Genomic DNA, 57,671 nt, shown 5'->3' with positions numbered 1-57,671 from the left:
CGCGAGCGATTGCGCCATGTCTTGCGCGACGCCATCACCGCTCGCATACATCAGGGCCAGATTGGCCAGCGACGGCGGAAAGCCCGCCTGCGCGGCTGCCGTGAACAGTTCCACCGCTTTCGGCAAGTCTTGCGTCACGCCATGGCCCTGGTAATACAGGCTGGCCAATAAATGCTGGCCGGCAGGATCGCCGGTGCGCGCAGCCGCGTCGAATTGCCTGAATGCCTCGGCGTGCTGACCGTCGTTATAAGCGAGAATGCCCGCTTCATTCAAAGATTCGGGAGAGGATGTCATCAGAATTCCTTATTCGGGGATTTTTGGGCATTGTACACAGCACTGTTCCGCGCAGAATGCACGATAGGGAATGGTGTGGCACATTGCCCAAATCATGCGTTATCATCATTCTCCGCCCGATATAATCGGGGCATTGTGCCCTACATTTGGGGCCCGATATCCGCCCAAGAATAACGCCATGAAATTGATTGTTCTGCTTTTATCCCTGATTTCCACCTCGGTTTATGGCGGCACCTTGCACCTGGACAAAGCCGCGACAGGCAAAGTACGGCAAGCGGCCGATATCCGCTATGCGAATCACGATGAAAAACAGACGTACCAGCTGAAAATCGGGAAGCAGTGGATACCTGGAAGTTGCAGCACCAGCGGCACGGGCAATTTGCATGCGCTGCTGGTCGACATGAATTTCGACGGCCATGCCGACCTGTGGGTTACCGGTTACACGGATAGCCAGGGACGCATCCGCTGTTCCGATGTATGGCTGTGGGATGCGCCGGCGAAGCAATACCGTTTCAATCAACCCATGTCTGCCATTCCGAATCTGGATATCAGCACAGCCGATCAAAAAATCGAAGGCGGCATCCCCAATTGCGGCTGCGCCGCGCAATGTTTTTATGAAGACAGCTATGCGTGGCGGACTGACAAATTAATCACCACTGCCCGGCGCGAACAGGATTGCGAGCGCTATCGGGAATACCGCTTGAATGAAAAAGACGCCTTGATCATCGTCAAGGATGAAATCATCGATAGCGGCAATCCCGGCCAGCAGGCCATCGAGAATACAAAAGTAGTTGACTGGCAGCGTCACGCGAAAATCATGCGCAAACCTTGGGAATGATATTTATCCTGTCCTGCCCGCCATTCATCCGACACCATCGAGTTAATACATGACGACACACCCAGCATCGATTACCTTCCATCCCGCCAGGGCGGAAGACACCCCGGCCTTTATCGCCTTGCGCGGCAAGACGCGGCAAAACGCCGTTTCCGAGGAACGCCTGGCGGAAGTGGGCATCACGGCCGTCACCTGGGCGGAAATGATGCGCTCGGGAAGCCTGCCTGGCCAGGCCTGCCATCACGACGGCCAGCTGGTAGGCTACTGCTTTGGCGAGCGCGACACGGGCGAAATCATCGTCCTGGCCCTGCTGCCGGAATTCGAAGGCTTAGGCATCGGCAAGACCTTGCTGGAACTGGTGATGACGGAACTGCGCGCGCAGGGCCACCAGCGGCTATTCCTCGGCTGCTCCAGCGATCCCGCTTCGCGCTCCTACGGCTTTTACCGTTACCTGGGCTGGACGGCGACGGGCGAGACGGACAAGTATGGCGACGATGTGCTGGAGTTTCGCTTTACGGCCTAGGTTGTCAAACGGTTGGCATCCCACACGCGCATGATGTGCGTGATGGCAGCGTCAAACACGGCGTAGCCAACGCCATCGCGGGCCTGAATCGACACGCCCGATAAAAAGCTGTCGAAGACGGACGCCAGCGCGCTCGCGTCCGTACCCGCTGGCAATTCGCCGCTGGCCATGCCCCGCTCCACGCAATGCACGAAACCGGCGCGGGTGCGGGCGCGCGACGCGGTGAGGGGCGCGGCCACGGCCGCATGCTCGGCCGTCGGCGCGCTCATGCAGCCGAGCGCCACCATGCAGCCGGGCGGATGTCCCGGCTCGGACTGCATGCTGGCCGACTGGCGCAAGGCCAGCTCGATGGCCGCGCGCGGCGCCAGGCCATCGTCCCACAGGCATTCCGTCACGCGGGCAAACGTGTCCAGATAGCATTGCGCCGCTTCGCGGAACAGCGCTTCCTTCGAGCCGAACGCCGCATAAAAGCTGGGCGCGGAAATGCCGCCGCCCAGGCTCGCCTTGAGCTGGCTCAAGGAAGTCGATTCATATCCCTGCTGCCAGAATAAAAACATGGCCTGCTCGACCGCTGCCTGCCGGTCGAACGTGCGCGGCCGTCCCATTTGCGCCATCCATCGCTCCTTCTCATCTACTCATGTGCCACTTACATACTACTCGATACAGAAGTCGTTGACAACGCGGTACGCCATCGCCTATATTTATACCGATCGATACATATATACCGCTATAACGGTCGGGGGATTCCTGCGCCCGATTACTTGACAAGGATGTTTGCCGTGAATCACGCTACGCTCACCACCGGAACCAGCCCTGCGCTGGCCGATCGCCTCCCCGTCGCCGGCCTGCTGGCCCTGGCCATGACGGGTTTTATCTGCATCGTCACGGAAACCTTGCCCGCCGGCCTGCTGCCGCAGATCAGCGCGGGCCTCGGCGTCAGCGCCGCGCTGGCCGGGCAAATGGTCACGGCCTATGCGCTCGGCTCCCTGCTGGCAGCCATTCCGCTCACCATCGCCACGCGCGGCTGGCGCCGCCGCAACGTGCTGCTGCTGACCATCATCGGCTTTCTCGCGTTCAATACCGTCACGGCCCTGTCGTCCCACTACTGGCTGACCCTCGCGGCCCGTTTCTTTGCCGGCATGGCGGCCGGACTGGCGTGGAGCTTGCTGGCAGGCTATGCGCGGCGCATGGTGGCGCCCCGCCAGCAAGGCCGCGCCCTGGCGCTGGCCATGGTGGGCGCGCCCGTCGCCCTGTCCCTGGGCGTACCGCTGGGCACCTTGCTTGGTTCGCTGGTCGGCTGGCGCGCCGCGTTCTGGATCATTTCCGCCCTGACATTGATCCTGATCGCCTGGGTGCTGGCGAAGGTGCCTGACTATCCGGGACTATCCGTCCATGAACGCCTGCCCCTGCGCCGCGTCTTCACGACGCCGGGCGTGCGCCCCGTGCTGGCCGTCGTCATCGCCTGGATGCTGGCGCACAACATTCTCTACACCTACATTGCCCCGTTCGTGGCGCCGGCCGGATTGACGCAGCGGGTCGACCTGGTGCTGCTCGTCTTCGGCGCCGCCGCCATGGCCGGCATCTGGATCACGGGCCGGCTGGTCGAGCGCCACCTGCGCGCAACCGTGCTGGCCAGCCTGGCCGTGTTCGCCGCGACGGCCCTCGTGCTGGGCCTCGCAGTGCACCTTCCCTTTGTGATCTACCTGGGCATGGCCGTCTGGGGCCTGAGCTTTGGCGGCGCGGCCACCCTGTTGCAAACGGCGCTGGCGGACACGGCCGGCAGCGGCGCCGACGTGGCCTTGTCGATGAATGTGGTGGCGTGGAATGGGGCGATTGCCGCCGCGGGCGTGGTGGGCGGCGCCTTGCTGGAAACCTGGGGTGCCGGCGCCTTCCCGTGGGCCATGGTGGCTTTGCTCGTGCTGGCCTTCCTCGTCGCCTGGTCGGCCCGCGCGCACGGCTTCCGGCCGGGACGGCGCAGCGGCGGCGCGCCCGTGGCCGGGCATTGAAACGGTGCTTTCAGATCGCCGCCGGCACGTCCAGAATACGGGGAACGTGCCCCGTATAGGCAAGGAAATTGACCAGAGTGGCATGCGACAGCGCCACTGTCGCCGTGTTGCGCAGCGGATGGGCTTGCACAGCATCCGCTTCCCACACGACCTGGTCCAGTACCAGTTCCACCGCCTGCACGTTGTCGTGGATTAGCGCAAACAGGCTGACGGAACCGGGCGTGATGCCCAGGTGCAGCAACAGGCGTTCGGGCGAGGCCATGCTCAGCTTACTTGCTGGCAATAGACGCCCCAGCGCCGCCAGGTCGATGCGCTTGTCAAAGGGCACGATGACGAGAAAATGCCGGCGGCCCTTTTCATCGCGCACGAATAGATTCTTGACCATCAGGCCAGGCATGGCTGGCACGTGCACCAGTGCTTCATCGATCGTGTGCACGGCCGGGTGCTCGACGAATTGGCAATCGCCGGCGCTGCTTGCCAGCCAACTGGACAGGATCTCTTGCATGGGTATTTCCTCAGCTCGGATGAATGGGCGATGAGGCGATTGTAGCGGCGCGCCATGTGGTGCGCTTGTCGTCAGGGCTTGTGCTCGTCCTGGTCGTCCTGGTCGTCCTTGTCGGCCGCCTCTAGTCCCCAGTCATTCCAGCCTTCGCCAAACAGCTCGATCGGATGCTGCGTGCGCTCGGAACCATTGCCGCAGCGCATGGCGTCCGGCGGACAATACTTGTCGCAACCCCAGCAGATGCGTTCGGGGTTCTTGGGGTTTAAGGGAAAAGGCTTGGCCATCGGCGGCGATCGTGGTCAGTTGAGGGTTCCTTGTAGACTCTAGACCTGGCACGGGGGGCGGTCAAACGAATTTCGGCTGGGAACTTGTCCGATATCAAGCTTGTGCAGATAGTGGAGCATCGGCATGGCGCCGTGCCCCTACTCCTGATCTTTTCTGACGGATATGGCCACTTCCAGCACGGTTCGCGCGTAATGTATCCCGCAGTCGACAGCCGGCTGCGCCTTCAGCTCATCCAGCACGTAGACCATCGTCACCATGGCGCCAGGCACGAACAGCCTGGTGTCCTGCTTGTGATTCGTGTAGATGCTTTCGTCGACTGTCGAGCCATCCGCCAGGCGCAAGGTGAAGCTGTTGACCTGATCGCCACGGCGGCTGTCCTGGCCCGCGAAATACGTTCGTTCGATGCTGCCCGTCAAGGTTTGCGTCTGGAGGCGTTTGGCCTCGATGCTTTCCCACCAGGCTTCGGAAGCGAACAGGCCGTGACTGCCTTTCAGGCCCATGTGGGGTCTGGAACTGTCGCGGGTGAGGGACTGGGTTTTGGCGACGCGGCTGGGGTCTTTTGCCAGGGCTTCGGCAAGGGTGTAGACGGGTTTCATAGGGCGCTCAATATTTGCGCCGGATGACGTAGGCATTGCCGGCAGGCTCAAAACCGAGCGTCGGATAGTAAGACATGGCATCCGGGGCGGAGAGCAGTATCAAGGAGACTTCGTCGCCGATGATAGCCTGAGTGCGCTTGACAAGTTCCTTGCCGATACCCAGCCCCTGGTACTGCTTGTTGACGGCCAGATCCGATAGATAGCAGCAGTAGGCATAGTCCGTCAGTGACCGGGCCAGACCCACAAGCTCATTATCCACCCAGGCCGACAGCAAAAGGCAAGGCGCAGCGAACATGCGCGCGATTCTCGGGAGATTGTCGGTAGTACGCTTGATTCCGGATTGATCGAAGACACGCACGACATCGAGCGGATCGAGGGGAAAGTTGTGACGATATTCTACGGTGATGTTTTTCATGGTTTTAAAGGTGGCAGGTAATTGGGCGCAGCTTGTTTCTGCAAACATTGCTCATATTGGCATATGCATTAATAGTATGCCAGTTGCGGGGGCGAGAAGGCTGTTCCCGTCCCCGCCACGCATCTGACGCTCATTCAAATGCCCGGAACTTCAGGAAACGCGGGCCTTCATACGCCACCTCGCAATCAAATAGGAATCCTGCCAGCAAACGAACGAGCTGCGGTAGCTTGTGTGACAATGCACACACTGGAAATGTGGAACCTTCCATATCTCTATTTGATATCAAACAGACTTGGTAAGGATTGTAAATATGTGGGTACCGTTACGATTGAATAAACGCATGTACACCTCCTTTGTTGCCGCCCTTTTTCTTGTTGCTGGTGCCTCATCAGCACTCGCTGGCACGCTTGACGAAGACCGGACACGCGGTGACATCCATGGCTTGTTTGAGATCAGGGATGCAGCAGTACAGTTCATGGCAGCTGAAAATGCAAAAAATGGAACAAGTTGGCAAGTCCTGGAGCCGAACCGGAAGATTCTGGTAACGAAATGCGCGGTAGCGTTGCGTGTGCAATGGGTTCCGAAAAGCCATGGCCTGTCCGGACCGAATGTTGCTGTGATTTGCGCCAAGACCGTCAAGCCCACGATACAAGATAAATGGGAAGTGTTTGTGCCGATCGCCAAGGGGCCGGTGGCGCATAAATGATCAGCTCGCGAGGGTATGGCTGGAGGAGCCATCCTGACAGCAACCGATCATCGGAATTCTTCGGAGTGTCATGAATGCGATAAAAAAACCAGTCAGATGACTGGTTTTTTTATTATGTCGGACTTTCTTGAAACTGTTTGGCATTATCACAAATTTCATACCATGCAGGCTTGGAGCCAACATGCACATGAAATTGTATTCTTACCTCAGGGTCATCATCCAGGCAGTTAAGCGATATTGGAAATGAATCGCTCTCTGAGCCAATCTCCCCAAAAGAAGTCCCGCATTTCTTGCAAAAAGTTCTAGCGTACTTAAAAGGAGCCTCTGGCTCATATCGTTGAATAAATTCCCGCCCCTCCAGCAAGGTAAATGCATTTTTATCCACGAAGGCCAGGGCACTCGCTCCGGCCTTCCGGCAACGCGAACAGTGACACATGCCCATCATGCCTGGGGGTGAGGCCAATTCAAACTTTACTGAGCCACAGCAGCAACTGCCTTTGATCATGAGGTGTCCTTTTTGAACGTTGACACTGTATTTTTACACAGTACTTCTCGACAAACAAGACACATAGGGAGGAATTTTTTCAGCACCGAAACGAGGGGCTGTTCCGCCATTCAGACGCGGAGCGATGCGCTGGATGCCGTGAAAGCTGGCTCAGTCGAAAAGCGAATGAGGAGCAGGTGGATGCGGGGTGGACTTGGCTGGAAAGCCCAGCCCTTCGAATCTCACACCGACAACGCTACCTACGCATGGACATCGGTTAAATCGTGCTCCACCGAAATCATCGTATATCCAAGCACCTTGAGCCTTGACAAGAAAATTACACCAGCGTAGAATTAATTTGCCCTAATTTTAGGCAGCTCTTCTTTCAGATTTCATAAGGCTTGTATGTTGGAGATTGCAGTAATCCGATAACCAAAATTCTTCTTTAGCAAGAAGCTTTGGTTATCAATGCGCAAAAATACTTGGCGTGCACCTGCTGGTGCCTGCTGATTCTGCACATTCAGATTACTGAGTTAGGATTTCCAACATGAACATTTCCAAGCCGGAACAACGGACTCTTCACGTTCTCGCAAAAGGTAGTCGTATCGCTCATATACGCGATATGTCAGGCCGCATCACATCTGTCGAATGCTACACCCGCGACGGCCATGTACTGTCAGATTGCACAGTAGCTACTTTCACAAAGCTCAAGACGAAGCGCTTGATCAAGTCTACAAATGGTCAACCATATCAAATCAATGCGACCGGACTTCGATCCGTACGCGCACAGCTCGACAACCGCTAACTTTTTAGTTATCTACACCAAGGAAAAACCAAAATGACCATCAAGATCAGCACAGAGCGTGCGGAGCATATCAATGCCATTACCCTGCTGACAGAAGCGGCCTTTCAAAACGAAGAGCACTCAAGCCACACTGAGCAATTTATCGTTAATGCATTGCGGGATTCCGGTCAATTAACGATATCATTAGTGGCAGTAGATGGAGCGTCCATCGTAGGCCATGTCGCAGTCTCACCAGTTACAATTTCTTCGGGTGATACTGGATGGTACGGTCTTGGGCCTATTTCAGTTTCTCCTGAACGCCAAGGACAGGGGATAGGCTCGCAGTTGATGAAGGCCGCGCTGAAAGAACTTCAACACTTGGGGACGACCGGGTGCGTCGTGCTCGGCAACCCGGCTTACTATGGACGTTTTGGGTTCAAGGCGCATCCAGGCCTTATTCTGCCAGGAGTCCCGCAGGAATACTTTCAGGCAACGTCGTTTGGCAGCAAAATACCCTGTGGTGACGTTAAATTCCACGAGGCATTCAACGCCACAGAGTAAGCATAAGCAATTACCTGAGCGGGAGCCGGTGTCAAAAAAACGCATTCTTGCGTTACCAGGGCATGCCTGCAACCACTGGAATGTTATGCGGCGTCGCCCCCCCCCCACTGGCTCCGCCACTGAATTGTTTAAAATCAAGTAGTTAGCAACAAGAAGGCTGTCATTATCTGGGGTATTTTTGGGCTATTCTCGCCTGGGAATGACAACAAAATGGCAGCCTTTTATCGCCGCTCCCTGCATTGTGGTCGCGAGGGTCATCCCGACATTCAGACACGGACTGATGCGTTGGGCGCAGCAAAAGCTGGCTCAGTCGAAACTGACGACAGCCACGAACGCGCGCCACCGGTGCGTAAACGGTATCCACCGGCATACCCTCTCCAAAGCGCAAGCCCGAACTATCCTCGCGAGCGTATGCCCCAGCCACATCCAGCATTAACAGAGTGAAACTCCGCCAGGAACGGGACTAACGTACTTTGTTGGGCGGCCCTATTCCGCCGTAGTCGGGTCAATTACTGAAATGACTTCCGACACGCGGTTTGCAGGGAAGCCTCCTTGCTGGGCATGTTCGCGAACCAGTTCCTCATTTGCAGCGATGTAAACACAGTAGATTTTATCGCCAGTAACATAACTTTGGAGCCATTGAATTTGTGGGCCCATCTTGTTTAGTACACCGCATGATTTCTGCGAAATGGCTCGAAGTTCTTGCTCTGATAACTTGCCAGCCCCGGGAATATCACGCTCAATAACGTACTTTGGCATAGCACTCTCCTTATGATGTTTCCGGGCGAACACAACACTCGCCGGCTCCATGCGTCACACATGCCGTGACATCTTTTGTTATACACCAATCTGGCTGGTTAGTATTGCTTAAATTATCATAAGATACCGAGATACCAAAACTGTTTTCTTCGACCCGCCTGCCGACGCTGCCCACTAGCCGCATCACTGGATCTCGGCCGACTATTCTTTGCCATCAAGGGAGGGTCAAGTCCAACTCCAGACCGCCCATCCTGATAAGGAAGAAGGTGGCGATCCCCAGGCCCACGAGCAATAGCACGAAAACTGTGACCACCTTGCCGCTCGCGCGCAGCACCGCGCGATTCTGCTTCGCCTTATCCTTGTCCTTCTTCCCTTGATCGTAATGCCACTTGATGGCGAAGAACATGCCCGTGCCGAGCACGAGAGCCTTGAACGTCACGAAGACTATAGGGGTCCAATCCAAATCCGTCATTTTGAGTATTTCCAGTCTATTACTTGACACTATCTATCGTGAGGAGCACCACCTCAAAACGCTGCTTCAGCAGCTTCTGTTCCAACCATCTCCCAGGCACCCTGTTTGACTCTGTCATTATAGCTACCGATGAAATAACAATGGCATCGGGCGCAGTGATTTGCCATATGCAGATGAGAGAGGCGAAAACGTCAGCGACTGCCATACAAGGACGGTGTTGCTGCACGCTCTGATGCATACTACTTGAAAACAATATCCATACATTGGGACAAAATGTCCTAGTTGAAAACCATGCAAGATGAGAATTTTGCCATCTGTTTGCCGCGCTTTTCCGGGAACAAAAGGCCACGTTTTTGGCAGATTGCGCATGCGTTGCAGGCGGCGGTGGCGGACGCATCCTTGACACCGGGTAACCGCCTGCCTCCGCAGCGCCGGTTGGAGGAGTCGGGGCGGGCCAGGCGGGCCTTCGTCCCCAACGAAAGCCGTACCTACCAACATACCTACACAAAGGCATCGTGCAACAAAGGCTTTGCGTACTCCTCAAATACCTTGGCTTCGGGCAGAGGCGCAATCTAGTCGGGAAAAACATGGCCAACTGCGATAGTCGCCGCCTTCAACGCGATCATTTCGCCCCCCGGAAGGCCCCTGTCGGCATTGCTCAGCGAGGCGAGGGTCAGGTCCGGATTTCAGACACGGACTGAGGCGCAGGTGCTGTGAAAGCTGGCTCAGTCGAAAAGCTGATTGGAATCACAAACGCGCGCCTGCGGCGCGCGGGGCTGCCGCGCAGCGGCAGCAGTTGGAGGATTCGGGGCGGGCTGGGCCGGTAGACCCAGCCCTTCGAATCTCACACGCAGGGCGCGAAGGCGCCCTGCTCGATTCCGCCAGGCAATAAAAAACCGCCCGAAGGCGGTTTCTTTATTTCTTGGCGGAAGCGGTGAGATTCGAACTCACGAAAAACATTTCCCTTATCTTTCAATGACTTAGGATATCACATCAAGACCATTTTGTCACACCATGTTGTACCACCTCATGGCAAAAAAACAGCGAGACTAAGCGTGAACAGAAGAAGAGTGAGTTATACACAAGGCTAGTTTGCAATGCATCCGCATCACTTCCTCCCACCATCGCTACCTTGGGAGTTTTCGATAGTTTATCGGAGCCAAGTCGATGAGTAGAGCCCGACGAATTTCAGCAAGGTCTGCCTCACTATATTTTCGCTTAAGCAAATTCTCAACGAGTTCCTGCTGTCGCGGCTGGCCAAACGACAACCGATAAAGCGAGAGGATGCGTAGAACCTCATCCAGGCGCGTCAATTCGGAGCTGAATGGCATCGATGGCACAATACGTTCGATTTTTGCGGAGCCATCCGGAGCGTGCCAGAACGGCACAAGGTCAGTCCTCCGGTCTTCAGTTTTCGCAATATTAAACAATGCCTCCCAAACATCTGCCGGTCGATTTTTCCCCATACGACGCCCATATGCCTCTGCAATACGCTGGCGAACCACCAAAGATTTGAAGCGATTGATTCGCCCCTCACGCTGCTCCAGGTCTATTGGATTAGGCGGTAAGCTCCAATGTACGATACGGCGGCAGTACCAGTGGAAATCGAGTCCCTCTTGCCCAATAGATGTGGAGTTGAGCATGAACGGCCAGAACGGCGAATTGAACGCAGCTCGCGCATTCGTGATTCGGCTGACACCGGCCTCGTCCGAGCTCTTCTGATTGCCAAGAGGAACCGCGTAGTGGCAGTGGAATCGGACATCATAACTCGTGCCCTTCTTCGGTGGAGGCAGTTGAGTTTGGGCGGTCACGGATACCGCCCCGGTGTCGACGGCGACTTTAAACGCTTTCACCGAGTCAGTAAACGTTCTGTGAATTGACTTCAAGAGATGTAAATACTCGTCGAATACGGCTTGAAGATTACCCATAGCACTATACCGGGCGACTGCAATCCAAGGCTTATCGGCGCCACAAACGGCACGTAAAACACGCTGAGACTCGATGCGGTTCATCTTGTCGATGAATGACAGTGCCGCATCAGTCGCGCCGATTAAAAGATTCTCAGCATCTGCGCTCCCGGTATCTGTCCACGCTGCCCGCATACTTCGATTCATACAGACACCCGCGCCCGCTACGGAAAGGTCCACAAGATAGCGCTTGAGGTCAGAAGGCGGCTCTCCAAGCTCGAGCGGCTCTTTTTCGAGTAGAAGAAGCATGGATTGAACCTGAGACTTCCTCATATCAGAACTTTCAGACATCCTTTTCATTCCACTTGCCCATTGTCGTACGTGCGACTTTCCGCCTGCGGTGAGCCAATCGAGCAAGATAGGCGCCAAGACGTACCATGATTTCTTTTTTGAAGCTTTGCCCTTGCCAAACGTCGCGCACATTAGCTTGTAGTCGGCCGAGAGCTCTTTTTCAATTCTCTCCCTTAGCTCGTGCAGTCCATACTCACCCACGAGCTGAACAGCGCTCAACCTCGCTGATGGATACACGAGACCCCATGCTGTAGAAAGCGACTTCGCATCAAATCGAAACGTCCGTGCAAACTCATCACGGCTTTCAAAGTATTGTGGTCGCTTTCCGCGAATAGGGAGAAGCCTGCGCTCGCATTCATAGGAAACATAACTGCTCAGTGCCCTCGGCGCAAGCACAAGTGACGAAAACAGTAGGGTCTTACTGAAATTTTCCTGCCCTGCAAACGGCCCGTCTGCCTGGTAGTTAGGCATTGCCGGCGGAACCCAAAGCAGCCGCTCAGCCCCTGCAGACACAGCGGCATCCAATACCTCCCTAAAGCGAGCGCTTGGCGCATCACGGGTCAAATTAATCTGATATCCACGAAACTTCTCAACGGGAATCCATGCATCGCTAGAGCATTTCAAAGCCGCTGCAACCCCAGGAATCCATTTGTGCGCACGAAGACTTTCGCGCAACTGATAGCCGCCGAGAAAAGACAGACACCAAGGCGCTGCTTTATGCAACTTCATCACGTCGATACCCGCACTGCCGACGGAGGCCGCCTTTAGAGCTTCCGAGAGTCGGTCAAGGGCGATGTACTCATTGATTTCTGTTGGACTTGGTACGCTCGGCTGGGGTACAACGCTGCTAAAGATGCGGTCAATATTGGGCTCAATGCCTGCCCTCTCCGTTCGGCATATATAGGTCCGGAGAACTTTCTCAACAGCTGACTTCGCTTCGCTCTGCAGAGTATTTTCAGCCAATGGACTTTCAGGAAGCGAAAGTATGTCTGCAAGCAAAGCCTCCCGGTTCATCTGGTAGCGTTTCACAGTAGTTGGGTCGGCCCTACACAAATACTCCAAGAGTTCAGAAAGCTCCTGTGCGTGCGCCGTCCCCTCCTCCTCCTCACCTATATGAGTCAGCGCCTTGAACGGCGTTGCAGAGAGCAAAAGGGTCGCGTAATTAGTGCCTTCATGCAGCACACGCCTAGCAATGACTTGCTGCTCTGAAGTCTTTCCGTCTGAGCGTTCCGGGTCAACTGAAATGCTAACAAGGTTTCGGAACCGCTGAAATTCATCTAGGATAAAGAGGTCAGCCTTGAGATTTTGGGCGCATGCTTCGACGAACATCTCGCGAATTCTTCCGCGCACCTGCCACTCGAGATGTGATTGATTTTTCTCCTCGTCACCATCAAGTTCTGAAATACCCCGCAGTAAGCTCCGCCAAGAATGCAAGCTGAGTCCAATTGCCTTTGCTGCCGCAAATGCTTTGGCATCGAGTTGCGGTGACCCGCCCAGTCGGTCACTAAATTCCGTTAAGGTCTCGGGTTCAAGCCCCTCTGACTTTTCGTAGTACTGTTCCGCTACTTGCCAAGAGTGATTGACACCGTTTCGAAAGAATTCTTGGAGCTCGACGGTATCTTTAACGTATGCCGACTTCGATATCGCGCGCCAAATGATGTATCGCTCGCGCGCATTTCCACCACCTTGAGTCAAAGAAAACGAAGTCGCAGGCGTCAGAGAGCAAAGTTCTAGCAACAACCCATCTTTTGGTGCCGGCTGCTTCAGGCCTAGTTCAGCAAGGCGGCCAAAGCTTGGGGAACTAACCCATTTTTCAGCCCCTTTTCCGTGAAAAACAGCGAGCTTGTTTGCGTTCTCTTGGGCTAGTGCGAGATTTGAACAGATGTAAACAACCCGGAACGGACGCCTCAACTTGCCCCGATTCAAATAATTTAGCAGAAGCTTTGCGATTACACCTCGCGCCACGAGCGTCTTGCCTAGTCCGACTTCGTCTCCCACGAGAAGACGACCTTGCGGCCCAGCAGGACCAACAAGGCGTTGACAGGCCTCTTCTACAGTCGCATTCTGAAAATCCGTTAGTTGAGCTAACGAATCGTAAATATGGTCAATAGCGTCCTGGGTCACTTCTGAACCTCTGCATATATAGCAAAACCTTTAAAAAGTTCCTTGAGGCCAGGCGGTGTCGGCACGCCTTCATCGTCAAGTCGCTGGAAAACCCTTAGCGCCCTACCTAAACGGTCGGGCGCGCGAGCAGCCGCACGTAAAAGCTGTTCGTATAACCCTCCTGTACCACCGATACCAAAAATATCAACGTCAGAATCACCGCCATCAGCACGGAACCATTTCGACTTAGATGCGCCCGCATCCAACAACAATGCTAAGTAATTGAGCAGCTTTTCACTCGATTCAACCGTTTCTCGGAAAACCGCACGTTTGCGGGCGTCCATGATGTCGGCACTAAATGACGCTTGGATTGCGAACGTCTTACTGAACTTATTTTCATCCGAAGTTATTTCGATGGGCACGAAGGCGCTGACATCGGTCAATTTTAGCTTTTCCCACCGGAGCTTAGATGCAAGTTCCCTCCACACTTGTCGACAGAGAAGCCCCACCTTCACCCGGTAACCCGCTGGAAGCTGCGGCAACGGCGAGACGGAAAGCTCGACTGAGTAATTACCCTCAATACCCTGTTCGACATGGATGCTCCAGCTTGCAGAAGTCAGCGCATAGAGCGCTCGGCGGAAATCCGGATTGGCCTCGGCCGCGACATTCTTTCTATCACTAAAGATGTGCTTTTCAAAGACTCCTGTTTCCCCCCATTCGTCCAAAACCTTCTGCGGACCGACTTTGGAGTTCAAACCGACCAAGCGCAGCATAAGCTCTCGATTTCGAGGTGGAACGCCTTTCGAAGGCTGGCCAAAAGCCGCATTGGTCATGTTTGCAGAGCCGACGTGCCACACTGCTCCCTCAGCTGTTTTTGCCACTATTAGCTTGGCATGCAAATCCTGCTGCGACGGCTGGTCTTGGTGCAATCGTTCTTCACCGTCAACAACTAATTCCGAAACGGACTTTACATCCCAACCATCTAAGGTGGCCTCACCAATGGCATCCAGCGTGTCAGCACGACTAATAAGGGTCTTCCTTCCTTTGGTTCTAACCCCGAGCTCCCGCAGCAGACTCGTCTCATCAGCATCTACGAAAGGTGAAACCACAAGTAGCTCATCGATTTTCCCCTTCAAATCGATAGGAGTCATAGCGGCATTTTGGGGAGTTGGCGCGACGCCAGGAAGAATTGAAAATTCGTTGAATGCGGCGGGTTCATCCCATTTAACGGCTTCAAGCGTCTCACACATACTTTCCAGGCTCGCGGCATGTTTTTCTCCATCTACCAATGAGTGTAAAAATTCCACCAATTTAGGGTCCGAGTTAGCACCTCGCTTCACGACTCGGCCATCGATGGCCACCGCAATATCCAAGCTCCGGTCAAACGTCAGATTCCGAGAAAGAACAACTAGCCGGAGATGGACTGGCTTCTTGGAATCCTGAGGTGCGAATCGCAGCAACCAGATTTTCGGATGAAACGAAGCGAACGCCCCCTTCGGCCCATCCAACGCAACTGAAGGAACAAGCAATGGTTCAAGTAAGGTGAACAAACGATTGAAATTCTTTGGAACCTTTACATTTCCCTGATGGTAGAACACAAGCAGCCGCTCTTGCAGCTGGTCCAGCGATTCGAGCAAGGCCAGACGTTCACCAGAAATGTCGTCTTCAAGCGTTTCATTGAGATTCAACGCCAGAGATGCGGCTACAAGTGTCTCAAGGTCCAATGAGAACGTCGTCGCTATGCCAAGGTTTAGCCTATATCCAGGCGGCGCCTGCAACAATTCGCCGTAGTCTAGGCGGTCAGAGGTCACGCTAAGCATTTTTCCCCTCCATTACGTCGCTCAACATTCCGCGAGCGGTCGACCACCGATATTCAAGCTCCTTCATTCCATACCAAGTAGATTTGGTGCGTGGTAGCCGCACCAACAAAGAGCGACCTGGCTTATTCTTCAATGCCTGCGCCCGAACTAGTCCCTCAAGCTTCTTTTTCGGTGCGGCGTTAAACATCGCCTCGTTCCAATCGTCGAGGAAAGCGACAGTGCGAGGATTGACGGTGATGCCTAAGGCGCCCGGCGCATCTAGCCATTCAACTAAAGCACCACTATGGAATACATTGGATTGAGCAACGCGCGCGCGCCAACTCGAAAAATATCCCAGACACTTTTCAGCCAAATCGTCATCCTCCATTTCGTGAGCTAGAAGGCCATTGAAGATAATATGCGCGCCCTCGATTGCGTCGCTAAAGCGCTGAGCCTGGGCGATTCTCCCTTTAGAAATTAGACTCAGGCTCGTCTGTTGGGAAGCCCATACACTGAATGAGGCGAACCTCTTGTACTTTTCTTCTAAAGCGCTGTCAGCCAATTCTGTTGAGAGCAATTGTCCGGCGACCGAGTGCTCCAGCTCTTTCAAAGTACAAAAGCGTACGGACAAAAAATCCGCCTCGGCCTTACTAAGGTTCAGCGTAACATCATCACGCCAAGTACCACGTGCACCCGGCGGACGACGAACGTCCGATTCGAAACGATGCTCAGCATCATCACTCCCTTCCTCGGCATCGACTGCGCTGTAGTCCCCAGCATCCCGCTTCCAATCACGACAAAACTCTGCAAGTGACTTCGGAGAATTGATGATATTAAAAAGCTTCAGTCCGTTCCAATAGGTTGATGAGGGGCGACGGGCCACCCCGCCGCTTTCAACCATCGTGTGCCCGATGATGCCATCGAGCGGAAGGCCGGCTATCTCATGATTTGTCTTAAGTGTTCGAGCTAGCTCGTTTTCGGCTTCAAGAAGATACCTCTCAAGAGGTAGATTACGACGTTTTTTTGGCGACAAGCTAGCCCAATCGAGCAGAATGTGAGGGACGGCTAAAAAATATCTAGCTCTAGTTTGAATGGTGGAGAAACCAGGGAATAGTAGGTCTGAAAAAGCATCTCGAACCTGCCCTATCCCAAGCTCATCCAAAGTCCCCGGTTCTTTGAGAAGCGCTAGAACCTGTTGTACACGCGTGCGGTCATCTGAAGAAAAGTCTACCCAACCGAACCTAATCATTTAATTCCTATTTAACCGTGATGATACTGCCCCGACTGAAGTCATTTTTCCAAGTCCTAATCTAACCAGCTGTACACATTCTACTGGTGCAAGTAGCTTTCCGGCAAGACTCCTAACTAAATAGCATTGCTAAATGCCGCCAAAAACGAACTGGTGCATCACCATCGCTATGCCATCCGAGCCGATGTGCGAGTGGCGATACAGAAATACATCGAAAAACTTATATAACCGCCAGCGGTAATACTGGTGCCCCGGCATTGTTCCAGCCGCGTTGTTCGCCGAAATATTCAGCAAAGAGATGAAGGCGGCATGAAACACGATTGTCCAATATTGACAATACACTTCATACCTCAGGGAATTTTGAGACGAACTACGCGTATCGCCTATCGAGTAACGTTCTTCCAAGCCACAGCTTTCCCTGATTCGCTATATGGGATACACCTCCCCCACCGGTCATCTCAATGCCCCTACGCGAACTCATCTACGAACTACACTTGCCTGCAGCTACACCGTCCAACAATGAAATCAAAGGCATGCATTTCCACGCATACAAAAAATTGCGTAATGGCTGGCGCGCCAGTGTGCTGGCGGCTATTGGGGGAAAAATGCCCGCGGCACCGATTACCAGGAGCGCATTGGAGATAGAGCGATACTGCGCAGGCAGCTTAGACTGGGACAACGCGTATGGCGGCCTAAAGCCACTACTGGACTGCCTCGTCGCGCCAAGCGCGCGAAACCCTGATGGCTTGGGGCTCATCATGGATGACAGCCCAAGGTTCATGCCTGATGCACCGCGTGTGTTCCAGTTGCCAGCAAAGAGGGGCGCAGGTTACGCGGTGGTGCGAATTTACGCTGTTGACTAATCTCCCCTTGGCTTAGGCGCCTACATTCTACGGTTGGGACACTCCGCTGAGAAACTCCTCGCAGCGTGTCAAAATGGGCAGATTATTGGGAGGGGAAACTATGCATAAAATACATCTGAATTCCTTACGAAACTCCGATCATGCGCTGACCGTATTCGTCACTGTGCTCGTAGCATTCGTGTTGATTGGCTTTGTTATAGCAGTCTGCGCAATCCTGGCCGAACACCTTTCGCCCACTCGGCCTTTAAATAATGTGGGTGGTCGTGTTCAGCCTGATATCCGCCCCACATCGCAAGCTCTTTGCTTTAAAATTTCGTCAATCTGAGCAGGAAGGTGAAGAAGCTTTTCAACTATAACAGTCGGAAATGGTAACTTGCATTCCCTCAGCATACTTGCCGTAAATCCATCGGCGCGAAAAACGTCAACATACGGAAGATAAATGGCATGGTAGGCATCTGGGAAGTCACTTTCCTTAGACTCACGTGGTTGCTGGCTTACAACCGAACGTCGTGCGACATGCATTGCTAGAGTCAGTGCACAAGTCAATCCTGGAGCATCGCGCCACGGATTCTCAATCGGTTTGGATATTGCGCCTATGCTTTCAGCGATGTCACGCGCAACCTGAACACTACTGTCCGCAAGCACCTCGTAGAAGGTACGCATAGATAAATTCAAAAACTTCTTCGGGTCTTCCCCAATTGCAGTGTGGTTCTGCATTAAATTTTCAAATTGTCTCCGTGCTTCGCACAAGGCTTTTTTGAACTCGGCACCAATTTCTCGCAGGTGTTGAGACATGGCGGAAGCGCTAGACCAGTCTTTCGTGTACCACCGTCCGAAAACTTCTACATCTGTAATGGACTTGTTAAGTGCTCTCAAAGCATCATTGCGAGAAACCTCTCCAATGAAATACTTTTTAACTATACGTACAGCAGCTGTGTCCAGTGGCAGTAGATTCGTTGCCATGTTCCACTCACCCAAATTAGCCTCACGTATTTTTGCATACCATCTCGTCGTTGGTTTACCATTTCGTATGTATTTACGGCGCTCTTCTCTGCCGCATTTTTTTATATCATCGGCAGCAAGCTGCTCAACATCTGGAAAGAGCTCTGACACGTTAACTAGAGCTGGCATCCAAGTACCGTCATTACGTTGGACAATTACTTGGCGATGTACTCCAGTGCTATCTCGCGAAACCTCTGCTTCAATCACATCAATCGGATGAATTAAACTGTTTCTCCCGCAGAGTTGTTTTATCATATTAAATCGCCCCGTGGCCAATGGAATGGCTGCCGGAGACGTTGGAGCAGCTTCTACCACATGTGCTTCGCTGAAACGAATGTTAATTAAACCTCTACTTTTCATTGCAACTAGATAATCGAGTACACTCTTGTATTCCGGTGTTTTATTCTGGATATTACTTAAATCCGAAAAGTCGCTGCTATCTAAATATATTTGAATTGGTCGCATTATTTTCTATATTTTAAATTTACTTAAAATTTACAATTAATTTTTTAACATTCGTTATTCTCTAACTACACTTAACACAGCCTTGACTAGGTCCTAATCAGCACATGTAAGTCGAGTCCAATTGAATAAACTGCCCACTCCACCTATCACCCATGATGATATTCGTTCGGGTTTTACATTTCTTCCTACGCTTATGTTACATTGTGCGTATATTCAAACTGTTTGAATCGCCCATCCCCTTGGAGACACTATGACGTCGTACGCAGAGTATGTTGAACAAATCGCAAAATTGCAATCCCTGGCCGAGGCTGCCCGCAAAGATGAAATTAGTGGTGCAATTCAGAAAATTAGGGAACTGATGCAGTTGCATGGAATTACCGTGGAGGACCTCGCCGCCGGAAGTCGTGCGAAGCCGGCAAAAGCGAAGGGCACAGTGGCAGCTCAATTTAAGAACCCAGAAACAGGTGAGACGTGGACTGGGCGTGGGCGTGCACCACGCTGGCTTGATGGCAAGGACAAGGAACAGTTCCGCATCAAGAGCTAATAAACGTTAAGCTTGAAAATGAGCAGTCACTTGATTGATTACAGTGCGGTTCGCGCGAAACTCCGAACGTTGAGCCGCAGCAATCTTCTTGTCATCGCCGAGCGCGCTGCGGAGCTCATCCCAGCGGACCAACTGAGCGCACTGTTGGGTGACATCGTAGACCTCGGAGCTACTACCCTTCTCCCCGTGCCAGGACTGATTGACGACACACTCCAGTTCGTCGATGCGGCCATGGCAGGGCATTATTACGCGGCAGTCGAAATCAATAACCGAGGCCGTCAGGAACAATCTATCGGCACAGATGCTTTCGTTGCGGAGTTCGACCGGCTCGTGCGCAGATGTGCGCTTGCTCCAGAGCAAGGACAGTTTGCAGCAACGCGGGAGAGTGTTGGGCGTCTACTGGACTTGTTACGCTACATTGATGAAGGAAACGACAACGTCCTCTTTTTCACCGACGATGGCAGTTCGTTGAATATCAGCGTCAACTGGCATTCTTTACTTCAAGCGTATTTCAAGTGCCTATCGGCCATCTTGCCACCAGTCGAATTTGCGCACATCGTTCTATCGACCATTGATGAGTTTGTGCGCTATGACCGTGAACACCATTTGGTCGCAGCGCACGTTGTCGCCAGCGATGCACAACGCGACGCTTTGCGGACACTCGCGCTCGTGGGATATGAGGTCGAAGAATAGTGCACTCATTGAGGCCCGAATAAGTCTAGTAATTTCTTGATGTAGCAGCAAACGATTTAAATCGTTTATACCGTATGCTCGACATGCAATTGATACTTCACGTACGGGATGACCAACTTGGCGACATTCAAGGCCATCGTGAAGAAATACCCTCTCATGTCCCGGGAGACCATTTTTTGTGCGACCTAGTTGAAAGCCAGACGAGGAGTGAAGGCAAGTGGTTTGCTACTCGCGGCCGCCTATCTGCTTTGCGGTCATTCCATTCAGCGATGGCTCAAATGTCCAAAGCCTCGCGTCGATTCCGTCATTACTCAGCTTACGCATCAGGAAACGCGCTTGCTGAGCGTCGTGAGTAGTTAGAACAACCTGGAAGCCGTGCTCTGCAATGAAATCACGCAGCACGTCGAAGACAGACGATGCATGCACTAAATCATGGTGCTGAGTAGGGTCATCCAGCAGCAAGGCTTTCCAAGGCGACCATTGATGCACCGTCGCCATTGCAAGCATAAAGGACAGCTGCAAATCCGTCATTTGTGCTTGGCTTGCGATATCCGCTACCCCAACAAGCTCTCCGCTTAAGCCAACCTGAATCTCGGCGTAGTTCTTGGCTCGGTTCTTGTAATAATCCAAGTGAGTACCTGAGAATCGGGGCTCCTGAACTACCCGTCGCAATATCGCCTGCCAGTAGGGAACAACGTCTCCAACTCTGTCCCGAATCTTCTCAATACCGTTGGTCAAATGCGTGTGAAACTCTTCCAGCGTGCTCTTGCGTTCAGTGCTCAGCGCGTGCTCGTCTTTAACGCCCTTCAATTCTGCTATCAAAGTCTGGGCATGTTCGCTCTCGCTCTTGTCTCTCCTTGCGCCGTCAACCGCCAGCTGAGCATTCGCAAGAGCATTGGCTTCCGCGATACGACTGAGCTCTGTCTCAATGTCGCTGAGCTTCGACTTTGCGGCCTCCGCTTTGCCCTTCTCTTCCATCAGCTTTTCTTTAGCGGCTTTCAGTTGTTCATCAGAAGGCGGCATAACTAACCCAGCCAATTCCCATATGGACCGCTGTGTTTCAAAACGTGCTTGGTCCAGTTCTAATTGCTGCGTAATTCGGGAGACTGCAGCGTCGACGTCAAGCAGTGTTCTAGCCAAAGCGGATTTCTTGGCTTGTTCGTCTTCAATGCTAGCAGAACTTCCCAGCAACTCTTTCTCAAGAGAAGCCAATTCTTGCTCAACCTCTTCGATGGTGACGTCCACTGTGCCCAACGAGGCTAGTTGAGCAACCGCTGCCGTGGTTTCGCTAATCGTATCATCCAGTCGAGCTAGAGCTTCGTCATATTCCGCCAATTCTCTTCTTTCGGAGTTGAAACGTCCAGCCAGCTGAGTCATGGCCTCGAGACTAACCGGGGGCTCTTGCGCAGCACGCTTAGCATCGAGTTCTGAACTATCGTCATCGATTTCTCTCTGCGCCGCATCTAGTCGCCCTTGCACTTCCCCTAGCTCAAGCCCACCAAGAACGCTGTTAGCTCGGGCAGTTTTAATTTCCAATTCAATGCCAGCAATTACTTCGTTCAAGCTAGCGCGCAAAGATTGTGCCGCTGTGAGTTCAGCACTCTTTCCGTCGCTCGACTTTTGGGCTGCTTCTAATTTCTCTGCTGCTACACGAAGAGCTGCGGTCGCCTCACTAAGTCGTGGGTCCATAGCATCGAGCGCGTCCGAAATCCTACGACGCAACTCCTGCTCTCCGTGTAGTTCCAGGCATACAGGGCAGCGGTCGGTTCCAATAGGCAGTTTCTCGGCGACCGTCGAGACAGCTGCTCGGATTGCTCCGGCTGCATCTTGATACGACGCTAAAATTGACTTAGAGGACTGATGTTCCAATGCAGCCTGCTTCAGCTCGACTGTTGCATTACGGAGGCTTTCGTTGAGCGATGCAATCTCAACGTCCCTAGCCTTGAGGTTTTGCTCCCCAACTTTTTTCCGGCTTTCGGCGCCTTGCCAGTCAGCATAAGCCTGTTTAGCCGCAGCGAGGCCGCCACGCTTCAGTGCGACGTCCGCAGCCAATGCCTTGAGCACCGCATTGACATCCTTCGCCGTAAGTGCAGCATTATGAAATTTCTGCGTCGCATCGAACGCTGCATGTTTTTGCTCACGCGACCGCAACTGTTCCACTTTCTGCTGTCGTTGCGTTTCCAACAAGGACACCGTCTTTGCATAAGTACGCTTACGGTCAAGCGCCAGTTTCGTTTGTGCTACCTTCGCAACAAGCTCACGATGACTCGCCTCCGTCGCAACTATCGTTACGTTCAATGCGGCACCATTAGCCTGGTGCGCTGCCTGGTTCGATTTTTCCGTCTGTAGTTCTTGCTGAAGCCGCAATAGCGAGTCCGCAATTTCAACGCATGTAGTAGGCACTAGGACCAATCCTGCTAGGTTGCTAAGCGACGCCTCCTTTGACGCCAAAGTCTGACTGTTAGCCGTACTGACAATCGCCCACTGCTCGCGAACCGCCGCAACATTATTTAGTCCCGGCGGAATAGACAAGCCCGTAATTTGCGCTAAGCTCTCCGCTAGCACTGGCAGAGGCGTCAGCGGCTTGCTCAAATCAGTTTGAGCGCTATCACGCGCAAGCACTCGCTCATTCCATTCGTCCAACATCCTCTGCTTATCCGCGATACTGACTGTCAACTCGGTAAGTCGCTTGGAGACCGCTGGCTTCAATTTCGCAACAGCAGCGTTCACCTGAGACGCTTGGCGTCCCAACGGCAACATCGCAAGCTGCCCACCGGCGGCCTCACTGCGCTGCTGGCAGAACCAATCACTGTCCCGCTGATCAAGTAAGTGGGTAAGCCGAAGTAGGAAAGGAATCTCTTCTGGATTTATGTCATTGAAGATTTGGCCCAACCGCCCCTCATGGACAACTTTAACGCCTTTCTTAGTGAGCGAAACCTCCCGCTGCCAGTCGCCGAAATTGACCCGGACCGACGCGTCACCAATACCTTCGCGAATTAGAGGCGCCCACCGCCCGGCCACCCGCTTAACACCGGATGTAAGCGCCAGTTCAATAGCTTCGAGCACAGCTGTCTTGCCTGAGCCGTTGGGCGCAATCAAGATGGTCGCACCGGCTCCAAATTTAATTTCAACATCGGGGCCAAAACGACGAATGTTGTTGAGGACTATCGACTTAAGCTTAATTGATTCTTGAGTATCCATTAGAAGTCCATCTCTGGGTAAATGGTTTCGAGAATGTCGGGAACCAAATCCTTCCCTTGCTTCTCGCTCAGGAAGCTTCTTAACCACTGGTCCTGTACTGTATTTGTAAGCCAAGTATGCTTAGCTTGAGTCGATTGGAATGCGGCAGCAACAGGGTCAACGATTCCCTCGCCGGTCCCGCTCGCCGATAGGGATGCCAAGAATGTTCTGTCGAGTAGCGATGGAATCTCCTCTAACGAACTGGTCACATACTTTCGGCAAAACTGCTCGTCCGCCTCAATCCGAGAACAGTTGTGAGAACTAAATTCCTCTGCAAGCAAAATGAGATAAAGGTCCGAGGTATCTGGCTCTGGCAACATATCGCGAACTTGTGCAGTCCACCGTGAGACGGTTTTCCAGTCTTCGACTTTGTCAATGACGGCCAGCAGGACCGTGCGGCCGCTACTGTCGGGCTTTGTTACACGCCGCAACTTAAGCGCAGAAACGTCAGCCAACGATGGCTCCGCAAGAAGAGCCAACGATTCATCCACAGAAACCTCGAACCTGTTTTGAGCGCGAGTACGAACCTGTGCTTCAATCTCTCGATTCTTCATCATTTTGTCAGCTCAGTTTTCATAATATTTTCTTCTCGCGCAGAGTCGCGCAATTGGAGCTCAGAGGCCAGGAGAGCGGTGACCTTCGCGACCACTCCACTTCTAACAGCATCTCGAAACTGCCTCGAATTGGTAACTGCTAACTTCGCTCGGCGTGGCGCACCAAAGCTATCTTGGGAGGACAGGTCAGTGGCGATAGTCTCTCGATTTACTACGCTATGTGGCGCCCGCACTTGCGGCATCAAAACAATGTCGGAAAGTTCTTTCCCCATAAAATCTTCAATCGCGGAGTCATCGTCATCATCCACCAATTCACGCGGTATCCGATGCATGGATGCTGGACCGCCCCAGTACCTCAGCGCGATTACCCGCATTTCTTTGGCGGCTAGGAGCACGGTGATATCGGAGTCGCGGCTCAATGCAACTGCAGTGACCATCATCATCACTAAACCCTGACTGAGCAGCGGGACCGTCCTCGGTCCCAAGCGCATAATCCCCAGAGCTTTGAGCCCTTCACTAGAAGGATTCAACATGTCACCAAGCAGTACATTCACTTTTTGGGCGTCCGCATCAAGGGTCGGGAAAATCTTGCGCCAAAGAGCATCTACACGCACCTGTAAATCGCCGCCCGTCATGCCTCTAATCAGCCCACTGACATCTGCCTTGGTCAGCTCCCAAACTAACTTCCCCATCGCTGTGTCAAAGTTGGCGCATTCGAGGTTAGTGTCTACGACACTGGGTAGTTGGCGTGAGTCCACGCAGTAGGAGATGTCCTTAGCCTCGACCCATTGAAGATTGGAAAAGTCGTCCGATGTAACGCCTAATGTATTTGCAAGGGCACCTTTAATCGCAACGCTCCACGGCGAAAGCTCGGCCATGCTCGCATGGCCAGGGCCGCGTAAATGCAACGCCAATCGCATCAGCCGAACCGCAAGCGGGTCTCGTGAAAAAATCTGGTGGTCAAACTTAGCGCAAATTTTCAGACGCTTCGCTGATTGAGTGCCATCGTTCCAATAAATCGGAACAGTGTGGGCTGGGTCCTCAATGCCATTTGAATATCCGGTCGCGCATCCTGAAACGCCCCAAGAAAATGATATATCGTCGAACGCATACTGGGTCCAGATTGGAACCTCCGTCCGGAGAAATTGACTAATCAAAGTCAGCATCTGTCGGGGCGTCGCGGCGCCTGCATCAGTGGAGCCGTACTCGAGGTCATGCACCAGCACCCTGAACGCCTCCGAAGCAGGAAAGAAATACCTATCTAAAATGGATTCAGCCGCTTGCTCAATCTCTGGCTCAAGAGCTTTGATTTCGACTCTCAAATTCCGCAGCGCTTTGTGAATGTGCTCCCAGTCTTTGAAACCGCACCATGTTGTCAGCCAATCAAAGATGCGTGCCGCAGCCAGATTCATTTGCGCGTGCGCGTTCAGGCCAGCAGGAGTGGTAGCACTAAGATTACACAGCGCACAGAACTCTTCAAAATTTCTCATTTCGAATTCATGCTTAATCTTCACTTGCCTATCGGGAACTTGGACTGTAAAAATTCTTACTTTTCCGTCAGTAAGCGTAGTCGGCAAAAACCAGTCAGCAAGTGCTGCGATGGACTCGTCAAAGGCACTCCGGTCCCGAAGTTCAGACGATGCCGCACCCGATGTTGCAGGGGCGCCCTTCTTCTTTTTCGGCACTTTGTAATCGCGCTTGGCTTTATCCTTACTGAAATCCGTGGCCTGACGTTTAACTTGCGTATGACGCAGAGTGCCGTCACTCAACTCCTGCACAATATCATCCCAGTCAGGTACGGCGCCTTGCTCGCACCCGAGCCACTTCGCCGCTTGACGCCCCTCCAGATAAGCAACAACCATCTGCGACATCATCTGAGCGCAAACTAAGAAGGCGTACCTATCAGCTTTTTGCAGTCTAAGTTTTCTTTGCATACAGTCACACTGCGATTTATAAAGTGTTGGCTAGACGTTGTCACTCGACGAGTAGCGAAGGATGGGTATGTGTAATTGCGTCTAGCCTCTACATCTCGGTCCGTAGCTTCCATTCTAACTCTCGGCGCGCGGTTGAAATGATGTCGTGAAAAGACATCGGCCGGACTTCGTCCTCTATGCTTTTTGTGGGAAAATCAGGCGACACCTGACCGCCAATGACCACGACTTTTATTGGCTTACTAATGTAAGGACGTAGCTCATGCCGATAGCGAATGACTTGGGTGTAGTCATCGTAGTTTAATGCATGGCTCGGCCGCTTGAACTCAATAAGTAGGCATTCACGATGCATATCCTCTGTGGCCAGCAGGTCCGGGCGTAGAGTTGCGCGAGTTCCCGTATATGACTTCGCCAGGTCATCCTCAACCAAACGCTGGAGGGTTTTGTTTGAGCTGAATAACGAGTACGGTGTGCCAAGTACCCAAAGACTCTTCTCCAAGGCTTTATGCATTTCTGCTTCCAGCGTCTTGGGATTTGCGACGAGCTCGTCAAGCATGTCGAGAAAGTCCATTCGCGCCTTTGCTTGATTCACCAAATACGCCATGTCCACCAAGCCAAACTCGTCCAAGCTTTCTGCGATTGCAGCGACATCACTGCGCTTGGCCTCCGCAAGATGTCCAAGCACGCTACCGTACTCCGAACTCTCAATTGCCTCGAGCAGTACGAAAACATAGTTCTCAATTTTCTCTGGTGGCTCGTCGAAGGAGCGCGTGAGAATTTTCTGGATAGCCTCCTCAGCGTACTTCCGCCGGTATTCAGGCAGTTTAGCCAATCTCAGATGAATCTGACGCTGCAACCTTGCGCGAGCCAGCTGTATCTCACGACCAAACTTTTCTTGAATGGCCGCCGCAAGCTTCGGTCGGACAAATTGATTGACTCGTTCGAGCAGTACGCTGTTCTCGACCAAGCTACTCCAACCATCAGTCACAAACTCACTCAGTCCGTCAGCATCAACCTCGCCGTAAAGCCGACGAATCAACTTCTGCGGAATATCCTCTTGCTCTTCCAGACCGAAGAAGTAAGGACTACCTACCGGCTTGTTCTGCACGCGCACCAGAATGCCTGGCTTCCTCGACGCTGACTTCTTATCCGGGATTGCGAATCGCAAAACTACAGGACCAACACCTTCCACGTCTTCGGTGAAAGTCCTATAAAGTCCCTGCACGTCGTCTACCCCGAGAGGTTTGCCATCCACATTGATGGCGATACCGTGCTCCCGGCCATACTCCTGAATCAACAACTGCTTGAACGTGACTGGATTAGGGAACTCGTAGCCGGTGTGAAGTTCAGTTAGAGTAATCGTGGTGCCTAGTGACCCAGGCTCGCAAGGCAAGATTTTTAGAGTGATAGCGAGTTGCTCGATGTCGCGGGCGGCCGCCAGTTGGCCCAGATTGAATTCGAAGGAGGTTTCAAAACCGTCTTTCCTCGTTTCCAACTTCATATGCGCGGCAGCCATCAACCCTGCAAATTTCCCGACGCCCTTACGCCCCTTCACTTGACGTTTCAATTTAGCAGTGCGCGGACCTCGAAGTTGACGTCGGTCGGCGGCAATGTTCAAGTAGTGGCTCTCAACTTCGTCTGCCGACATACCACTACCATTGTCTTCAATGACAATTGGGTCGGCGGACATAGGAGTTGGCAGCGTAACTTCAATCTCAGTCGCGTCAGCATCCCATCCGTTATCGACAAGCTCCTTCAGCGCACGCTCTGTGGAAGAATATTCTTGGCTGAGAAGGCTCGCGAGGCGAGAGTTGACTTGAAATCGGCTTTTCCTAGACATAGCGCTTCCAGAGATTCAAAGTTAAATAACTATCCAAATTTCGCAATGAAATTCATGTAATCCACACTGCTCTTTAGGTGACCATGATTCGGCTTGTCAGCGTGACAACTCACACACAGCACAAGCAAATTCGAATCATGCGACTCGTCCTTGCGGCCGTTAATGTGGTGCGCATGCAGGTAGCGATTATCGGCACCGAGAAGCTGTCGGCTACAGCCTTCGCATCGGTAGCCTCGCCTCGCTCTGACAGCGGCTGAAATGGCAGACCAATCCGACGGGTACTCGTTGCGAGGAGACGTGTCAGCATCATGCTCGGGCTTGAGTCCAAATAAATCCCGCTGATATTTCTTGAAGTATTCTTTTAGCGAAAACACTTCCGCCTGTTGGACGCGGGAAGTGGACGATTGCGACTTATTGAAGCCCTTCCATGCAATGTCAGCCAAGCAGTTTTGACAGACAACGAGCTTCATTAACAATGAAGCTCCAGTGCCTTCATTGGTGTTCACGAGGAACTGTCCGTCATTGCGGGTGGCCACGACGTACTTTGACATCTGCTGGTCGCGCTGCTTGGTCCTGAGCGTGCTACAGAACGTAAGGTGGAAACGCGGAGTGAAGCTGCGGCCACCATAGTTTTTCACATCTCGAATGTATAGCAGAACCCGGTGCCCACGATATTGAATCGTTCCGTCAGCAAGCGAGGATATTTCCTCGATATTAATGTCAATGCCATCGCTTTCAAGCTGCGCAATCAAAGGAAGCTCAATCCTCTTGAAGGACATTGCGGTAAAACTCTCCGCGAGCGGCGCCGCCATTTGCGACCTTAGATTGTTCAGCGACGCCCAGCCCAGAAAGTCTTGCAAAATCATTGCGCCTCTTCCTTCAACTGCTGCGAAATCTGGTCCAGCTTGTCACCGGCATTGGTCACAATCCGAAATTCAACACGCTGATTTGCCTGCTGCGCCGAAGCCGATTTGTCGTCGGGCTTCAGTGGTTTTGAGGACGAGAGGCCATTGGCAGTAACGTGTTGAATAAGCCAAGCTTGATGGCTGCTCACCGCAGGCACGCTCAAAAGATATTCCAAGGCGCTTCGGGTGCGTGCCTGGGATAGCCCCATATTCAGGAAGTATGCTGCGCGTGGGTCGTTCTGCCCAGTCCATGCGACGCTGGTGTGCCCCTCAATACGAATCTCTTTTACGGCGTCGCGGTATTTGTCGGAGGTCAGCAGTGCGATATAGCGCGGGAAGAACTCCTTAAGAATTTCCTTGAACTTAGGTTTGATTTCGGCGGAGCCCGTTGCGAAAAGGACCGTCGGGTCGTTAAACCTTATCGTCATATCGCCAAGGAGCTCAGCATTCCATTGCTTCAGGTCTTTCGAAAACTCCTTCTGGAGAGCCTGAAGCATGTCGCTCTTCGTTTCCTCATACTCCTTAACAACCAAGGTAGTTGTCTGCTCAACGCGTAGCATAAATGCAGCCGTGAGCAGCATGAAGACCATCATCAATCCGGTCATCAAGTCCGCAAGAGGAATCCAGTGAGACTGGTTACTGTGTTCAAGTTCCATATCGTCTAGCGCTGCCCAGCCATTCGTACCACCTCACGCAGACGCTCGGTCAACGGCAAGTAGTCGGCGACAAACTTCTCCGACAACGCGGCCAGTTGGCGGCCGAGCGTATCTAAGCTCTTGGTCAGTTCTTCCTGGAGAGCCTTGTCGAGTACCGTCACACCGTTGTGTACAAGCTCCACGGATTTCGCCAACTCTTCATTCGTCTCTCGCTGAGCCTTCTTCAACGTCTCAGTCAGTAGCTGCTTCATTTCGGCGGTCGAGCCCTGAACTTGATTGCCCAGGGTCCTGACAACGTCGGCCACTTCGGTCTGTACTTTCAGGACGCCAGCCCCCATACTATCAGTCAGCTCTTCCAGCTTTTTGGCGAACTGTGGAGCGACGTCTTTCATCTCGACCAGCACAGTGACGAGTGAGCGTTGCGAGTCTTGAATTGCGGCGTGTTGCTGCGCCAACCCAATCAGGAGCTCCTGTAATCGGGCGGCTGTGTCCGTGTAGGCCTCGGCCCGGCTCGTTATCACACTCAGGCTCTCCGCAGCCCCCCTCAAATCACCGGCACTTGCTTGCTGCACGGTTTGGAGCTTATCCAGTTCTTCACGATATTGCTTCTGCCAAGTGACGAGCAGCTCCACCGCCGAATTGAGCTTCGCAAAATTTGAACCAAACTGTTCACTTAACTTCGTGTTGAAGTCTCTAATTACGCCTTCAAGCGCTTCAATCAATGCCTTCGAGTTATCTTCTGCCATGCGAGCGGCGAATGTATCGAACGAACCACGAAGGCCTTGCAACTGGTCACTTTGCTCCTGGCGCATCAACTTCATTTGCGATAGAAGACTCCCCTCCTCTTTCCCCGCAAGGCTGGCTTGCAGCGCGCGCGTGGCTTCCACCAGGTCATCGATGCTGGCAGCCTTCACCGCACCGGTCGACTGAGGAATGGGACCGCCGTGGCGGTGGTGCTTGTAGCGAATCAGCAGCGAACCTGCGACACCGCTCACTGACGCCAAGAATGCGGTTTTGACACCACCTAAAAGGTGCGGCACGCTCGTAGAGACCTTGGTGGCGTCAAAGTTCAGCAGCGCGATTGCGATACCTGTGAAGCATCCCAAAATGCCGACTGTAGTTAAGATTTCCGGACCATGCGAAACTGCAAAACGGTTAAAGTTCACCTTCGTGAAGTAGTACGTTAAGCCGATGTTGATGCCGATGAAAATAATTGTGATTGGGTCATCGAGAATGGATGCGAAGCCTGTATTGGCTTGCGCAAACTGAGGAAATAGGCCACATAGAAGCCCGCCAATCAAAAAAAGTCTACAACTAGACACTGATATATCCTTAAGGGCAACAAGCCCAATATAGTTTCATACCAAGGCAAATTAAAAATTTCCCATTCTGCAACTAATTTTAACCGAATGCAATCACAAAATTCCCACCAATTATCACCTTGCAAGCGTACAGATGCTTGAATTTGGCACAGAGCGGCGCCCAACGCCCCATCCGCCACCCATCATTGCCTACCTTGCCTACCTTGCCTGAAAAATATCTGCTCGCAGATTGCCTGAAGCGTCGTGAGGCGGCGCGCTCTGTAGTACTCATGTTGCCACTGAAGGCTAGGCACAGGGACAAGTTGCATCTAGGGAGCTCAAGATGCCATTCAGACCCGGTTTCTCATACGCAGCACAGGTGTGAAGCTAGTGCTCGGCGACCGACATCGGTCACCAATAACACAAATGGAAAAAAAGCTAGCGTTTTGAACTGAGTGGCCAGCGTAAAGGCTCTGTGGTCATCGTTCTCGAATTGCTGCTGCCCAGATGGTCTACTCGCAATGCGCCACTATTCGCATGCATTCATGTCGCATTGCCATGTTGCCCGCCCGAACGCAAAAACCGAAGCCAACTTGTCCATGAATCGGTACACGCAAGCCCATCTTATTCATCAGGGCGGTAGTTCGTAAGAATCTTGCTCAAAAGGCGCTCAGCTTCAGCTGGACGGACCTGATGGTCAGCGTGGGGTATCGGCAATATTATCCCTGCCAACTCATTGGGCGATACGAACGAATAGCTATCACGAAAATCACCGAGATGAGATTTCACCTCGCTCTTCAAAGCCATTTGGACTTTCGAACAATGACCGCAAATTTTGGGGGTTTCGTGCCATGCACGCCCCGTAGTAGCAACGTTGAACCGGACCTGCCCCTGGTCACCCACATACACAATTTGAGATTTACTTCTACGACAAATCGGACATGCCCAGTCATCTGGAAGCGAATCCCAATTGTCCGCTTTATATTCCACACTCTTGAGTAGGGCCAGGTAATTCGCAGGCACGGGTTTGCCACGCTTATGCGTGCCATCGCGCCAACGCGAAACGTTCGCTTTCGAAACCCGCGTCTGCATGCCCAACGCATCTATCAACACGTCCGAATTGAACCACGTAGAAATCCTTGAGAGCCGGCGGTCGCCATGTCCATACACTGGAATTGGCTCAAATTTTCTCGGGTAAGGTTCGAACCAGTGTGTATCCGTCGCAGCCGCCTTTGCTACCGCTTTAATAATGCGCATGCGCAGCACAAACGCTGGCTTGGCGGCTTCCCAGGCAAGCTGCGCCTTGGACTGATTGACGGTATGCGGCTGATGGTCTCTAACCTGGATGAAACCGCGAATCTGCCCGATTGAGAACGAGAACTCACGCGGCACCCCCAAGAGCTTCTTGGCAGCAGTGTCAACGTTATTGCAGTCCTCGCATACAAGTATCGCATCGTATGCCGCGAACGCGCTACTCATCCGGTCAATGAGCTTCTGGCCTTCCACTTGCTCAATATTGGTTCCGGCCGCAACGAACTCGACATTGAATGTCTCTTCCAACACGTCGCCCATGTGGTCGTGATGTATCACGCATTTAGCTAGTATCTGCTCCTTCTTGCCCACTCGCGATATCTGGACTTTTGTTCGTGCGCAGCATGGACACGCCCAATCCTGCGGCGAGCCAACCCAGCTGCTGTTCATTTCAAAACGACGCTCACCATGGATTGCCAAAATTTCCCGCGCTACGGGGGAATTTTGACTATCGAGGCATGTAATCTCTCCCGAATCGACGCAGTCAACCAGAAGCTGCAGTCCTTCCCGATACTCGTCGTTTGGAACGCCAGACAGTGGTTGGCGATTCAGACTCCAGTTACCAAATCGGCTGTAATAGGCACTGTCACTCCACATTTATTCGTTCCTTTCGATTAACTTTCCCAATCAAACGATTCATGCTTTTAATCGAACAACCTCTCGGCTGAACAACAAGACAAGGACTCTCTTCCTCTACGTGCTGTGATTCATCTGACGGGTTATCGCTGCTTGCCTTCTCTACATGCTGGTCGTTCCAACACCTTAAAGGAGACGTTGTATATACAATACACGCAGCGCTTCAGTACCTGCAAACCTGTCCGGCGCCATCAGTAATTTAATGACGAACGTTTAGTAGAGTGCCCATTCACGGGCAACATATGCCCCAAAAATCGCCAGTTGAATTTTCAATAATTACCGAGATTTTCGCCTGCCAAAGAATTTCATTCCTCCTTATCACTATCTTTCGCTTTAGAGCTGTCGTTTTTAACTGGATTATTCCATTCTTTTGTTTTGCATAAATCTTGGAGTTCTTGGGGAGATTCTGCCCGGTTTCTATGTACCTCTTCGTGCGCTTCAGGATTAATAACTATGACATTATCCAGGTCACGAGACATTCTCGGCTTGTCGGCTCGCCGCTCAATATGATGAGCGTGTGCATTTGAGGCCAAAGGTTCACCAGTTAGTTGGCAAGCAGTTATATTTTCTGCCGCTATCTTTTTTCCTTTCAATAGCGATTGTTCATTTCTATTTCTTGACTCTTCAGCTTCACGGTATTTATCCAGCTCAGGTGCATCCCTTAACGCCGTTAAGCAAGCCTCTGCATCACGGATGCGTTCTTTTTGCAGGGTATCACGTGGCTCTTGAATTCTTTCTGACATTATCTTATGAACAGCCGGAATTGACACTAGCTTTTTATCACCTAGCTCAATTTTTTCATCATTTTCCAAATCATTATAAATCCGGTTTACTCCCGGCGTATCTGTACCAAGCAAGTGTGGCAGCGCCTTTTTATTGATATATGCTTTGCCTTCGTTTGTGTACTCTCCATTATCTTTAACCAATTTTCTAGTTTTATCAGCCTCACTATCAGTTATGTGTTCATTTTTAGGTGGGAAATTGATGGATAAAGTAGTCGCAGGTCGAAGTGCGGGCAGATTACTCTCAGTCATTTCCGGCCCCATCATCTTCAATCATTACATCGTACAACTTTCTGAGTTCTGTAAATGCAAGATTATCCCCCCCCTTATCCGGGTGCACTATGTTTGCGATTTTTTTGTACCAACGCTTGGCAAATTGCTTATCGTGATAATGCCTCTCATCTACTCCAAGAGCTAGCGTTCGTTGCTTTCCTTCGAGTTTTGTCAAATAGTATGCGTACTCCAATTGCTTTGATATAAATGGACCTCTAATAAAAGGAACCCAGTTTCTTCTGAGTTTGAGTATTATTTCAAAAATTTCATCATAGCTGCTAGCCTCTATTTTTAACGGACTGATTTCCTTTTCTAGTTCCATTTTAATAATTTCAACGGAACCTAGTTTCCTAAGGTCATCTACGGACATTACTTCTTTAAGCTGCATCAATCCTCCACTATTTTTGATTTTTCTGCTATCCGTTGTCGGCGCAAAGTAGACAGGATTACAGGGGCCGCCGTCGAATGAGCACCGCTGACGTACCATGCTCTTAGCTACTATATTACATTAAAAATACATTTCCTTTCGACATCAAACAGCCCACTTTCTTGTAAGAATATAATAACCTATGCAAAGTATGTTGAACAAATCACAAAATTTCAATCCTTGGCCGAAGCTGCCTGCAAAGATGAACTCAGTGGAGCAATCAAGACAATCAAAGACTTGATGCAATTGCATGGAATCACTGTGGAAGACATCGCGGGCGGAAGTCGTGCGAAGCCCGAAAAAGTGAAGAGCTCGGTGCCAGCACAATTTAAGAACCCTGAAACTGGTGAGACCTGGACTGGTCGTGGCCGTGCGCCACGCTGGCTTGATGGCAAAGATAAGGAACAGTTCCGCATCACGAATTAAGGCGCTGGACGGCGCGAATACATCCTATTCGAATCGTCCCGTGGCGAGGTACAATGCTTAATGACACGTTCGGTCAAAGGACTTAGAATCGTTGCTCACCTTAACAGTAGCCGCTAATGAGCAAACAAATGGATATTATCAAAATAGCTACTCGCTTGATTGCCTGTGCAGTTCCTGCAGAGCATCCTTTGCTGTCAATGATGGAATTTCCGCGAAGTGGCGAGGGGATTGCCGTTCCGGCAGCCAAGCTACAAGAATACTATTCGGCCGTGAAAGAGTTGTTTGCTGTTGAAAAGACCTTAGCTACGTCATATGCGTTGGTCACTTTCGAGAAGGCCGTAATCAAGTTCATCGCACCGCACGTACTTGAAGGAACCCAAGTCGACAAGGCTGCCGTCCGTGAATTTTTGCGGAACCTTGTAACTCTTCCTGTGACAGAACATCAGATTTACAGGCCAATTAACGGCGTAGTCAAAGATACTGACTGCGGCCCAGTCACGCTGGGTCCCTTCACTGTCTACCATACCAATGCGGACGCTGGTCCGCTTGATGAATCCATGCGAGGCCGGCTTGGCATGGTCCTCCTTGATAAGTCTGAACACTACCTAATTAAAGTGGAGGTCAAGGCGCGTGAACCAGTAAAGGCGCTCGAACTTGCCAATGCCCTTTTCGAACGATTCGAGCGGACTATCCGATTTATGGTGGGGCCAAATAGCGGTTTTACTGTTTCTATTCTCACGCAAAACACTCCGTGCGATAAACGTGCAATCGTGCTAAATAAATCACGTGGTTCCTCAGAGGTCGGACGCGGCTCTAGCATTCCGGACCTTGATATCGACGATGCGTACTTCCACGACGCGGAAGTTGGGTACGACCGCATTTGGGCGATTTTCGATTCTACTTCGAATAGCGAACTCGCGAAAAAACTCCTCCTTGCAGTAGATTGGGTAGGACAATCCATAGCTGAAAAGGTCCCGTCGAGCGCCTTTATCAAAGCGGCTATTGCACTAGAAGTGCTGCTTTCGCCCCCGAAAGAGTTCATAAGCGCGTCAATTACCTTTCAAATATCGGAAAGCGTCGCCATGCTGCTAGGTACCGATAGCGCATCTCGGATTCGTCTCGAAACGGAGGCGAAGCGGCTTTATAGCATTCGCTCAGATGTTGCCCATAAAGGAATTGCTGAGGTTGATTCTTTCGACTTGGTAGCAATGCAGGACATGGCGCGCGGGGTCGTAAAAAAGATACTGACAGCACCCGCGCTCGAGAACGTCACTGATGGTGTTGAAATGCGGAAAATTTTCAGGTTGATGAAATACAATTGCCCCGAAATCTGGACAAAGCTGTAGGGGCTTTCACATCCCAGTTGCTATACGGGGCATGACTCTTCCGCAGCTACCAAGCCCTCACGCCCATCCTGGCCGACAGGACCATCCCTCTCAAAGCGCCGGGTGATGTTGCGCAGCCTTACTGCTTCCAGACGCAAGTTTCTAACGCTCCTACCTATATGTTGCCGACGGCCAGTAACAACGACTGCCGGCTGATGCAGCTAGACCTCTATTCAGATGCAGCGGCTCGAGGACGAGGCATATGCGTGCTATATGCTGCGAGACGCAGTTGGCAGGCGAAAGGGATGCTTGATTCGCATCAGTCCCATCCGACAATTGCGCACTAGACGAGTCCGATGCTGAGTAGCTTCATCCAGGGAGCTCTGGTCGGGGGACACGCGGAATTGCAAATTGAAGGACCCAAATCTGGCTGAAGCGGCTACGGAATTAGCCAGATGCAGAAAATTACGCGTTAGTTCTCGATGCGTCATCTTTATCTATTTCCCTATGGATTCGTCTGAAATGAGCCAAGGTATTGATACCGAACAGGATTGTAGAGCTTCTCAACGCACTTAGCGCCGACGGCCTTCTTAAGCCAGGCTTTTGCTTGCCCTAGCTCCAAACCAAGCCGTTCGGCAACTTCTTGGTCGGTCAACGCTCCAAGCGCCAGTACGTGATGTAGCTTGCCGAGGAAATCATCGTACATATCGAAAGGGCCCATTGGCCTACTTATAGAATGAGGGGCAGACTCATGGTATGACTCAGCCGAAAGTGGCGTTTGGTCCCCAACTTTCTGAATGGGCAAACATTCTCGCTCCTTGGGCGATGGTTCTTCGGTGTTCATCGAAGCATTTATTTCAGACCTCGAATCTTTCATGCTCATATCCATCGAGGGTAAGAGTGAATGCGATGAATTTGATTCCGCAACATTGGTTACTTCAAGGGATGTAGCATCAAAAAAATCGACCAATTTCACGGAATCACTCTGAGAGAGCTCAAACTTTATACCTCCCTTTTCAATAAGCGCGGCGTTACCAAGACCATTCCCAGGGTTCCTAACGTAAAGCGGAACCCACTTGTGGGCCAAGTTTTCCATGGCACCTGCCCACGTTCCCCCACTTCCAAGGGCTGAGTCAATCACCAAAGCGTATTCGGAAAGTGCGTAGATATACTTGTTCCGAGCCATTGCGTTACCGGCGTTGAATCCTGCCTCCGGATAAAAAGGAGATACAAGCACTAGCCTACCCTCCTTCAATCCAATGCGATTCTGTCGGCTGACACCGGCCTTCAGTAAGTCATTCGCGAGAACGCCAATCGTGTAACCACCGGCATCTGTTGCCCCCTGCATTGCAGTCACATCAACCCCGCGTGCCCCTCCAGAAACAACACCAATACCCTCGTGAGCACACATTGCAGCAATTTTTCGAGTGAAATCGAGAGCGGCCCCCATTGCATCGCGCGAACCGACGATGGCTAGCCCTCCTATATTCAACAATTCTTTGTTACCAGCGCCATAAAGCAGCGGGGGCGCAACGTGCTTTAGATGGTGCTTCAAGCGCTTAGGAAACTCAATGTCACCTCGCGAGATAACCCACAGTCCTCCACGGCTCCAGCGCTCTAAAGCTAACGCCAATGCGGTACCACGTCCCAATAAAAACTCGATGCGCTTTAGTTCAAGCTTCGCTTCGTGCACATTTAGCAAATGCTCATGAGCCGATGGCGACATCAAGTCAGCGGGGCGCAAACCGCGACTGTTTAGCCACTTGGCGAATTCCCCATACTCACGGTTTGATAGTGGTTGGAAAATCTCCTGTCGTTCGCCACCGAACCGCCCACACAACAAGAGGACAACTTCGGTATCGTTACTCAATGCTTTACTATTCATAACACTCTTTCTACTTTGCAGTGGTTGTAGCCAAGGCAAACGGAAAAACGGCAGCAGTACCCGACTGACGCAGCAGAGCGGTTGCTACGGTCAGCGTCCAGGCCGAATCAACTACGTCATCCACAAGTAATACCGGTGCGTTCGTTCCAGCCTCCGGCTGAACCAAAAAGGCACCATCCAAATTGTGGCACTGATGGTAACGGTTCTCCATATTCTTCTGTGGTTCCGTTTCGCGAGGCTTTTGAATTACGGCGCGGAACGGGATACCTAGCGCCGCCGCGAGACGGCGCGCGAAGCTCGGCACCAACTCAGGGTGACGATTGGAAGGTATACAGGTCACCCAAGCTATAGAAGAGGCGGCGGCAGGCCATCGGAGTCGAATCAGTTCTGCCGATGTAGCAACAAGCTCGTCGTCGAAGCCCCCTTGTGCCTTTCCACGCGCTACAAGTTCCCCGTAGACTGGCTCTCCCCAACGAGACAAAATTCTGCCCTCTTCACCACGCAGTCCAACAGGTATGTTCTGCTTTCCCCAGCCAAACTTGGCTTGATATAGGGGTAATGCTTCAATGTCCCACTGCTTCTTCAGCTCAAGCGGCATCTCACTATGCCGTACAAACCTTTGCGCTCGGACGTACGTTGCACGACTAAAATTGACAGGGAGCAAGGGTTCGCCTATGCAAACTGCGCAGCGTCCACAGGGTTCAGCATTATCATCGTCAAGTGCTTTAGCCAAAAACTGCATGAGACAGCGCTCGTTCGATAAATATTGCTTCATCTCTGCCCATTCAGTTTCGCGTTGTTGAGTGAGATGCCGAATCCTCTGTTGGTCTAGTTTGTACAGGTTAGGCGTCCGGTACCATGCACCATCAATTTTCACAACTGGAGACTGCCGTTCAACAACAAGAAGCTTCAATACCTTTTCAATCTGAGACTGACGAAGGTTCACCGCGCGCTCTATTTCACGCACTTTCATCCCCTCTTCGGCCTCATCTAAAGTCTCTAAAATTCGATTAACCTGCCACTCCGGCGGAAATGCTGAATCCCTGAAATATTCGTTAATCTTGTCTTCCTCCTCCCCAGACAGCAGCACACCATAAGCAGACGCTATGGCGCGACCTGCACGTCCCACCTGCTGGTAATAAGCCACTACATTCCCGGGTGTCTGGTAGTGGATAACGAAATTTAAATCCGGCTTGTCATAGCCCATGCCTAACGCGTTCGTCGCCACAAGGCATTTGATACTATTGGCTAGTAACGCCTGCTCCAACGCTTGGCGCTCCGCATCCGTTTTACCGGAGTGATACGCCTGAGCATCCACACCATTTAACTGCAGCCACTCAGCAACGCGGTCTGCATCTCGAGTAGTAAGCGTATAGACGATACCGCTTCCTGGCATTGTCGGAATATTGTCTGCCAGCCAAGATAACCTGTCTGCCGGGCCAGCCAATCGCATGTTTTGCAGAACCAAACTCTCGCGAACTAAAGGGCCTCGCTGAACAGTTACGCCCACTCCAAGCTGAGTGGCTACGTCTTTTTCCACTCGACGATTCGCGGTTGCTGTGGTTGCCAATACAGCAATATTATTTGGCAGACGGGCCAAAACCTGCCCGATACGTCTATAGTCAGGGCGGAAATCATGTCCCCAATCGGAAATACAGTGAGCCTCATCAATGACCAGAAGGCCTATGCGGGCTGCAATCGGCTGGAGGGTTTCAGCCACAAACTCGTCATTCGCAAGGCGTTCGGGCGAAATGAGCAGCAGGTCTACACGGTCGGCCATTAGTTCGGCACACACATTGTCCCATTCATCTCGATTTGTCGAGTTCACGGTCCGCGCACGAAGTCCGAGTCGCTGCGCCGCCTCAATTTGATTACGCATTAGAGCGAGCAACGGCGAGATTATGAGTGTTACACCCGCCCCTTGAGCTCGTATTAGCTTTGCCGAAACAAAATACACCATGCTCTTGCCCCAACCAGTCTGTTGGACGCAAAGCACTTTGCCTCGTTGATTAACGATGTGTTGAATGGCTTCCCACTGGCCCTCACGGAAGCCCACCTTGGTATTACCCATGGCAACGCGAAGATAGGTCAATGCATCGGCTCTAGTAACCATAAATTGTGCGTCCTTAAAATTTTTTTGCGGTTTCCTACCGGTAAAATCCTAGACAGGTCTACTCAGAAAATTCATCATCAACCTTCTTGATGTACAGGATTTCCTCGATAATGAAACCGACACCATAAAAAATCATCAGCCGGGCCAGCTAGTCTCCATACATGAGAACAATTCGTTTGCCTAACTGCTCTGTCGTTTGGCACGCCGAGGACGTGAAGGTGAATGCGGTAAAGGAGTGAGTAGCGTAAGTAACCAGGTCACTCACTGGGTGTCGACAATTATACGTTGCAGAAGAGGAAAAATCTGTCATCGATGGCCATCTTAAAATATTACATTTAAAACAATCAAAACCAACTAATTTTCACGGCAAGGCTCGACATCATCTAGACATTTCCGAACTCGTCTGCATAAACATGGGTAAACACCGATGATTGCCCATGCCGGCAGTGCGGTTGCCCCAACAGACGCTATGCAAAGCATATTTACGCCCTTCGGCAATAAGGGGAAACGGTGCTAAAACTCGTACAGAAATGGAAGTTGCCTGTATGATACTAAACTAATGACATTGCCAGCTATTAGCTCGGAGCAAAAAATGCAAACAAGCATACTGCAGGACTTTCTAACCCTACGATTATTGAATATCGGAGCAGAAGACTCTCGCCTTGAAAAATTGGTTGGCGCTGCCCATGAACTGGCTCAACAGTATGCGCGCAATCCTAAAGCCGCCGTTGCATCACTCCTTGCCGCATGGGACCCCGTTGCGGCCCCACATCGGTCTCTTCTTGATATCGGTGAGCTACTGCAGAAACACTGGCCTACTTTTCGTGCTGCGTTCGAAGACGAACCGCTGACTCTCTACCGCGCCATTATTCTCGAAGCGGTTTTGAGAGCCATGGAGCAGCAAGGTACATTGGCGGTTGCTGTAGACTTAATTGGCGCCAACGTATTACCGCACTTGAATGTGGGACAGGAATGTAATATTTTGTCGAAGATTTTGGACCGCGCGCATAAAATCAAATCGGAACGTTTAGCGCGCCTGTGGCCAACTCAGTCGACCTCTGCGTCCAGCGCTGCCCTGAAGGCACCGACAATCCCTGCTCTAAAAGCAACGGAACCCACCGTCTGGTACAAAGAAGTGGCCGCTTCAGCGGGGCCAGGCCAGAGAGACGGCACATCTCTTCCAAACCCTAATCCCCACTGGTCTAATCAGCAGCAGCATTGGTCGTATGATTTCGCGGACCGTATGGCCCCAATTCTTGCGGACGTCCATGACAAGGCAGCCAACGCTGCCCTGAAAGCAAGTGCTCAAGCATTTAAGACATTCGGTGACTCAGTCGTAGCGAAACTAAACGAGTTCGTCCGCTCGGAACAGACGCGCAGCAATCAACTGAACATTTCAAACAAGCTGCTATGGTGGCGGCAAGCCCTGTACTCTGAGACCGCAGCTACCCCGTATCGCCAATTGCAGTTGCCGCTTGTGGCACTTCACACGGCATTTGACGTTGCGGACCTCCTGCCGGAAGTATATCCGCCGGCAGTCGAATCCCTAGTAACCGAAGCAGTGCTCGCAGTCGCTGGTAGCAAAAACGAAGAGCATATCAATACCAAGGACTTGCTAGAGGCTCTGATGAAGTCTCCGGAAATTCTCGCTAATGAATGGCTCCAAGAACAGCGCATGGATTCGGGCACTAGAAGTCTGTTCATTCAGGCGCTAGCGAACTCATCTCTATCTGGAAGCGCAGAGCTATGCCAGATGAGCGTCGCACCGGAAATGAGCATGACACTCGCTGAGTGGTCAATCTGGCTCTTACGGGAAGTCAAAGTATTGGACGCTTTGGATAGACCAGACGAGATTTCTGAAACCACGGAGGAAGCGTGAACGGGCTCTGTACTCAATTAGCCTGTATCGCTCCAGACGAGGTTGGATGCCTCGAAGGCGAATCCGCGCCTCACCTTTGCAAGCACTGGCAGAAGAAAGGTGACGCAGAAGTGCGCGAAGCATCCGGTGCGGTAGAGGATGGAGCAAGGTTGCCGTGGACCGGCAATGCTTTAGGCTCTATGGACACCGCGTTCTTGGCAGGTAGAGCCAGAACGCGGCTTGTAGGTATATTTGGTGCCTCTGATAGCGGTAAAACTTCCCTGCTAGGAGCTTGGTATCTGCTAGTCGGGCGTGGCATCTGCCCTGATGGCATCTCGTTCGCCGGCTCACTAACCTTGGAGGGTTGGGAGAATATTGCAGGGAGCCTTCGTTGGAACTCAGCGCACGGCCCTGCATTTCCACCGCATACATCGAGTGGAGCGGGCCGGCATCCAGGTCTCCTACATCTGGACTTGAACATTCATGGCGTCCGACGCGATATCCTCTTTGCTGACACGCCTGGCGAATGGTTCAGCCGTTGGGCAGTGCGACGCGATGCGGATGATGCAACTGGCGCACTTTGGCTTTCCAACGCGTCAGATATCCTTATTGTTGTGGCGGATTCCCAGGCGCTTGCCGGGCCCAAATTAGGCGTGGCAAGGTCTAACTTGGTTTCGCTACTTCGGCGTGTAGCTGCTGAGCGTCGCGGCCGACCTGTCGCTTTAGTATGGACAAAGGCAGACGTCGACGTCGAACCAGAAATGCAGCAGGCAGTGACTCAAGCGGCGGACTTGGTCCTCGGTAGGTATCAGACGTTCAGGGTAAGCATGCATTCCGCCCCTGGACAGGCCCCCTACAACAACGGGCAGGGATTGGTTGAACTTTTCGAATGGGTGCTGACAGTCCCGGAGGCGCCGTTCCGAAGCGCGTCCGGCGCACAGCCCGAACGGGACATGTTACGTCAACTGGGAGGAGTGTATGCCTGATAACCCTCTTAACATTGCTGTTTTTGGCGAATCCAATGTTGGCAAGAGCCACTACGGTGCACAACTTATAGGTCGTTTGAACGCCGAAACAGGGATGTTACGGATGCGCGGTGCAGCGCTTGATTTGGCAGCGTTTGATGACGTTGTTCAGTCACTCAGCGGAGGAGTTCCGGGAGCGCACACAGCGGCAGGAAGCTACACTGAAACCATTCTGCCTGTAGTAACCGAGGCCCATGTGGCGATTGATTTGAGCTGGCCAGATTATGCAGGCGAGCAGGTAAGCTCACTCTTGGACGAAAGGCTTGTTCCAGCCTCATGGCATCAGCGCGTCGAGGCTGCAGATGGATGGGTATTGCTGGTTCGACCCAAGAGTGCGCCGTTGGTAGATGACATATTCTCGAGACCGCTCGGAGACCTGAAATCTTCTCGTCCAGAAGGATTTTCGATTGAATGCTCTTCGCAAGCACGTCTTGTCGAACTGCTGCAAATGCTGCTTTACACACGCCGTTCACGGACAGGCAAAGTGAAACCAGCACTTGCGGTGCTTCTGACGTGCTGGGATGAGCTAAAACTCCCAGAAGGAACAAAGCCTGCAGAAGTGCTACGCGAAAAACTACCGCTCTTTGCAAGTTTTTTGGGAAATAATTGGGACGAAAGCGACATTCTAATCTTCGGTCTCTCCGCAACGGGAGTCTCCCTTACGAAGGAATCTCCAAACAAAGACTTCATCTTCAAAGGCGCAGAACATATGGGGTGGGCGATTTGTGATGATGGAACACAAACGACAGACCTCACTATGCCTATTGCCGAACTTGCAAAAACTGTGCACGACTAATGCGTATTCATAAAGCGTGGTATGGCCCCAAAGGCGGACACTCACTCCTGTCCTCAACGGAACCTAGTCTGCAAACCGTCTTTCGACAAGCAGCTTGGCTCACAGACCTCCCTGGCACTGTTCCGAGAGATTTGCAATGGCAGCCTTACTTTCGCACAGCCATCAATGAGGGTTACTTCGTCCTTATTCATACCAGGAGCAGCCGCGACACGACAAGAGCCGGGATGGTCGATTCGGTCGCTGCATTTATCCCTTTAAGCGAGCTGCCGCTTGTGCCTGACTTTGCCGCGTTGGCTAACAATCTGCGTGAATCGCAGGATTCTGTCGAGCGTACGCCCTTTGAGGCAACTGCCGAAGCTTCCGAGCCGCCAGTGAACATAAAGAAACCGCTGTTGCTAGAATTGGCAGCTGCTCTAATCTCCAGTAGGCCACGGCCAGCCATCCATGTCGGGCAGTCGGGGTTCGACGACATCATGCTCAGCTTGCTACAGGTTGTTCCTCGTCCGCTGCGACGCGAAATCCTTTTCAGTTTGAGCTTCACCATGGAAGACTCGGTAGCCTGTGTCGCAGTCGCCATTCCAACCGAGTTGGCCTCACGATATCCCCAAAAGCAGTTGCTTTCAGCTTCAGACAACCCTCTAAGCACCGGAGTTGCTGCGCTTTTAAATATGTCCGAAGGCCGACCATTGTTGGACTTCGGTGAAGCGGCTGCCTTCGATTTGCGGTCTGCATCCTCCCTTATCTTGCTGGAGCAAACCTTTCGCCTCTGGGAAAATCCGACTGGAGTCAGTGATGCGATAGGCCTGGTCCGCTTATTAGCAGCCAAGTCAGGCGATTCCCAACAAGCGAGCGAAGTGCGCCAGTCTGCTTTAGACAGGCTCATTAAGACGTCTTTCAAATGGCAGCCGACCGACATCCTCTCAATGCGTAACTTACAGTTAGAGCGCTTTGACGCAAATAGACTGAGCAATACCGTGAAAGATTGGATTCGCAAACGCGTTGACGAAGTGAGTGTGACTGAGGATGATTGCCAGCTTTTTGACCAGACAGTCCGCGGAGCAGCGCAACAAGTTTGGTGGAATACCGACGTACTTGCCGGCTATACCGACACGATTAAACCCGATAGCTTAGGCATCGGCTGTCTGGCATGGGAGACTATCGACAAGCATCCAGAGAGCCTTTTACCAGTACTAAATCTCTTTGATGCCAAAGGTCATCTCGATGGATTGACGAATACTGTTTTCTTAGGACTATCCACCGCCACAATCGACGCGGTCGCTGAAGAGAGCGCGAAGCGCGGAGCGTGGCAGCTATGCGGAATTGCGTTAGCCACCCGCTACGGCGCTTCTCGGGCTCTGCTCGATGTATTGAAATATTGCCCACCCAAGACAGCTCGGCATACCGCTGTAGAGTCCGCCCTTTCAAGGGCTGCGCCCAGTGAGCTCATAGAAATTGCAGTCCGCGAGGATATTGAAGAGGTTACGGTTCTCGCAGCGGATGTCGTCAAAAATGAACCAAGACTTCTGCGTAACTTCATTTGGAGTTCGTCAGTGTGGTTTGACATCTTGGACAAAGTAATTGTGAGTGGCTCGAAAGTAGGGAACGAGATAGAAAACAGAATTCAAGGGCTTCAAACCATTATCCAGCGTGGCGAACGGTCGGAACGAATCTGGGGGCCACTAGCTAGAGCTGAACTCGCGGACCTACTGCTTGTTCCAAACAGAGAGCATGCCTGGACGCTCATACCCGACTCGCTGGTTGCAAAAGTCGTCGGGCAAACCGCCAAGGCTTGGCTTGCAGCCGTATTGGACAGCCAAGTCAGCGCAGCGGCCATCGAGGAGCCACTACGCAGCGAAGTCAGGTCCGCTCTTAAGGCAGGGCCTTTCATGGCGTCTCTTGCGAAAAATGCGCATTTGAATTTCATTAAAATCATCGATACGCTTTACCCAGTAAATGACGACGAATGCGCCAATCTTCTAGATTCACTAGCGCATACACCCGCTTATCGATTTCCACCAGCTCCTGCTGCTGCCATAGGAAAGCTGATTCAGTCCCGGAAATGGACGTCGGCGGCATCGCGGGCGGCTAGCCATAGCTCCTTCCGCGACGACTTCTTAGTAATCGCTAAAGAGTGCGTGGGTGTCATGGGTGTCTGGGATAGTTGGGCGGTGAGTTTTCGAACCGGCAGGCCGGGTCAAATTTCCACAGACGATGCCTGGAAAATGTTTGAAGAGTCTTTGTCAGAGCTTTACCCACATGGCCCCACCGACCAAGAATTTTGGAGTCGCAGCGGAGGCAAAGATAATCAGCTAATCGCAGAAGGTAATGGACTCGCACAGTGGCATCGCTGCATTAAGCAAGTGCGTGCAGGTCTCGGTCCGTCAGCATCTGACCTCCTGCGCATCGCCCTGCGGGACTTCACCGGAAACCTTGTTCTGAAGATGCTACGAGATAGTCGCGTGCTAGAATAAAATCATGAACAAAACATTTCAAAATGGTAGAGCCCTCGTTATCGGGGTTGGTAAATACGACTTTCTTTCTCCGCTCGGTTCCGCCCCTGTATCTGACGCAGACGATGTCGCGAAATTACTGAATAGTCCTGGGCACTGCGGCTATCCGGTCGCTAACGTGCTAGTTCTTCGCAACGCTGAAGCAACTCGTACGGCCATCCTAGATGGACTAAAACAACTGGCGGCAAATTCACAGGTTGGTGACACAGTTGTCGTCTACTTCTCCGGTCACGGCGCGCAATGGACGACTGGCGCAGACCCAGGAACGTATTTATGCCCTCCTGAGTTCGACATTTTTCGGCCACGCGAGACGGGCATAGAAGCTGAGGAGCTTTCCGAGCTGCTGAACCAAATTCCTGCAGAGCGCCTTTTGGTACTGGTTGACGCCTGCCACTCGGGAGCCGCAGCGCGACTCAAGGGTGACGCCGAAAACATCACTAAGTGGGCCTTCGGCGGACCAAGGTTGGACGCTCTGGCGCAAGGGAAAGGCAGAGTCATCATCTCAGCTAGCGCATCTGAGGAAAGCTCTGTTATCCTTCAAAATCATCGCAACAGCCTTTTTACGGAAGTCCTTCTCAAAGGTCTTCAAGGAGCCGTGGATGACCGTTCTGATGGGCTAATTCGAGTCTTAGACCTATTTCACTATTTGTCAGAAACTGTTCCGGCTGCTTACCCTAAGCAGAACCCTATATTGACGACGCGAACGCACGATAATTTTCCTGTCTCGCTGCGCAAAGGTGGTCTGCTGAAGTCTGCGGAAAACCCATTACCAGAACCTTCGCCTGCCATCTCGACAAATCCACGTGAACTCGAAGACTTGTTAGCTTCACTGTATCCGCAGGGACCTTTGGACCAGGAAATCTGGTCTCGGGCAGGTGGTAACGTTGCTACCTTAAAACTTGGTAGTAATGGCCGCGCGGCCTGGCATTCTGCTCTGCGCCTATTGAACCAAGGTGGTGGTGGGGCCGACATCTCCATTCGGAGTCTCGTTACCGAAGCATTATCTGATTTCGGCTCTAACCAAGACCTTAGGCGCCTCCTCAATAATCTTTAGTCGCAACCACGTCAGCTATGGCTTGGTGGCAGGAACATCCTTCAGGTTTTCTAGTCCGAATCGCGATAGTGTTTGATGGAACTCTTGAGGGCGCATAATAGCCGGCGAATGGGAGCTGATAGCAAATTGGGATTGCGACGAAAAGCCGGGACGAGCCGGTCGTAGGGAGGGGTTTTGATGGCGCGGAGGTTAGTTGAGGTAGCCTGCGGCAATCGAATCGTGGGCAACCCACTCGCCGGGGGAAACTTGGACAGCAATCCAGCCCTGGTCGTACCAATCCGGTACCAAGTTTCCATCACGAATTGCGTTTACAAGCTCTCGCAGAGTGCACCAACTTGCGTCTCCAGTGCTCGTCCAGCTGCATTCCGGCTCACCGTCTCCGAAGTCACGGACATTGACTCCGATAGCGCCCTCGGAACCGCCGTTCCAAGCGAGCCCCTTCGATGCGACGTACTCCATTGCTTCTTCAATTGTTGCAGCATCCGTGTCAGCTGCTGCCATCTTGAGTAGTTCAGCAAGCAGTTCTACCGGGCCCTCGGCGCTGCAGGTTTCCGGAGTGCTAAGCAACTCTTGCAATTCAGCGACAGAGATAGGTTCGATGTTGCAGGTAATGGCGAGGATGGCGGCTGTGGTGGTCATGGTGATTCTCCGGTGAAATTCAGGGTTTCGCGATTGCTCCCCTGTTGTTTCGTATATCAATCATGTTTATATAAACTGGTCGTGAAACTAAACGCATTGCACTGCGGCAAGTTACAAGGCGCCGTCCCGCATCGGGTTACTAAGCGCTGGAAGCAAAAACGCCGCAAAATTCGGAGCGTTTAAGAATCAATTAAGTTCGTGGCCTAGTGCCAGCCATTTTGCGCGTAGATGACTTAAGCCTTTTCCGCACGATTGACCACCAGCTCCCGTGACAAATCACGGTCCGCTAGCGCCCAGGCCGCTACAGCCACCGCTCGAGTCAGCAGCGTCGGACTGCGATGCAGCTTCATCGAAACAGTTGCGATGCGTGCGACTGCACGAGAGAATTAACGCCCACACGCAACATTAAAACAGTCCTTGACGGTTAAGTTTCCGCATGGAACTATATCTATACGGCAATTAATCGACCGGATGTTGACTCTGGCGGCTCTCCCAAGACGTCTTAACACCAAAGGAAGTAAAGATGACACGCGCGCTACAGATATTGACGGGACGCCGATTTACTGTTGAAGAATACGTTGATGAATTCGGTACGAAGAAAGATGGTAATGGTAGCTTGCGTGTCAGGCCAACGGTCGTTTGCGTAGCATGCCGCCAACCAATGCACACCGTTTCCGAAAACATTCCGTCCACCGCCCGCACTTGGGGGCACAATCCTGACCCCAACGCCTGGTGCCCGCTCAAACAGAGTGCCGGCGAACGCTACGAAATTCTTCCACCGATAGACCCAAACCCGGAAGCAGGCGCCGCGATACGCAGTTCATTTTTCGAAAATTGGGAGTACCATTGGGCGCATACAGCAGAAATCGTTCCAATGGTCAGCATATTCTTGTTCATCAACTTCATCAAAGAAGCGGACCGGAAAAAACTATGGGAGAACCGCGGGATGCAAGAATGGTTTTTACCCTATATCTTTTTATCTATGTATGAGATAGAGCCACCACATAGCGCTACCGGAAGGAAAACGCGGCCTCACTGGGTACGCTGCAGGTTCGACGCGCGCGTGCGGACATTCGGAGACCTATGGATACGGCCACAAGGAGACTGGGGATTTATTCGAAGCGAGTACCGCGTTCCACCTCGTGGGGGCGTACCTGGTCCAACTCACCTAATCGATACCGACTCGGTAACACCAGACCCGGACTTCCTCGCGCGTGTTAGGCCATACGCTAACACCTTCGAGCGTGACAAGATGAAGAGCAACTTCCCGGTCGAGATAGCCTGAAAAGTTAGTTAGAGCGAGAACTTAAAGACGTCACCGCCAAGGAAAATGTACGAGCGGCTATTACGGCGAACGGTGTCTGCGGCATATTCGTACAACGCGTTCTTGCTCACCAATTGGCGATGTAGCCAGATGCAGCAGCGAAGCGGTGGCGGGTTCGCCGCTCCGCCAATGCATCCAACAAGGAATTTTTTGCAGCGCCGCTATGTTTCGTACGGTACGAAGCATTATATGGTTTGTACGATACTTCTCGGTTTACGGCATAAACGATATAATTATTTATATCGTTTATATCATTAATAAGCAATCCGAACAATCGGTCAGTACCATGGGCGCGGATGAACCTATGGCGGTCAACTCTCGTCTCTGAGTGGAGCCGCTCGAATGCGATACCAAGTTTCGCCTCTATTGCCAACTGAACCTCCAATGCTCCGGAGTTCGAACAACCCTGACTTCCTCAAGAGTTGGCGCCATGTCTTGCATCCATATCTGCTCGGTACCTGGTCTCGATTTTCCTTCGAGATAAACTCTATCGCGGTGTCAAGGGAGGTCCAACCGCCTACCTGGCAAGCCGTCTCTGCCTTGTGCAAACATTCGACTATCGTGCTCCTCGCCCAGCACACTGAACCGTCAGGATTGATGCCGTGTACGAACATATCCTCGAACGACTTTGACTGCAAGAATGAAGACGCCAGCGCTTGGGTCTCGGCTAAGCTCCTGGCCCATTCCTTCAGGCGTTCAAAATGCACATCAATTTGCTCGTAGCAGGCATCGAGGTGGGTGGCAGCTGCGCAGCAGCCGTTTTCATCAAAGATGTCAAAACGTTCGAGGAAATGATGGATGAGGTCATTGCGCAACGCAACCAGTTCAGCCAGATTATCCTTGGTTTGCGCGTAGCGCTCAGGCGACATCGAGATATTAAAGCGCATGCTGGCCCAAGCGACATCAACAAATTGGCCGCCGGAGCAGGCGTCATCATCCCGTCCAGCCTCGACTTCAGATAATGCCGCAGTTAAGTGCTCACCGGTGAACATGCCGACGAGCGTGCCCAAAGTCTTGGTGCGCATACTAGCGCGTTTCTGGTCCTGCGCTGCTTGTAATTGCTTTACCGGGCCTTCTACAGCCATGCCCGCAACCATAGCCTTGAACGAGCGCTCGTATTGCTGCAGCCGTAGCATGCAGCGTCCTAGCTTACGCTGGACTTCATGCTGTAGGAGTTCTATTGACTTCATCCGAAAGTGATGGCCACTCACCACAGCCGCAGAACCAACTTTCCAGCGACTGCTAATATAGGCAGCGTGCCGACAGAAAAAGTGTTGGCGGAGTTGTGGCCGACTTTTGGCATTGCTTTACCCCCATCTACGAGCCAAGTGTTCGCAGAGCTTGCCCCAACCTTTGGCTTGAGCTCTGTTCCGTTCCAGACCCACGTGTTAGCTGATGTTGCGCTAACCTTAGGCTTTATCTCCTTGCCGTCAAACAACCAAGTATTAGCAGAAGTAGCTCCAACCTTGGGCTTCAACTCACGCCCGTTGCACACCCAGTCGCTGGGTAGATTTATTGAACCTGCCATATTTCCTCCTTGAATGGTCGTCCTAACAACGCAAGCACCAGCGTGACCTGAGCGCTCTTGTGCGTCTATTTGTACTTCCTGAGAATCCGCTTCCTCATCAACCTCAACGCCGCCCTGATACTCTCGCGTAGTTGAATATGTCGTTTCTCCACGCTCTGAAAAAGTCGTTCCCAAGAATTATTGAAGGGCGTTCGCCCTCCGCTAAACGCTCCCGGGCTTCAATGTACGTCAGCGTAGTGTCTACCAAGAGAAAATTTCATCGCCCCGAAAAAATAATACTCTCAGCATACCTAGACCAACTTCAAAAAATACTCATCTCGTGAACTCTCTTCGAATTCGCTATGGCTGTAGTCTCTTCGATATCTAGTGAGGGTACAGTGGTGGCCAAGCAGTTCTCCATGACGAACCAGTGAATGCAAAGCATCGCGTTGAAGCGTCAGCACTGTGCCGCAGCCAGGCCCCTTCAGGCTCCAGTAGGCAGGGGACCACTCAGTATTCCAGTACGAAACGTCCCCGAGGTGACCATCAGCGGAGACTATCGAAAGCCCACCATCTTCGGGGATAACAAAAAACTCTTCTTCCTCATCATAGGAAACAGGTAAATAGACACCTCGCTGAAAAACCTCGCGATGTAGGTACGCGTATGGGATTACCATGAAAGAGGCCGCAAGTCTTCTCGTACGAGCTTCTGATACAACCTTAGGACGACGGTCGCAACGATAAAAACCTTCATCGGTGAGGAGATTCGCCACAAGCAATTGGCTGAACTCACTATCGGATGGTAGGTGATTAAGTACCTCATCAAAATCTATTTCGGGTTGGTAAGCGCAGAGGGTAATCTCGATTAAAACAAACTCGTTCTCCGATACATGAATTGGCACGTTTAGCGCTCCAAGCACCAGTTGGGCAGTACCGGCCAGAGCAACGATTTCTTCGAAAATTTTCCTAGGAACGAGCGATTCATTTTGAGAAAACATCCCTAGGACATCTGACCAAAAATCAGGCTTGCTTGGCTTTATTCCCATGAATAAGGGAGCAAGCGGAATCGCACATCGACTCCAATCGAGTGATTTCTCGTCAGGAAATCCGCCTACTTGGCAGGCGACAGAGAGCGCGCGCAAATATGCGGTTCTAGCAACCTGAGTTGCGCTTGTTAGCATCGAGCCACTCATCTGCCCTTGTTCTGCTCCGATATAGAACTGAACACTAGTGTCATAGTAAACTACCTCTGCGAGGCGCATAGCTTCAAAATTCGCCTGATGTATTACAGGGAATGGAATCGCATTTTGAAGGCGCTTTAAGTCAGCAAAAATTGCCCCAGGAAGACCATCTACCTTAAAGAAATCACGACTAACGCGAAACCCCAGAGGCGCAACGAGAGCTGAGCAGCGCGCGTAGCGGAATTCCAGCATGTCGCAGTACTCTTCACTCAAGGTTGCTCCAACGTCGCCAACATCAAATTCTCGTGAGAATTTGAAGCCTTCGACTCGAGCCGAGCAGAACAATCCTAGAAACTCGATAAGCTCTGTGTCGAGCTTAATAGTTTTCATATGGGCGTGCAGTTCTGCCTCTACGACAATTCGTGTCTTATCGGACACGAGAAGCCCAATAAGTTCCTGTATGGCCCAAAGTCGAGTCGTTCCAACGCATGATTTTAAGCGCGCGACGAGAAGCTGCAATGGAAGCTCCGCATCTGACGCGGGCAAAGCAAGGGACCACTTTGGTCGAGGCAAAGTAAACATCTTCGTCTCGTCACCCAAGCTTGCTACCATGCGCGCCAAATACGACTTTGCCAAATCAATTTTCTTCGCGTGTACCAAGAAATAAATCAAATGAGCACCAGGAATCGTATAGCTTGGAACTACAACTTCCCTGAACATTTTTTCATGCCTAGTACAGCTATCAGCAACGAATTCTAGAGCCCGGTCCGGATACGTCTCGGCCACTTTCTTCAATCGCATTCTGGACACTTCAGGTGACTCGGTCATCGCCCAGTTTGACCACCCTCCATTTTCCACATGAGCCAAAACCGCGATACGGAATGCCTTATCGGGTCCGAACAAATTCCACGTACTGTCGAACAACTGGTCAAGCACATACCGCACATCCGCATCGTAGTCATCTTGATTGACATATTTATGGAGGGAATTCACCAGATTGATATGGTCCGCCTTCATCCAGTACTGATACCAGGACTTCAGGCTTTCGCGTTCAAAGTAATGCCCCGACTCACGCATATCATTCAAGAGCTTCGAAAATTCCAGCGGAGGATATTGCTTAAAGTCCCCATCAAATTTTTTACTCTCAGAAGACGTGTAGTTATCTGCCTTTTCGATGGTCACGTCGATACCAAGAAAATCTAGCGACGCTCGATAAATAGGATGAGGTACCTGTCCATCCTTTTGCGCCCACCAAGACCTTGGCATCTCATTTTCAGTCAAACCAGTACGTGCCAGCGCCGCAGTAAACGGAGACTCGCTGTCGATATTTTTCAAGCCCTCGCGAATCGTTTCTTGCGCTTCGTACCAATCCCCTCGCTCCAGATGGTACCTATATTTTTCCGCCAACAACGGTGGACTAGCTTCACGCAACGCTTCAGCAACGTATCGATGAACATTATTAGTCTCATCGCCATCGGTGAAGGTCGTGACTTTTTCGGTCACCCCCGACACTGACAAGAGCTGCTCAGCCGCGAACCCCTTATCTGCAAACGCCATGTACTCAATGGCCTTCAGCAGCTCCAATATCGAGGGGTCTTTATGTTTCCCGTATCCAAGCACAAGCTCCCAAATTCTGTGACAAAGTTTCCGAACGTCGTCCCGACTACGCTGAATAAAACACAGCTGCGCAAGCTCCATTAGGCCCTCAATCATTTCCCCAATTTCCTGACTAGCTGATTGGACATTCGCAAGCTGGGAACTAACTACGTCACCCAATAACTCTGGCTCAAGCAACCGGATGTGCACGTCCGCCGCGTCTGCCATGAGACGGTCAACAGAAAAGTGTTGGCTCTCTTTCGCGCGTGAAATCGAACGCAGAGAAATCAGTCCGGTGACACCTCGTGCCATACAAAATACCTGAAGCTTCATTGCGATTTCATGGAGTGCTCGCTTAACTCGCTGATAGCGCTCCATGCTCTTATAGTCTCGTCCCAAAAAGATGGGGACATGCTTGGTCCACTCGAAGATAAACTCATAATCTAAGCGTCCCCCAGACTTCAAGATAGCCGCTGCGGCCTGAGCTGCCCGCTCTATCATCGACTGAAATCTCAGCATCTCATGGTCGCCGTGCGAACCTGATGGAGACAAAACGCTGACTGTCACCGTCGGAAGTAGGTGAAGAGCGAGCGAGGTGAAGAATGAGTAAATGAGCAGGCCACCAAACCCATCCTCGAACTGCACGTTATCTTTCCAATCTGTGGGTGCGTTTGGAAGCGCATCTCGGTTAAAGATTCGGTTGCATCCCCTCTCTTCCAGTGCTAGATGAAGAACTGCTATCTCGCTAGCCCAAAACAGACGGCTCTCGGGCCACGCCGAAAGGTTTGCTGAAGTCTCAACTGCGACTTCCAATATCGACCTTTCGATAAGTTCAGCAGCCTCTCGCGTTGATGCGTGGCCGTGAAGGGTGAACAGTGCGCTTAAGTCCAAGGCCTGAACGAGTCCTCTCAATACTGCCGATAGGAGTTCGCTAGACTCATTATCCAGAACCTCAGGCTCAGTGAAATATTCAATCCTGAGAGCGCCGGACGCGGCTAAACGCTCAATAAGAAACTGGAAGTCTTGGTCGGCCTGTGAACTGTGTTGCCCGTTCTTGAACCGATACTCGGATTGAAATCTATTGATGGCACGCCTTGCCATTTTGCTCGCACGCGGGTCTTGGTTAAAACTCAACGCAAGACTTAGGCTACCCTGGTGCATCGGTGAAATCAGGGCCGCATTTGCGATTATCTCATTGTGAAGACTCTCGTCAACAGAGACTGCCCAGCACATTGCACGGAGCAGCTGCATATCATTTATTTGAAATTGAGGGCCTTGATTTACCCGATGCTTGATGGACCTTAGCCGGTAAGCTTCCGCAAGCTCGCCATCGTCGAACATGTACTGCTCGGCCTCTCGAAGCAGACGCTCGATGGTGGCCGCTGGGTAACCTTCAACAAGGCGTTCCAAGACCCACTCGCGACTTAACGTCTGCGCTAGCTGGGCATGGTCCCCTCGCTTGGCTCGCAGCGAGTAGAGCCAACTGTTGCGAATGACTGCTGGCGCCGAAGACGCAAGCCATTCCTCAACTTTAGGCAAAAGCCTCGCAATTCGTTCATTGTGCTCCGTCTTGCCTGTAACAAAAACTGCCAAGCTCTCATGAAACGGTCGATAGCCCACCGCACACTCGAACAAGAGGTGCGTGATGCCATCGGTGCTTACCACTGCATGGTTGTTTGAAATCACCACGAATGCGTCTACTGGCCAATAGAAGGGCAGCTCACAAATCAAATGTAGGGAATCCTGCTGAGGCCTGCTGAGCTTCAACCAAAGTTCTTCATAGTACTTCCGAATGTCATTGTCAGGACAAGCTGGCAAATTTGGAATGAGATACTCACGAGGCGGATTGCTCCTCCGAAGCAAATCCTCAACCGAAAAAATGAGGTGAAGCGGGTGACCTCCTGTACGCATGTGTAATGCGACACTACAAGCGCGCAACTCCTCAGACTGTCTGATGTTTTTACTGCGCATCCACCTGCGAGACCGAACCAGTGAAACCACATATGCCAGGATAGACTCGACAGACATCAGAGGCAATTCGCTCCACTTGTCCCTCGACCACGATGCCAACAACCTCGATGGCAACTGCTCGTCAACAACAGGTTGCGTGCCAATAATCAAATGAGTGTTAGCGGGAACCGGAATTAGCTGTTCGAAGAGCTCGTTTAATGGTCGCACGTCTTTCTGGCGTCGCCATACATGGTCGAGACCATCGATAATGATGACCAAGGGGACACCGAGTTTTCGAAACTCCTCAGCGCACTCGTTGATTTCACGCCGCAACTCCTCATGACGGGTACTTGCATGGCCTGAATCGCGAAGGTGAGCTATCTGTGCGAGCAGCGAATTAGCAACCGCGTACAACCGCATCCGGTCAGTTGACCTATCTGTCGTCGACAAAAAATAATGATGCCGTATTACGGGGATAGCCTTCTCATCCAATGTGTGCGTCAGGTAGCTGAGGTAGGTGCTCTTGCCACGACCTGGTGCGCCCCAAAGCACATGAAGGTTTTCGTCACTATCGGACTTGGAGAGCTTGTCGAGCAGGTCGCTATGGAACGTGGCATCCGGAGGTCGGTATCCGGTCGGGACCTCAAACTCCTGCGAAATTGGCTCCGGACGAAGAGTGGACAATACTGACCGCACTACATCTAGCGTAATGTCCCCATTAGGAGCAGGTAAATTTTCATGCGTAGCCCATAAGGAGGACTCGTGAAATAGCCTATGAAAAGAGCCTTCGTCATACCCCTGCCGAATTAGCTCGCCCCTCAATATTCCAGGTAGTGCCAAGTAGTCTATGTTGCTGTGCTCAATCTCAAGAGCGTCGAAAATCCGGCGCGCTGCGGACTCATCACCGAGTTGAGACACGACCTCTCGCTGGCGTTCCGCTGACAGCGCATCGAAATCAACTTTTGCGCCTTCAAGGCATCTCCCGAACTCTTCGTCCGGCTCCCGGTTGGTGATTAGCCGAACTCGGCCAACGTTCGTCGGGTCTACGGAGTTCAGAGCGTCGGCCCACTTCATCATCAACGACCTAGGTATCTTTGTCGATGGCAGGACAAGAAGCCAGTCCCACGATAATTTGTGGTCGTCGCTATTTACTGTGAATTTCACCTGAGCGTAATCTAGCTTCCCATCACTGCGCCAAGCCACAATGTCGTCCAGACCCTGCGGCGCCGAATCTTTGTCATTACACTCGAACCGCATCCTCAAAAATCGAGAAGGGTTCGCAAGCCAGTCGACTAACCAATAGATGCCTTGGTACGTCTGATAGTTGTAGCCAGTGTAAGGAATTGCGGAGGTCTTGACTTTATTCATCTGCGAAGGTCGGTGCCCTGAGCGGATACTCGACGGGCAGCTAAAGGTAATTGTCGACGATACTCTTTGGATGAAAAAATTACAACCTATCAACTATGCTTCCTGAGCAAACAAACAGTGTTGACATCAAACTTGCCGTATGGCATCATAAATTCCTCAGTGCAGTTCTGAGAATGTAGTTAGCAGTAAAGCAGTACCGGCAGCGTTGGTAGTGCTAGTAGGTTTAGTGGCATTAGTAGTATTGCGTCACAAAATTCACCTTCCGGAGAGTCCTTTCTCTCCGCGACATTCGAGCCTTTTTTAGAGAGAGCCTACGGCTCCGCTTGGCTTAAAAATCAATCCAATTATTGCTTCTTTAACAATTTAAGACGTAACGCAAACCGCTAGCCGAATCGGCGCGCGTTACACCTCTACGCTTTGCGTTCGCCTCCCACTTGGCCAACGCCTGCGGCACCCCATTACCAAAAAATTTAAGAACAAACAAAGGAACAACAATATGAACCCAAATCAAATCAAACTGGGCATGTCCCGAAACTCTAAGAACGCTTTGGTCGCGAACGTGTACGTCAATGAAAAAGAAGTATTTGCTACCTCGAAGGGCCACCAACTGGGCTGCGCCCTGCATGCGATGGGCATCGATGGACTTGAGCCATCGAATGAACAAGAAACCTTCTTAGGTCACAAGTTCGGCAATAGCATCAAAGAACGAGCCTTCGTCGGCAGCCTTCTTGGTGGGCTTATGCTGGCAAAGCTTTCTGGCGGAGAAAATGACCCGCAATATCACTTAATCAGCAGCCTGCTTCCACCGCATCTGGTAACCGAACCCAAAAACACAGCTCCCGAATGCCCAGAGGAGTCCATCGAATACTTTAAGAAATTCATCTACTACCCTTTCGTCTGAGTGATACATCACGCAAACAACGGCCGCAGACAGCGGCTAATGAGATGGTCACCCTCCACCCTATAAGTTACTAAACTTATAGGGTGTTTTCATTTCTGAAGGAGGCCATCATGGAAAACGTTACGCTCATCGGCATCGATCTCGGCAAACACAGCTTTC

At 52.0% G+C, this 57,671-nt stretch carries 46 protein-coding genes (1 of these 46 running past the window's edge); 17 read left to right on the top strand and 29 right to left on the bottom strand.

All coding sequences use genetic code 11. The features are described from left to right. A protein-coding gene (locus CSQ93_RS23075; protein ID WP_099380060.1) for a tetratricopeptide repeat protein crosses the window boundary here: on the bottom strand, positions 1–294 show its start. Its footprint begins 363 nt before the window's first position; only the first 294 of its 657 coding nucleotides appear in the window; its start codon is at positions 292–294; the stop codon falls past the left edge of the window. Between the two features lie 70 nt (positions 295–364). On the opposite strand from CSQ93_RS23075, the gene CSQ93_RS23070 reads away from it, so the two are divergent. Together CSQ93_RS23070 and CSQ93_RS23065 are read left to right on the top strand one after the other, a co-directional pair. Continuing rightward, the gene (locus tag CSQ93_RS23070) at positions 365–1,132 is read left to right on the top strand and encodes an XAC2610-related protein (protein ID WP_158301336.1); all 768 of its coding nucleotides are present in this window, start codon (positions 365–367) and stop codon (positions 1,130–1,132) included. A 49-nt stretch (positions 1,133–1,181) separates the two neighbouring features. Then, positions 1,182–1,652, top strand: a complete 471-nt coding sequence (locus tag CSQ93_RS23065; RefSeq protein ID WP_099380058.1) for a GNAT family N-acetyltransferase — start codon at positions 1,182–1,184, stop codon at positions 1,650–1,652. On the opposite strand, the gene CSQ93_RS23060 is transcribed toward CSQ93_RS23065, so the two are convergent. Beyond that, positions 1,649–2,266, bottom strand: coding sequence for a TetR/AcrR family transcriptional regulator (locus CSQ93_RS23060; protein ID WP_099380057.1), 618 nt, complete (start codon positions 2,264–2,266; stop codon positions 1,649–1,651). The genes CSQ93_RS23065 and CSQ93_RS23060 overlap by 4 nt on opposite strands. Positions 2,267–2,422: 156 nt before the next feature. Between CSQ93_RS23060 and CSQ93_RS23055 the strand changes: the two genes are divergently transcribed. After that, positions 2,423–3,658, top strand: coding sequence for an MFS transporter (locus CSQ93_RS23055; RefSeq protein ID WP_099380056.1), 1,236 nt, complete (start codon positions 2,423–2,425; stop codon positions 3,656–3,658). A gap of 10 nt (positions 3,659–3,668) precedes the next feature. On the opposite strand, the gene CSQ93_RS23050 is transcribed toward CSQ93_RS23055, so the two are convergent. The 4 genes from CSQ93_RS23050 to CSQ93_RS23035 form a co-directional block, all read right to left on the bottom strand. Further along, positions 3,669–4,163, bottom strand: coding sequence for a prolyl-tRNA synthetase associated domain-containing protein (locus tag CSQ93_RS23050; RefSeq protein ID WP_099380055.1), 495 nt, complete (start codon positions 4,161–4,163; stop codon positions 3,669–3,671). A 71-nt stretch (positions 4,164–4,234) separates the two neighbouring features. Beyond that, positions 4,235–4,444 (bottom strand): DUF3079 domain-containing protein, encoded by a 210-nt coding sequence (locus CSQ93_RS23045; protein ID WP_099380054.1) that lies wholly within the window; start codon positions 4,442–4,444, stop codon positions 4,235–4,237. A 138-nt stretch (positions 4,445–4,582) separates the two neighbouring features. Beyond that, on the bottom strand, positions 4,583–5,041 hold the full coding sequence (locus tag CSQ93_RS23040) for a hypothetical protein (protein ID WP_199534482.1): 459 nt from the start codon (positions 5,039–5,041) through the stop codon (positions 4,583–4,585). Between the two features lie 7 nt (positions 5,042–5,048). Further along, the gene (locus CSQ93_RS23035) at positions 5,049–5,504 is read right to left on the bottom strand and encodes a GNAT family N-acetyltransferase (RefSeq protein WP_233516310.1); all 456 of its coding nucleotides are present in this window, start codon (positions 5,502–5,504) and stop codon (positions 5,049–5,051) included. A gap of 292 nt (positions 5,505–5,796) precedes the next feature. Between CSQ93_RS23035 and CSQ93_RS23030 the strand changes: the two genes are divergently transcribed. Beyond that, entirely contained in the window at positions 5,797–6,162 is a 366-nt protein-coding gene (locus CSQ93_RS23030) for a hypothetical protein (protein ID WP_099380052.1), read from the top strand. Between the two features lie 112 nt (positions 6,163–6,274). Here CSQ93_RS23030 and CSQ93_RS23025 read toward each other — a convergent pair whose 3' ends face one another. Next, positions 6,275–6,667 carry a GFA family protein gene (locus CSQ93_RS23025; RefSeq protein WP_099380051.1) on the bottom strand — a complete coding sequence of 131 codons (393 nt, stop codon included), beginning with the start codon at positions 6,665–6,667 and terminating at the stop codon, positions 6,275–6,277. A 526-nt stretch (positions 6,668–7,193) separates the two neighbouring features. On the opposite strand from CSQ93_RS23025, the gene CSQ93_RS29810 reads away from it, so the two are divergent. Both CSQ93_RS29810 and CSQ93_RS23015 read left to right on the top strand, forming a co-directional pair. Next, positions 7,194–7,451 carry a YjhX family toxin gene (locus CSQ93_RS29810; RefSeq protein ID WP_099380050.1) on the top strand — a complete coding sequence of 86 codons (258 nt, stop codon included), beginning with the start codon at positions 7,194–7,196 and terminating at the stop codon, positions 7,449–7,451. A gap of 33 nt (positions 7,452–7,484) precedes the next feature. After that, a complete protein-coding gene (locus CSQ93_RS23015; protein WP_099380049.1) occupies positions 7,485–7,991 on the top strand; it encodes a GNAT family N-acetyltransferase in 507 nt (168 codons plus the stop codon). Positions 7,992–8,477: 486 nt separating this feature from the next. Here CSQ93_RS23015 and CSQ93_RS23010 read toward each other — a convergent pair whose 3' ends face one another. From CSQ93_RS23010 to CSQ93_RS29040, 7 genes are all read right to left on the bottom strand, one after another. Continuing rightward, entirely contained in the window at positions 8,478–8,750 is a 273-nt protein-coding gene (locus tag CSQ93_RS23010) for a DUF4242 domain-containing protein (RefSeq protein WP_099380048.1), read from the bottom strand. A gap of 214 nt (positions 8,751–8,964) precedes the next feature. Beyond that, entirely contained in the window at positions 8,965–9,222 is a 258-nt protein-coding gene (locus CSQ93_RS23005) for a hypothetical protein (RefSeq protein WP_035826142.1), read from the bottom strand. 1,127 nt (positions 9,223–10,349) lie between these two features. Beyond that, entirely contained in the window at positions 10,350–13,604 is a 3,255-nt protein-coding gene (locus CSQ93_RS22990) for a helicase (RefSeq protein ID WP_099380045.1), read from the bottom strand. After that, positions 13,601–15,403 carry a hypothetical protein gene (locus tag CSQ93_RS22985; RefSeq protein ID WP_099380044.1) on the bottom strand — a complete coding sequence of 601 codons (1,803 nt, stop codon included), beginning with the start codon at positions 15,401–15,403 and terminating at the stop codon, positions 13,601–13,603. The genes CSQ93_RS22990 and CSQ93_RS22985 overlap by 4 nt, the downstream gene beginning before the upstream one ends. Then, a complete protein-coding gene (locus tag CSQ93_RS29050) occupies positions 15,396–16,631 on the bottom strand; it encodes a DUF6361 family protein (protein ID WP_158301335.1) in 1,236 nt (411 codons plus the stop codon). The genes CSQ93_RS22985 and CSQ93_RS29050 overlap by 8 nt, the downstream gene beginning before the upstream one ends. A 129-nt stretch (positions 16,632–16,760) precedes the next feature. Beyond that, entirely contained in the window at positions 16,761–17,036 is a 276-nt protein-coding gene (locus CSQ93_RS29045; protein WP_233516314.1) for a hypothetical protein, read from the bottom strand. A 725-nt stretch (positions 17,037–17,761) separates the two neighbouring features. Next, positions 17,762–18,961 (bottom strand): hypothetical protein, encoded by a 1,200-nt coding sequence (locus tag CSQ93_RS29040; RefSeq protein ID WP_158301332.1) that lies wholly within the window; start codon positions 18,959–18,961, stop codon positions 17,762–17,764. A 250-nt stretch (positions 18,962–19,211) separates the two neighbouring features. Here CSQ93_RS29040 and CSQ93_RS22970 point away from each other — a divergent pair, with 250 nt between their 5' ends. Both CSQ93_RS22970 and CSQ93_RS22965 read left to right on the top strand, forming a co-directional pair. Then, positions 19,212–19,505 (top strand): H-NS histone family protein, encoded by a 294-nt coding sequence (locus CSQ93_RS22970; protein WP_099380041.1) that lies wholly within the window; start codon positions 19,212–19,214, stop codon positions 19,503–19,505. 30 nt (positions 19,506–19,535) lie between these two features. Then, positions 19,536–20,198 carry a hypothetical protein gene (locus tag CSQ93_RS22965; RefSeq protein ID WP_158301331.1) on the top strand — a complete coding sequence of 221 codons (663 nt, stop codon included), beginning with the start codon at positions 19,536–19,538 and terminating at the stop codon, positions 20,196–20,198. Between the two features lie 225 nt (positions 20,199–20,423). Here CSQ93_RS22965 and CSQ93_RS22960 read toward each other — a convergent pair whose 3' ends face one another. The 10 genes from CSQ93_RS22960 to CSQ93_RS22920 form a co-directional block, all read right to left on the bottom strand. Continuing rightward, on the bottom strand, positions 20,424–23,399 hold the full coding sequence (locus CSQ93_RS22960) for an AAA family ATPase (protein WP_099380039.1): 2,976 nt from the start codon (positions 23,397–23,399) through the stop codon (positions 20,424–20,426). Continuing rightward, positions 23,399–23,995: an ABC-three component system middle component 1 gene (locus CSQ93_RS22955; protein WP_099380038.1), complete on the bottom strand. Its 597-nt coding sequence runs from the start codon at positions 23,993–23,995 to the stop codon at positions 23,399–23,401. The genes CSQ93_RS22960 and CSQ93_RS22955 overlap by 1 nt, the downstream gene beginning before the upstream one ends. Continuing rightward, the gene (locus tag CSQ93_RS22950) at positions 23,992–25,866 is read right to left on the bottom strand and encodes an ABC-three component system protein (RefSeq protein WP_099380037.1); all 1,875 of its coding nucleotides are present in this window, start codon (positions 25,864–25,866) and stop codon (positions 23,992–23,994) included. Before CSQ93_RS22950 ends, CSQ93_RS22955 begins: the two co-directional genes overlap by 4 nt. A gap of 148 nt (positions 25,867–26,014) precedes the next feature. Next, positions 26,015–27,763, bottom strand: a complete 1,749-nt coding sequence (locus CSQ93_RS22945; RefSeq protein WP_099380036.1) for an ATP-binding protein — start codon at positions 27,761–27,763, stop codon at positions 26,015–26,017. Positions 27,764–27,792: 29 nt separating this feature from the next. Next, positions 27,793–28,629 carry an HNH endonuclease gene (locus CSQ93_RS22940; protein WP_099380035.1) on the bottom strand — a complete coding sequence of 279 codons (837 nt, stop codon included), beginning with the start codon at positions 28,627–28,629 and terminating at the stop codon, positions 27,793–27,795. After that, positions 28,626–29,324, bottom strand: coding sequence for an OmpA/MotB family protein (locus CSQ93_RS22935; protein ID WP_099380034.1), 699 nt, complete (start codon positions 29,322–29,324; stop codon positions 28,626–28,628). The genes CSQ93_RS22940 and CSQ93_RS22935 overlap by 4 nt, the downstream gene beginning before the upstream one ends. A gap of 5 nt (positions 29,325–29,329) precedes the next feature. Next, complete coding sequence (locus CSQ93_RS22930; RefSeq protein WP_233516309.1) at positions 29,330–30,646, bottom strand: hypothetical protein; 1,317 nt, start codon at positions 30,644–30,646, stop codon at positions 29,330–29,332. 603 nt (positions 30,647–31,249) lie between these two features. Then, the gene (locus CSQ93_RS22925) at positions 31,250–32,533 is read right to left on the bottom strand and encodes a hypothetical protein (protein ID WP_158301330.1); all 1,284 of its coding nucleotides are present in this window, start codon (positions 32,531–32,533) and stop codon (positions 31,250–31,252) included. Positions 32,534–32,877: 344 nt separating this feature from the next. Continuing rightward, a complete protein-coding gene (locus CSQ93_RS29035; protein ID WP_158301329.1) occupies positions 32,878–33,606 on the bottom strand; it encodes a hypothetical protein in 729 nt (242 codons plus the stop codon). Then, positions 33,599–34,015: a hypothetical protein gene (locus CSQ93_RS22920; RefSeq protein WP_099380031.1), complete on the bottom strand. Its 417-nt coding sequence runs from the start codon at positions 34,013–34,015 to the stop codon at positions 33,599–33,601. The genes CSQ93_RS29035 and CSQ93_RS22920 overlap by 8 nt, the downstream gene beginning before the upstream one ends. 219 nt (positions 34,016–34,234) lie before the next feature. Here CSQ93_RS22920 and CSQ93_RS22915 point away from each other — a divergent pair, with 219 nt between their 5' ends. Beyond that, positions 34,235–34,480, top strand: coding sequence for an H-NS histone family protein (locus tag CSQ93_RS22915; RefSeq protein ID WP_233516308.1), 246 nt, complete (start codon positions 34,235–34,237; stop codon positions 34,478–34,480). Positions 34,481–34,596: 116 nt separating this feature from the next. Beyond that, on the top strand, positions 34,597–35,826 hold the full coding sequence (locus CSQ93_RS22910; protein ID WP_158301328.1) for a HEPN domain-containing protein: 1,230 nt from the start codon (positions 34,597–34,599) through the stop codon (positions 35,824–35,826). Positions 35,827–36,310: 484 nt separating this feature from the next. Here CSQ93_RS22910 and CSQ93_RS22905 read toward each other — a convergent pair whose 3' ends face one another. Beyond that, entirely contained in the window at positions 36,311–37,690 is a 1,380-nt protein-coding gene (locus tag CSQ93_RS22905) for a DNA-processing protein DprA (protein WP_099380028.1), read from the bottom strand. A 10-nt stretch (positions 37,691–37,700) separates the two neighbouring features. Continuing rightward, entirely contained in the window at positions 37,701–39,803 is a 2,103-nt protein-coding gene (locus CSQ93_RS22900; protein WP_099380027.1) for a RecQ family ATP-dependent DNA helicase, read from the bottom strand. 559 nt (positions 39,804–40,362) lie between these two features. Between CSQ93_RS22900 and CSQ93_RS22895 the strand changes: the two genes are divergently transcribed. The 5 genes from CSQ93_RS22895 (at position 40,363) to CSQ93_RS22880 (ending at position 47,046) form a co-directional block, all read left to right on the top strand. Then, positions 40,363–41,682, top strand: coding sequence for a GTPase-associated system all-helical protein GASH (locus CSQ93_RS22895; RefSeq protein WP_099380026.1), 1,320 nt, complete (start codon positions 40,363–40,365; stop codon positions 41,680–41,682). 179 nt (positions 41,683–41,861) lie between these two features. Then, entirely contained in the window at positions 41,862–42,647 is a 786-nt protein-coding gene (locus CSQ93_RS29805) for a TRAFAC clade GTPase domain-containing protein (protein WP_442778347.1), read from the top strand. Further along, the gene (locus CSQ93_RS29030; RefSeq protein ID WP_158301327.1) at positions 42,640–43,482 is read left to right on the top strand and encodes a hypothetical protein; all 843 of its coding nucleotides are present in this window, start codon (positions 42,640–42,642) and stop codon (positions 43,480–43,482) included. The genes CSQ93_RS29805 and CSQ93_RS29030 overlap by 8 nt, the downstream gene beginning before the upstream one ends. Next, complete coding sequence (locus tag CSQ93_RS22885) at positions 43,482–45,953, top strand: GAP1-N1 domain-containing protein (protein ID WP_233516307.1); 2,472 nt, start codon at positions 43,482–43,484, stop codon at positions 45,951–45,953. Before CSQ93_RS29030 ends, CSQ93_RS22885 begins: the two co-directional genes overlap by 1 nt. Positions 45,954–45,957: 4 nt before the next feature. Then, positions 45,958–47,046, top strand: a complete 1,089-nt coding sequence (locus tag CSQ93_RS22880) for a caspase family protein (protein ID WP_099380023.1) — start codon at positions 45,958–45,960, stop codon at positions 47,044–47,046. A 189-nt stretch (positions 47,047–47,235) separates the two neighbouring features. On the opposite strand, the gene CSQ93_RS22875 is transcribed toward CSQ93_RS22880, so the two are convergent. After that, positions 47,236–47,685 carry a hypothetical protein gene (locus CSQ93_RS22875; protein ID WP_099380022.1) on the bottom strand — a complete coding sequence of 150 codons (450 nt, stop codon included), beginning with the start codon at positions 47,683–47,685 and terminating at the stop codon, positions 47,236–47,238. Positions 47,686–48,208: 523 nt separating this feature from the next. On the opposite strand from CSQ93_RS22875, the gene CSQ93_RS29025 reads away from it, so the two are divergent. Continuing rightward, positions 48,209–48,970, top strand: coding sequence for a hypothetical protein (locus tag CSQ93_RS29025; RefSeq protein WP_158301326.1), 762 nt, complete (start codon positions 48,209–48,211; stop codon positions 48,968–48,970). A 350-nt stretch (positions 48,971–49,320) separates the two neighbouring features. On the opposite strand, the gene CSQ93_RS22870 is transcribed toward CSQ93_RS29025, so the two are convergent. Next, positions 49,321–50,145, bottom strand: a complete 825-nt coding sequence (locus CSQ93_RS22870; RefSeq protein ID WP_099380021.1) for an OST-HTH/LOTUS domain-containing protein — start codon at positions 50,143–50,145, stop codon at positions 49,321–49,323. Positions 50,146–50,827: 682 nt separating this feature from the next. Next, on the bottom strand, positions 50,828–56,611 hold the full coding sequence (locus CSQ93_RS22860; RefSeq protein ID WP_099380019.1) for an NACHT domain-containing protein: 5,784 nt from the start codon (positions 56,609–56,611) through the stop codon (positions 50,828–50,830). 496 nt (positions 56,612–57,107) lie between these two features. Between CSQ93_RS22860 and CSQ93_RS22855 the strand changes: the two genes are divergently transcribed. Further along, complete coding sequence (locus CSQ93_RS22855; protein WP_099380018.1) at positions 57,108–57,512, top strand: hypothetical protein; 405 nt, start codon at positions 57,108–57,110, stop codon at positions 57,510–57,512. Positions 57,513–57,671 lie beyond the last annotated feature (159 nt).

The organism is Janthinobacterium sp. BJB426 (genome assembly GCF_002735705.1).
In the GTDB taxonomy this organism is placed as follows: Bacteria; Pseudomonadota; Gammaproteobacteria; order Burkholderiales; family Burkholderiaceae_D; genus Janthinobacterium.
Note: the sequence above shows the minus strand (reverse complement) of the source record. Positions and strands in the feature narration are given on the sequence as shown.

Bases quoted from the DNA above. Each gene is read 5' to 3' on its own strand.
- CSQ93_RS22970 (WP_099380041.1), top strand. From the start codon at position 19,212: ATGACGTCGTACGCAGAGTATGTTGAACAAATCGCAAAATTGCAATCC.
- CSQ93_RS23060 (WP_099380057.1), bottom strand. From the start codon at position 2,266: ATGGCGCAAATGGGACGGCCGCGCACGTTCGACCGGCAGGCAGCGGTC.
- CSQ93_RS29805 (WP_442778347.1), top strand. From the start codon at position 41,862: ATGGACACCGCGTTCTTGGCAGGTAGAGCCAGAACGCGGCTTGTAGGT.
- CSQ93_RS23005 (WP_035826142.1), bottom strand. From the start codon at position 9,222: ATGACGGATTTGGATTGGACCCCTATAGTCTTCGTGACGTTCAAGGCT.
- CSQ93_RS29810 (WP_099380050.1), top strand. From the start codon at position 7,194: ATGAACATTTCCAAGCCGGAACAACGGACTCTTCACGTTCTCGCAAAA.
- CSQ93_RS22880 (WP_099380023.1), top strand. From the start codon at position 45,958: ATGAACAAAACATTTCAAAATGGTAGAGCCCTCGTTATCGGGGTTGGT.
- CSQ93_RS23030 (WP_099380052.1), top strand. From the start codon at position 5,797: ATGTACACCTCCTTTGTTGCCGCCCTTTTTCTTGTTGCTGGTGCCTCA.
- CSQ93_RS22985 (WP_099380044.1), bottom strand. From the start codon at position 15,403: ATGCTTAGCGTGACCTCTGACCGCCTAGACTACGGCGAATTGTTGCAG.
- CSQ93_RS23045 (WP_099380054.1), bottom strand. From the start codon at position 4,444: ATGGCCAAGCCTTTTCCCTTAAACCCCAAGAACCCCGAACGCATCTGC.
- CSQ93_RS22925 (WP_158301330.1), bottom strand. From the start codon at position 32,533: ATGTGGAGTGACAGTGCCTATTACAGCCGATTTGGTAACTGGAGTCTG.
- CSQ93_RS29025 (WP_158301326.1), top strand. From the start codon at position 48,209: ATGACACGCGCGCTACAGATATTGACGGGACGCCGATTTACTGTTGAA.
- CSQ93_RS22900 (WP_099380027.1), bottom strand. From the start codon at position 39,803: ATGGTTACTAGAGCCGATGCATTGACCTATCTTCGCGTTGCCATGGGT.
- CSQ93_RS22945 (WP_099380036.1), bottom strand. From the start codon at position 27,763: ATGTCTAGGAAAAGCCGATTTCAAGTCAACTCTCGCCTCGCGAGCCTT.
- CSQ93_RS23040 (WP_199534482.1), bottom strand. From the start codon at position 5,041: ATGAAACCCGTCTACACCCTTGCCGAAGCCCTGGCAAAAGACCCCAGC.
- CSQ93_RS23015 (WP_099380049.1), top strand. From the start codon at position 7,485: ATGACCATCAAGATCAGCACAGAGCGTGCGGAGCATATCAATGCCATT.
- CSQ93_RS29050 (WP_158301335.1), bottom strand. From the start codon at position 16,631: ATGATTAGGTTCGGTTGGGTAGACTTTTCTTCAGATGACCGCACGCGT.
- CSQ93_RS22910 (WP_158301328.1), top strand. From the start codon at position 34,597: ATGAGCAAACAAATGGATATTATCAAAATAGCTACTCGCTTGATTGCC.
- CSQ93_RS23065 (WP_099380058.1), top strand. From the start codon at position 1,182: ATGACGACACACCCAGCATCGATTACCTTCCATCCCGCCAGGGCGGAA.
- CSQ93_RS22860 (WP_099380019.1), bottom strand. From the start codon at position 56,611: ATGAATAAAGTCAAGACCTCCGCAATTCCTTACACTGGCTACAACTAT.
- CSQ93_RS22855 (WP_099380018.1), top strand. From the start codon at position 57,108: ATGAACCCAAATCAAATCAAACTGGGCATGTCCCGAAACTCTAAGAAC.
- CSQ93_RS22960 (WP_099380039.1), bottom strand. From the start codon at position 23,399: ATGGATACTCAAGAATCAATTAAGCTTAAGTCGATAGTCCTCAACAAC.
- CSQ93_RS22920 (WP_099380031.1), bottom strand. From the start codon at position 34,015: ATGCAGCTTAAAGAAGTAATGTCCGTAGATGACCTTAGGAAACTAGGT.
- CSQ93_RS22895 (WP_099380026.1), top strand. From the start codon at position 40,363: ATGACATTGCCAGCTATTAGCTCGGAGCAAAAAATGCAAACAAGCATA.
- CSQ93_RS22935 (WP_099380034.1), bottom strand. From the start codon at position 29,324: ATGGAACTTGAACACAGTAACCAGTCTCACTGGATTCCTCTTGCGGAC.
- CSQ93_RS22905 (WP_099380028.1), bottom strand. From the start codon at position 37,690: ATGAATAGTAAAGCATTGAGTAACGATACCGAAGTTGTCCTCTTGTTG.
- CSQ93_RS22885 (WP_233516307.1), top strand. From the start codon at position 43,482: ATGCGTATTCATAAAGCGTGGTATGGCCCCAAAGGCGGACACTCACTC.
- CSQ93_RS29030 (WP_158301327.1), top strand. From the start codon at position 42,640: ATGCCTGATAACCCTCTTAACATTGCTGTTTTTGGCGAATCCAATGTT.
- CSQ93_RS23010 (WP_099380048.1), bottom strand. From the start codon at position 8,750: ATGCCAAAGTACGTTATTGAGCGTGATATTCCCGGGGCTGGCAAGTTA.
- CSQ93_RS22875 (WP_099380022.1), bottom strand. From the start codon at position 47,685: ATGACCACCACAGCCGCCATCCTCGCCATTACCTGCAACATCGAACCT.
- CSQ93_RS22870 (WP_099380021.1), bottom strand. From the start codon at position 50,145: ATGCTACGGCTGCAGCAATACGAGCGCTCGTTCAAGGCTATGGTTGCG.
- CSQ93_RS29035 (WP_158301329.1), bottom strand. From the start codon at position 33,606: ATGACTGAGAGTAATCTGCCCGCACTTCGACCTGCGACTACTTTATCC.
- CSQ93_RS22940 (WP_099380035.1), bottom strand. From the start codon at position 28,629: ATGATTTTGCAAGACTTTCTGGGCTGGGCGTCGCTGAACAATCTAAGG.
- CSQ93_RS22955 (WP_099380038.1), bottom strand. From the start codon at position 23,995: ATGATGAAGAATCGAGAGATTGAAGCACAGGTTCGTACTCGCGCTCAA.
- CSQ93_RS23070 (WP_158301336.1), top strand. From the start codon at position 365: ATGGTGTGGCACATTGCCCAAATCATGCGTTATCATCATTCTCCGCCC.
- CSQ93_RS23025 (WP_099380051.1), bottom strand. From the start codon at position 6,667: ATGATCAAAGGCAGTTGCTGCTGTGGCTCAGTAAAGTTTGAATTGGCC.
- CSQ93_RS23035 (WP_233516310.1), bottom strand. From the start codon at position 5,504: ATGTTTGCAGAAACAAGCTGCGCCCAATTACCTGCCACCTTTAAAACC.
- CSQ93_RS29040 (WP_158301332.1), bottom strand. From the start codon at position 18,961: ATGCGACCAATTCAAATATATTTAGATAGCAGCGACTTTTCGGATTTA.
- CSQ93_RS23050 (WP_099380055.1), bottom strand. From the start codon at position 4,163: ATGCAAGAGATCCTGTCCAGTTGGCTGGCAAGCAGCGCCGGCGATTGC.
- CSQ93_RS23055 (WP_099380056.1), top strand. From the start codon at position 2,423: ATGTTTGCCGTGAATCACGCTACGCTCACCACCGGAACCAGCCCTGCG.
- CSQ93_RS22950 (WP_099380037.1), bottom strand. From the start codon at position 25,866: ATGATGTCGCAGATGGTTGTTGCTTATCTGGAGGGGCGTCAAGCGGCG.